The sequence below is a fragment of the Pseudomonas sp. LAIL14HWK12:I7 genome, assembly GCF_000483465.1.
Classification (GTDB): Bacteria; Pseudomonadota; Gammaproteobacteria; order Pseudomonadales; family Pseudomonadaceae; genus Aquipseudomonas; species Aquipseudomonas kermanshahensis.
The window spans coordinates 131,104-179,512 of record NZ_AXYZ01000014.1; the positions used below are offsets into that span (position 1 = coordinate 131,104).

41 protein-coding genes, 1 rRNA gene and 1 pseudogene (1 of these 43 cut by a window edge) are annotated in these 48,409 nt (G+C 62.1%); 21 read left to right on the forward strand and 22 right to left on the reverse strand.

The window, feature by feature from the left end; all coding sequences use genetic code 11:
• Together mprF and D886_RS0114885 are read left to right on the forward strand one after the other, a co-directional pair.
• Positions 1 to 630, forward strand: partial view of a bifunctional lysylphosphatidylglycerol flippase/synthetase MprF gene (gene mprF, locus D886_RS0114880; RefSeq protein ID WP_027594680.1) — the end only. 2,013 nt of this gene lie to the left of the window's left edge; only the last 630 of its 2,643 coding nucleotides appear in the window; its start codon lies beyond the left edge, outside the window; the stop codon is at positions 628 to 630.
• Positions 630 to 1,922, forward strand: coding sequence for a virulence factor family protein (locus D886_RS0114885; protein WP_027594681.1), 1,293 nt, complete (start codon positions 630 to 632; stop codon positions 1,920 to 1,922). The genes mprF and D886_RS0114885 overlap by 1 nt, the downstream gene beginning before the upstream one ends.
• 245 nt (positions 1,923 to 2,167) lie before the next feature.
• On the opposite strand, the gene D886_RS0114890 is transcribed toward D886_RS0114885, so the two are convergent.
• Both D886_RS0114890 and D886_RS0114895 read right to left on the reverse strand, forming a co-directional pair.
• Positions 2,168 to 4,078: a potassium transporter Kup gene (locus D886_RS0114890; protein ID WP_027594682.1), complete on the reverse strand. Its 1,911-nt coding sequence runs from the start codon at positions 4,076 to 4,078 to the stop codon at positions 2,168 to 2,170.
• A gap of 150 nt (positions 4,079 to 4,228) precedes the next feature.
• Positions 4,229 to 4,555 carry a helix-turn-helix domain-containing protein gene (locus D886_RS0114895; RefSeq protein ID WP_027594683.1) on the reverse strand — a complete coding sequence of 109 codons (327 nt, stop codon included), beginning with the start codon at positions 4,553 to 4,555 and terminating at the stop codon, positions 4,229 to 4,231.
• A gap of 287 nt (positions 4,556 to 4,842) precedes the next feature.
• On the opposite strand from D886_RS0114895, the gene rimO reads away from it, so the two are divergent.
• The 5 genes from rimO to tsaA all read left to right on the forward strand — a co-directional run bounded on the left by rimO (position 4,843) and on the right by tsaA (position 8,928).
• Positions 4,843 to 6,174: a 30S ribosomal protein S12 methylthiotransferase RimO gene (rimO, locus tag D886_RS0114900; RefSeq protein ID WP_027594684.1), complete on the forward strand. Its 1,332-nt coding sequence runs from the start codon at positions 4,843 to 4,845 to the stop codon at positions 6,172 to 6,174.
• 259 nt (positions 6,175 to 6,433) lie between these two features.
• A complete protein-coding gene (locus D886_RS0114905; protein ID WP_027594685.1) occupies positions 6,434 to 6,892 on the forward strand; it encodes a GNAT family N-acetyltransferase in 459 nt (152 codons plus the stop codon).
• A 112-nt stretch (positions 6,893 to 7,004) separates the two neighbouring features.
• A complete protein-coding gene (locus D886_RS0114910; protein WP_027594686.1) occupies positions 7,005 to 7,715 on the forward strand; it encodes an rRNA pseudouridine synthase in 711 nt (236 codons plus the stop codon).
• A 49-nt stretch (positions 7,716 to 7,764) separates the two neighbouring features.
• Positions 7,765 to 8,226: a DUF1456 family protein gene (locus D886_RS0114915; RefSeq protein WP_027594687.1), complete on the forward strand. Its 462-nt coding sequence runs from the start codon at positions 7,765 to 7,767 to the stop codon at positions 8,224 to 8,226.
• A gap of 6 nt (positions 8,227 to 8,232) precedes the next feature.
• Positions 8,233 to 8,928 (forward strand): tRNA (N6-threonylcarbamoyladenosine(37)-N6)-methyltransferase TrmO, encoded by a 696-nt coding sequence (tsaA, locus tag D886_RS0114920; protein WP_027594688.1) that lies wholly within the window; start codon positions 8,233 to 8,235, stop codon positions 8,926 to 8,928.
• A 58-nt stretch (positions 8,929 to 8,986) separates the two neighbouring features.
• Here the strand turns inward: tsaA and D886_RS0114925 are convergent, their stop codons facing one another.
• From D886_RS0114925 to D886_RS0114940, 4 genes are all read right to left on the reverse strand, one after another.
• Positions 8,987 to 10,309 carry a dicarboxylate/amino acid:cation symporter gene (locus D886_RS0114925; protein ID WP_027594689.1) on the reverse strand — a complete coding sequence of 441 codons (1,323 nt, stop codon included), beginning with the start codon at positions 10,307 to 10,309 and terminating at the stop codon, positions 8,987 to 8,989.
• A gap of 384 nt (positions 10,310 to 10,693) precedes the next feature.
• Positions 10,694 to 12,040 (reverse strand): ATP-binding protein, encoded by a 1,347-nt coding sequence (locus D886_RS0114930; protein ID WP_027594690.1) that lies wholly within the window; start codon positions 12,038 to 12,040, stop codon positions 10,694 to 10,696.
• A complete protein-coding gene (locus D886_RS0114935) occupies positions 12,037 to 12,714 on the reverse strand; it encodes a response regulator (RefSeq protein WP_027594691.1) in 678 nt (225 codons plus the stop codon). The genes D886_RS0114930 and D886_RS0114935 overlap by 4 nt, the downstream gene beginning before the upstream one ends.
• 130 nt (positions 12,715 to 12,844) lie before the next feature.
• The gene (locus D886_RS0114940; protein WP_027594692.1) at positions 12,845 to 13,450 is read right to left on the reverse strand and encodes an outer membrane beta-barrel protein; all 606 of its coding nucleotides are present in this window, start codon (positions 13,448 to 13,450) and stop codon (positions 12,845 to 12,847) included.
• A 129-nt stretch (positions 13,451 to 13,579) separates the two neighbouring features.
• On the opposite strand from D886_RS0114940, the gene D886_RS0114945 reads away from it, so the two are divergent.
• Both D886_RS0114945 and D886_RS0114950 read left to right on the forward strand, forming a co-directional pair.
• Positions 13,580 to 14,371 carry a dienelactone hydrolase family protein gene (locus D886_RS0114945; protein WP_027594693.1) on the forward strand — a complete coding sequence of 264 codons (792 nt, stop codon included), beginning with the start codon at positions 13,580 to 13,582 and terminating at the stop codon, positions 14,369 to 14,371.
• 80 nt (positions 14,372 to 14,451) lie between these two features.
• Positions 14,452 to 15,153: a 4'-phosphopantetheinyl transferase gene (locus D886_RS0114950; RefSeq protein WP_027594694.1), complete on the forward strand. Its 702-nt coding sequence runs from the start codon at positions 14,452 to 14,454 to the stop codon at positions 15,151 to 15,153.
• Between the two features lie 3 nt (positions 15,154 to 15,156).
• Here the strand turns inward: D886_RS0114950 and D886_RS0114955 are convergent, their stop codons facing one another.
• Entirely contained in the window at positions 15,157 to 16,764 is a 1,608-nt protein-coding gene (locus tag D886_RS0114955) for an ATP-binding protein (protein ID WP_027594695.1), read from the reverse strand.
• The gene (locus tag D886_RS0114960; protein ID WP_027594696.1) at positions 16,761 to 17,459 is read right to left on the reverse strand and encodes a response regulator transcription factor; all 699 of its coding nucleotides are present in this window, start codon (positions 17,457 to 17,459) and stop codon (positions 16,761 to 16,763) included. Before D886_RS0114960 ends, D886_RS0114955 begins: the two co-directional genes overlap by 4 nt.
• 623 nt (positions 17,460 to 18,082) lie before the next feature.
• Between D886_RS0114960 and D886_RS0114965 the strand changes: the two genes are divergently transcribed.
• From D886_RS0114965 to D886_RS0114975, 3 genes are all read left to right on the forward strand, one after another.
• Entirely contained in the window at positions 18,083 to 20,962 is a 2,880-nt protein-coding gene (locus D886_RS0114965) for a ribonucleoside-diphosphate reductase subunit alpha (protein ID WP_027594697.1), read from the forward strand.
• Between the two features lie 138 nt (positions 20,963 to 21,100).
• A complete protein-coding gene (locus D886_RS28590) occupies positions 21,101 to 21,232 on the forward strand; it encodes a hypothetical protein (RefSeq protein WP_256208043.1) in 132 nt (43 codons plus the stop codon).
• 491 nt (positions 21,233 to 21,723) lie between these two features.
• Positions 21,724 to 22,974, forward strand: a complete 1,251-nt coding sequence (locus D886_RS0114975; RefSeq protein ID WP_027594698.1) for a ribonucleotide-diphosphate reductase subunit beta — start codon at positions 21,724 to 21,726, stop codon at positions 22,972 to 22,974.
• A gap of 54 nt (positions 22,975 to 23,028) precedes the next feature.
• On the opposite strand, the gene D886_RS0114980 is transcribed toward D886_RS0114975, so the two are convergent.
• Positions 23,029 to 23,487, reverse strand: coding sequence for a GNAT family N-acetyltransferase (locus D886_RS0114980; protein WP_155951426.1), 459 nt, complete (start codon positions 23,485 to 23,487; stop codon positions 23,029 to 23,031).
• Positions 23,488 to 23,588: 101 nt separating this feature from the next.
• Here D886_RS0114980 and D886_RS0114985 point away from each other — a divergent pair, with 101 nt between their 5' ends.
• Positions 23,589 to 25,067, forward strand: a complete 1,479-nt coding sequence (locus D886_RS0114985; RefSeq protein WP_027594700.1) for a PLP-dependent aminotransferase family protein — start codon at positions 23,589 to 23,591, stop codon at positions 25,065 to 25,067.
• Positions 25,068 to 25,171: 104 nt separating this feature from the next.
• Here D886_RS0114985 and D886_RS27000 read toward each other — a convergent pair.
• Positions 25,172 to 25,891, reverse strand: a pseudogene (locus tag D886_RS27000) (type II toxin-antitoxin system HipA family toxin); the annotation flags it as partial.
• A gap of 36 nt (positions 25,892 to 25,927) precedes the next feature.
• Complete coding sequence (locus D886_RS0114995; protein ID WP_027594701.1) at positions 25,928 to 26,245, reverse strand: helix-turn-helix domain-containing protein; 318 nt, start codon at positions 26,243 to 26,245, stop codon at positions 25,928 to 25,930.
• Positions 26,246 to 26,845: 600 nt separating this feature from the next.
• Between D886_RS0114995 and D886_RS0115000 the strand changes: the two genes are divergently transcribed.
• The 8 genes from D886_RS0115000 (at position 26,846) to D886_RS0115035 (ending at position 34,765) form a co-directional block, all read left to right on the forward strand.
• Entirely contained in the window at positions 26,846 to 28,084 is a 1,239-nt protein-coding gene (locus tag D886_RS0115000) for an OprD family porin (protein ID WP_027594702.1), read from the forward strand.
• Between the two features lie 188 nt (positions 28,085 to 28,272).
• Entirely contained in the window at positions 28,273 to 29,079 is an 807-nt protein-coding gene (locus D886_RS0115005) for an NAD(P)-dependent oxidoreductase (protein ID WP_027594703.1), read from the forward strand.
• Between the two features lie 25 nt (positions 29,080 to 29,104).
• Positions 29,105 to 29,983, forward strand: coding sequence for an SMP-30/gluconolactonase/LRE family protein (locus D886_RS0115010; RefSeq protein WP_027594704.1), 879 nt, complete (start codon positions 29,105 to 29,107; stop codon positions 29,981 to 29,983).
• Between the two features lie 63 nt (positions 29,984 to 30,046).
• Positions 30,047 to 31,018 carry a TRAP transporter substrate-binding protein gene (locus tag D886_RS0115015; protein WP_027594705.1) on the forward strand — a complete coding sequence of 324 codons (972 nt, stop codon included), beginning with the start codon at positions 30,047 to 30,049 and terminating at the stop codon, positions 31,016 to 31,018.
• A 66-nt stretch (positions 31,019 to 31,084) separates the two neighbouring features.
• The gene (locus D886_RS0115020; RefSeq protein ID WP_027594706.1) at positions 31,085 to 31,612 is read left to right on the forward strand and encodes a TRAP transporter small permease; all 528 of its coding nucleotides are present in this window, start codon (positions 31,085 to 31,087) and stop codon (positions 31,610 to 31,612) included.
• Positions 31,613 to 32,893: a TRAP transporter large permease gene (locus D886_RS0115025; RefSeq protein ID WP_027594707.1), complete on the forward strand. Its 1,281-nt coding sequence runs from the start codon at positions 31,613 to 31,615 to the stop codon at positions 32,891 to 32,893.
• A 53-nt stretch (positions 32,894 to 32,946) separates the two neighbouring features.
• Positions 32,947 to 33,870 carry an EamA family transporter gene (locus tag D886_RS0115030; RefSeq protein WP_027594708.1) on the forward strand — a complete coding sequence of 308 codons (924 nt, stop codon included), beginning with the start codon at positions 32,947 to 32,949 and terminating at the stop codon, positions 33,868 to 33,870.
• 25 nt (positions 33,871 to 33,895) lie between these two features.
• The gene (locus D886_RS0115035; RefSeq protein WP_027594709.1) at positions 33,896 to 34,765 is read left to right on the forward strand and encodes an aldose 1-epimerase; all 870 of its coding nucleotides are present in this window, start codon (positions 33,896 to 33,898) and stop codon (positions 34,763 to 34,765) included.
• Between the two features lie 146 nt (positions 34,766 to 34,911).
• On the opposite strand, the gene D886_RS0115040 is transcribed toward D886_RS0115035, so the two are convergent.
• The 11 genes from D886_RS0115040 to rrf form a co-directional block, all read right to left on the reverse strand.
• Complete coding sequence (locus tag D886_RS0115040) at positions 34,912 to 36,207, reverse strand: MFS transporter (protein ID WP_033694215.1); 1,296 nt, start codon at positions 36,205 to 36,207, stop codon at positions 34,912 to 34,914.
• A gap of 171 nt (positions 36,208 to 36,378) precedes the next feature.
• Entirely contained in the window at positions 36,379 to 37,275 is an 897-nt protein-coding gene (locus tag D886_RS0115045) for a LysR family transcriptional regulator (protein WP_027594711.1), read from the reverse strand.
• Between the two features lie 86 nt (positions 37,276 to 37,361).
• On the reverse strand, positions 37,362 to 39,392 hold the full coding sequence (locus tag D886_RS0115050) for a pyridoxamine 5'-phosphate oxidase family protein (RefSeq protein ID WP_027594712.1): 2,031 nt from the start codon (positions 39,390 to 39,392) through the stop codon (positions 37,362 to 37,364).
• Between the two features lie 27 nt (positions 39,393 to 39,419).
• Positions 39,420 to 40,049 carry a glutathione S-transferase family protein gene (locus tag D886_RS0115055; protein ID WP_027594713.1) on the reverse strand — a complete coding sequence of 210 codons (630 nt, stop codon included), beginning with the start codon at positions 40,047 to 40,049 and terminating at the stop codon, positions 39,420 to 39,422.
• A 173-nt stretch (positions 40,050 to 40,222) separates the two neighbouring features.
• Complete coding sequence (locus tag D886_RS0115060) at positions 40,223 to 40,774, reverse strand: UPF0149 family protein (RefSeq protein WP_027594714.1); 552 nt, start codon at positions 40,772 to 40,774, stop codon at positions 40,223 to 40,225.
• Between the two features lie 90 nt (positions 40,775 to 40,864).
• Positions 40,865 to 41,854: an asparaginase gene (locus D886_RS0115065; RefSeq protein WP_027594715.1), complete on the reverse strand. Its 990-nt coding sequence runs from the start codon at positions 41,852 to 41,854 to the stop codon at positions 40,865 to 40,867.
• Positions 41,851 to 43,002: a hypothetical protein gene (locus D886_RS0115070; RefSeq protein WP_027594716.1), complete on the reverse strand. Its 1,152-nt coding sequence runs from the start codon at positions 43,000 to 43,002 to the stop codon at positions 41,851 to 41,853. Before D886_RS0115070 ends, D886_RS0115065 begins: the two co-directional genes overlap by 4 nt.
• 11 nt (positions 43,003 to 43,013) lie before the next feature.
• Positions 43,014 to 43,910 (reverse strand): nitrilase family protein, encoded by an 897-nt coding sequence (locus D886_RS0115075; protein WP_027594717.1) that lies wholly within the window; start codon positions 43,908 to 43,910, stop codon positions 43,014 to 43,016.
• Positions 43,911 to 44,058: 148 nt separating this feature from the next.
• Positions 44,059 to 45,993 carry an FAD-dependent oxidoreductase gene (locus tag D886_RS0115080; protein ID WP_027594718.1) on the reverse strand — a complete coding sequence of 645 codons (1,935 nt, stop codon included), beginning with the start codon at positions 45,991 to 45,993 and terminating at the stop codon, positions 44,059 to 44,061.
• Between the two features lie 197 nt (positions 45,994 to 46,190).
• Positions 46,191 to 47,834 (reverse strand): acetolactate synthase large subunit, encoded by a 1,644-nt coding sequence (locus tag D886_RS0115085; protein WP_027594719.1) that lies wholly within the window; start codon positions 47,832 to 47,834, stop codon positions 46,191 to 46,193.
• Between the two features lie 290 nt (positions 47,835 to 48,124).
• Positions 48,125 to 48,240: ribosomal RNA gene (gene rrf, locus D886_RS0115090) — 5S ribosomal RNA — on the reverse strand.
• Between the last annotated feature and the right edge of the window lie 169 nt (positions 48,241 to 48,409).

Here is a 48,409-nt window from a genome sequence, read left to right on the forward strand (position 1 = left end):
AAGGAGATGAAGGACCTGCGCTACACCTGGAACCGTGGCGGCCGTGACGGCCTTAGCCTGGAGATCCATGAGCCCGGTCACGCCCCACTGGCAGAGCTCAAGGAAATCTCCGATGCCTGGCTCAGCGGCAAGAACGTGCGCGAGAAAGGCTTCTCGCTCGGGCGCTTCAGCCCCGAGTACCTGCAGCATTTCCGGATTGCCCTGATTCGCTTCCAGGGCCGGCCCGTGGCGTTTGCCAACCTGCTGGAAACCCACAGCAACGAGCTGGCCAGCCTCGACCTGATGCGGGCCCACCCAGAAGCGCCGAAGCTGACCATGGAATTCATGATGATCGGCCTGATCCTGCACTACAAAAGCCATGACTACGGCCGTTTCAGCCTGGGTATGGTCCCGCTTTCCGGGTTGCAGCCAAGGCGTGGCGCGCCGTTGACCCAACGCCTGGGCTCAATGGTGTTCCGCCGCGGCGAACAGCTCTACAACTTCCAGGGGCTTCGACGCTTCAAGGACAAGTTCCAACCGGACTGGGAACCCCGTTACATGGCTGTGCCAGCAGGGCTCGACCCGCTGGTGGCACTGGCCGACACTGCCGCCCTGATTGCTGGCGGCCTGACTGGATTGGTGAAACGCTGATGATCCGACGCTATTGGCTGTACCTGGTGATTGCACTGCTGCTGGCCGCCCTTGGCGGGGCCGCGGCCTTCTGGCTATGGACGCGCCCGGCCCCCGAGGCGCGCCTTGAGCAATTGACCCTGAATGACACCCACATCACCCGTGTCACCCCTGGCGTGCACGCCAAAGCCCGGGTCGCCATCGGCGTCCCCCAGGACCAGGCCCTGACCGACAAGCAGTTGCTGGACCTGAGCCAGGCCGGGGAAGCCCAGCTGGTGCAGGTGATCCTGCCGCCTAGCGACTGCAGCAAGCAGCAGCAAGCGCTGGACCTGGCAGTGACCCAGCTCGCCGAGAAACCGACCCTGGTAGCCGGCATCGGCCCGGGTGCGGCACAAGCCTGGCGCTGGCTGGCCGCACAGACTGACGACAAGGCGCGGGCCATTTCCGTCGACTTCACCCTGGAGCAACCCGGCTGCCAGGCCACGCTGCCCAAGTCGGCGGCCCACGGCCACTGGAACGTCGCCTGGAACGACAACCCAGATGACGCCAGCGCGGCCTTCGTGCGCGACCAGGCCAACGCCGAAACCAGCATCAGCGACTACGACATCCACTTGCCCCAGGTACTCAAATCGCAGCTGACCCAAGCCTTGGTCGGGCATGACGGCAACGCCCTGGCCATCCCGGTGGTCGAGGTGCCGGCTGGGCAAACCACCGACACCGTCACCCTGTTCCTGTCCGGGGATGGTGGCTGGCGCGACCTGGACCGGGACGTGGCCGGGGAAATGGCCAAGCTGGGCTACCCGGTGGTCGGTATCGACACCCTGCGCTATTACTGGCAACACAAGACCCCGGAACAGAGCGCCGCTGACCTGTCGGAACTGATGCAGCACTATCGTCAGAAATGGGGTACCAAGCGCTTTGTATTGACCGGCTATTCGTTTGGCGCTGACGTGCTGCCCGCCATCTACAACCGCCTGCCGGCCGAAGACCAGCAACGCATCGACGCGGTGATGCTGCTGGCCTTCGCCCGCAGCGGCAGCTTCGAGATCGAGGTCGAGGGCTGGCTGGGCAAAGAAGGCCAGGAGGCGCCAACCGGCCCAGAAATGGCCAAGCTGCCAGCGTCCAAAGTGGTGTGCGTCTACGGCGTGGAAGAGACCGACGAAAGCGGCTGCACCGACAAGACGGCCGTCGGTGAGCGACTGAAGCTACCGGGGGGGCACCACTTCGATGAGAACTACCCCGCGCTGGCCAAGCGCCTGATCGGCGAGATCGAGACGCGCCAGGGCAAGTCGAGCGTGGCGGAGCAGAACTGATAGAAAGGGGCCGCCATGCGGCCCAATCGCCGGCAAGCCGGCTCCCACCCGAACTCTGTAGCCTCCAAGTCTAGCGCCGCACCTGTGGGAGCGGGCTTGCCTGCGAAGAGCCCGGAACAAGCACCACAAGACAGTTGCTCCCACAGGAAGTGTGCAGCGCTTGAGGGCGCTGTTGAACCTGTGGGAGTCGGCTTGCCGGCGATGAGGGCAGAACGGGCTGCGCAATTCCAGCAGCCCGACCTGGCTCAGATCTCGACCTGGGTCCCCAGCTCGATCACCCGGTTCAACGGTAGATTGAAGAAGCGCAGATTGCCGTTGGCGTTCTTCAGCAGAAACGCAAACAGGTTCCCGCGCCAGCGCGACATGCCCTCCAGCCGCGACGCAATGACGGTTTCGCGGCTAAGGAAGTACGTCGTGCGCATCGGGCTGAAATCCAGGTCTTCCAGGTGGCACAGCTTCAACGCCGCTGGCACGTCCGGCTCGTCCATGAAGCCAAAGTGCAACAGCACGCGGAAGAACCCGTCGCCATAGGCCTCCACCTCGAAACGCTCCTGCTCCGGTACCCGTGGCTGGTCCTCGCTGACCACCGTCAGCAGCACCACCTGGCTGTGCAGCACCTGGTTGTGCAACATGTTGTGCAGCAGCGCATGGGGCACGGCGTCGGGGCGCGCCGTCAGGAACACCGCCGTCCCTTCAACCCGGTGCGGCGGCTGGATGCGGATGCTGCTGATGAACACCGGCAGCGGCAGCGCGCCTTCATCGATGCGCTCGACAAGAATCTGCTTGCCGCGCTTCCAGGTGCTCATCAACAGGAACAACACGCCGCCCGCCAACACCGGGAAGGCCCCGCCCTGCACGATCTTCGGCACGTTGGCGGCGAAGAACAGCCCGTCCACGAACAAAAAGCCCAGCAGAATCGGCACTGCCAGCACCGGCGGCCATTTCCACAACAGCAGCATCACCGACGACACCAAGATGGTGGTCATCAGCATGGTGCCGGTGACCGCCACACCATAGGCCGCGGCCAGGGCGCCGGACGATTCAAAACCGATGACCAGCAACACCACACCGACCATCAACGTCCAGTTCACCGCACCGATGTAGATCTGCCCCTGTTCATCGCTGGACGTGTGCTGGATCTGCATGCGCGGTATGTAGCCCAGCTGGATGGCTTGGCGCGTCAGGGAGAAGGCCCCGGAAATCACGGCTTGCGAGGCGATCACCGTGGCCATGGTCGCCAACCCCACCAGCGGCAGCAACGCCCAGGACGGTGCCAGCAGGTAGAAGGGGTTGCGCGCCGCCTCCGGGTTTTGCAGCAGTATTGCACCCTGGCCAAAGTAGTTGAGCACCAGCGCCGGCAGCACCAGGGCGAACCAGGCGCGGGCAATCGGCTTGCGGCCGAAGTGGCCCATGTCGGCGTACAGCGCCTCGGCACCGGTCAGCGCCAGCACCACGGCACCAAGAATGGCCACGCCCATGCCGGGGTGAACAATGAAGAAGTTCACCGCCCAACCGGGGTTGAATGCCCTGAGCACTTCAGGGCTTTGCGAGATGCCATGCACCCCCAAGGCCCCCAGCACCACGAACCAGGCCACCATGATCGGGCCAAACAGCTTGCCGATCTTGTCGGTGCCATGCTTTTGCACCAGGAACAGCGCAACCAGCACCACCAGCGAGATGGGCACCACCCAGTGATCGATGCCGTCGAAAGCCAGGCCCATGCCCTCGACCGCCGACAGGACCGACACCGCCGGGGTGATCATGCTGTCGCCATAGAACAGCGAAGCGCCGATCAGCCCGCAGATGACCATCAGCGTACGCAGCCGCGGATGGGCCGCCGTGGCCCGCCGCGCCAGCGCGGTAAGCGCCATGGTGCCGCCCTCGCCCTGGTTGTCGGCACGCAGGATGAACATCACGTATTTGAACGACACCACCCACAGCAGCGACCAGAGGATCAGCGACAGGATCCCCAGCACACCGTCATGGTTGACCGGCACGCCATAGCCACCGGTAAAGACTTCTTTGAGCGTATACAGCGGGCTGGTGCCGATATCGCCATAGACCACCCCGACCGCCGCCACGAGCAGGCCCAGCGACCGCGTCGCACCCTGCTTCCCCTCGTGCCCGCCTTCGGCATGACTGCTTGCCTGAACCATCGACCACTCCCGCAGACGGCCCTCTCGGCCGATAGAATTCACCCCCACGCCAGGGCATGGCAGATACCCGGACGCAACGGCGCGAAGCATAGCGCAGCGTTCGTCGTATTTCTTCCTGTGGCGCTGATGGGCTCGCCTGGAGTGTTAGGGCTAAAGGTCCAGCGACTGCATAGGAATGCCCAGCGCTGCGGCAATCTTCTCGCGAGTAGCCTTGCGCGGACGCTCTGCGGCCTCTTGCTGGGCATAGGCAGACTGAGAAATGCCCAGCCGTTGCGCAACTTCTGCCTGTGTCAGGTCCAGATGCCTGCGCCACGCAGCTATGGCAGTCAGGCCCTCTTTCACCATGTACCCCACGACTTCATTCGGGACCAGGTCTTCTTGGGGACGACTGGCAATGTAGTCGGCGTATGGCAGGACGACGAACGCAGGGCGGCCATCCGCGCCGTTGATAATCTGCACGTTAGTAGGTGTGTTCATCGCGCTTTTTGACCTCCTCGATGGTGTTCATATCCGCCCCGTTCCCCATAAGCGGATTATAAGACTTCAATAAGCCTTAACAAGTGATTAATGGCGCGGCACAGAGCGACTGACGATATAGGCAGTGCCGGGCCGCCGCGCAACACAGCGTTCGTCGTATTTCTGCTAGTCAAGCGACCTTGCGCTCGCTAGAATTGCGCACTTTTTGATCAGAGGCGCCAAAAAGCGCCCGTCAAGATCGCCCCCGTTTCCGGTCGGGCGACCTGTATTCAATACCGAGGTTAGTCATGTCCACCACTCCCGCCACTCCTAAGGTAGGTTTCGTAAGCCTGGGTTGCCCAAAAGCCCTGGTCGATTCCGAGCGCATTCTGACCCAGCTGCGCATGGAAGGTTATGAAGTCGTGCCCACCTACGAGGACGCCGACGTGGTGGTGGTCAACACCTGCGGCTTCATCGACAGCGCCAAGGCCGAGTCGCTGGAAGTGATCGGCGAAGCGATCAAGGAAAACGGCAAGGTCATCGTCACCGGTTGCATGGGTGTCGAGGAAGGCAGCATCCGTGATGTGCACCCGAGTGTGTTGTCGGTTACCGGCCCGCAGCAGTACGAACAAGTGGTCAACGCCGTGCACGAAGTGGTGCCGCCACGCCAGGACCACAACCCGCTGATCGACCTGGTGCCGCCTCAAGGCGTCAAGCTGACCCCGCGTCACTACGCCTACCTGAAGATTTCCGAAGGCTGCAACCACAGCTGCAGCTTCTGCATCATCCCGTCGATGCGCGGCAAACTGGTCAGCCGCCCGGTGGGTGAAGTGTTGAGCGAGGCCGAGCGCCTGGTCAAGGCGGGCGTCAAGGAGATCCTGGTGATTTCCCAGGACACCAGCGCCTATGGCGTCGACGTGAAGTACAAGACCGACTTCTGGAACGGCCGCCCGGTCAAGACCCGCATGCTCGAGCTGTGCGAAGCGCTGAGCAGCCTGGGCGCCTGGGTCCGCCTGCATTATGTGTACCCGTACCCGAACGTAGACGACGTGATCCCACTGATGGCCGCCGGCAAGATCCTGCCGTATCTGGATATCCCGTTCCAGCACGCCAGCCCGAAAGTGCTCAAGTCGATGAAGCGCCCGGCCTTCGAAGACCGTACCCTGGCGCGCATCAAGAACTGGCGCGAGCAGTGCCCTGAGCTGGTGATCCGTTCGACCTTCATCGTCGGCTTCCCTGGCGAAACCGAAGAAGACTTCCAGTACCTGCTCGACTGGCTGACCGAAGCCCAGCTCGACCGCGTCGGCTGCTTCCAGTACTCGCCTGTCGAAGGCGCCCCGGCCAACGACCTGGGCCTGGACGAAGTGCCGGATGACGTCAAGCAGGACCGCTGGGACCGCTTCATGGCGCATCAGCAAGCCATCAGCAGCGCGCGCCTGCAGCTGCGCATCGGCAAAGAGATCGAAGTGCTGATCGACGAAGTCGAGGAGCAAGGTTCGGTAGGCCGCAGCTTCTTCGATGCGCCAGAGATCGACGGCAGCGTGTTCATCGATGGCGACCATGGCTTCAAACCCGGCGACAAAGTGCGTTGCCGGGTGGTGGATGCCGACGAGTACGACATGTGGGCAGAGCCTGTCTGATCAACGCAAAGCGCTGAAATACCGGGGGCGCATTGCGCCCCTTGTGTTGCCACGTCCGCCCATACCCTCCGGTCATGCGCACTCCCGGTAGGAGCAGCCTTGTGCTGCGAAGAGGCCGGTGCTAGCAGCGAAGATTTACGGCGTTGCCACTGGCCTCTTCGCAGCACAAGGCTGCTCCAGTGGAATGGTTAGGCTGATCTGACGCCGACCTTTGCATTTGCATCTATCGTTTTCCTCAGTGCCCAGGAGGAATACACGGATGCGCCAGGTTTCGACGCTGCATACCCCCCATCTGCGCGACTACCCCGAGCTGACCCAGGTTTGGGAAGACTCAGTGCGCGCGACCCACGATTTCCTGCCTGATGCCTATATCCTGCTGCTGCGCGAACATGTGCTGCACCGCTACCTCGATGCGGTGATGCTGATTTGCTGCAAGGACTCACAGCAACGCATCCAGGGCTTTGCCGGCGTGGCCAATGGGCGGGTGGACATGCTGTTCGTCGCGCCCTCATGCCGTGGCAAGGGCATTGGTAAACGGCTGCTGCATTACGCCATCGATGAACTGAATGCCGAACGTCTGGATGTCAATGAGCAGAACCCGCAGGCGCTGGGGTTCTACCTGCACGAAGGTTTTGAGGTAGTTGGCCGTTCGCAGACCGATGGGCTGGGGCAGCCCTACCCTTTGCTGCACCTGCGGCTGATCCGCGCAGGGGCCTGACGCTTCTGCCGTGTTGTCTCGCCAAAACGGCGTAAATGACACAGATTCCCAGCCCCTCGACCGCCCAGGCAGGTACAATGGCGGCCTTTCCCTGCCTTTGCGAATCGCCGTCATGTCTGAGCCCGTCCGCCTGTCCAAACGCCTTATCGAGCAATTCGGCTGTTCCCGCCGCGAAGCCGAGCTGTACATCGAAGGCGGCTGGGTCACGGTCGATGGCGTGGTGGTCGAGCAGCCGCAGTTCAAGGTCGACGGCCAACACGTCGAGCTGCTGCCCGGTGCGCGTGCCGAAAATCTCGAACCCGTGACCCTCCTGCTCAACCAGCCTGCCGGCCTGGACACCGAGTCGGCCCGTATCAGCATGACTATGGACACCCTCAGCGAGGCGCACCGTGAAGGTGTTCGGCCGCTGCATGGGCACTTCACCAAGCTGTCCTGCATTGCCCCCCTCGAGCGTGGCGCCAGCGGCCTGCAGATTTTCACCCAGGATTGGCGCGTAGCGCGCAAGATCGACGCCGACCTGCGTCGCCTGGAGCAGGAATACATCATCGAAGTCAGCGGCGAAGCCACCCCGCAGGCGCTGGAGCGCCTGGCCCGTGGTGTGATGCGCAATGACCGGGAGTTACCCAAGGCCAAAGCCAGCTGGCAGAACGAAACCCACCTGCGCCTGGCCTTGAAAAACCCGCAGCCGGGGCAGATTTCCGAACTGTGCGCCAGCCTGCGCCTGCAGATAATCAGCATGCGCCGCATTCGCCTGGGCGGTGTGTCCATGGGCAAGCTGCCACTGGGACAGTGGCGCTACATGGCTACCAGCGAACGTTTCTAAGCAATACCGCCGCGCCGGATGGCACGGCTCAGAACAGGATTTCAGCCAAATGAACCACAACGATGTACTGCGCAGCCTGCGCTACATGCTCAAGATCAACGACGCCAAAATGGTCGGCATCATCAAGCTGTCGGGCCTGGAGGTCAGCGCCGAGACCCTGGCCAGCTACCTCAAGAAAGAGGAAGAGCCCGGCTTCGTGCGCTGCCCCGACCCGGTGATGGCGCACTTTCTGGATGGCCTGGTGATTCATCGCCGCGGCAAGGACGACAGCCGCCCGCAACAGCCGGTCGAGCTGCCGGTGACCAACAACACCATTCTGAAAAAGCTGCGCGTGGCGTTCGAGCTCAAGGAAGAAGACCTGCACGCGATACTCAAGTCGGTCAACTTCCCGGTCTCCAAACCCGAACTCAGCGCGCTGTTCCGCAAGGTCGGCCATGACAACTACCGGCCCTGCGGCGACCAGTTGCTGCGCAACTTCCTCAAGGGCCTGACCCTGCGCGTGCGCGGCTAAGTGGCCATGCAGCATACGGTTTCACCGATCGGCATCGTCCGCTCCTGCTTCAAGGAAAAGTTCGCCATCCCGCGCCAGCCCCACCTGGCACCCGCGGCGCGTGGCGTGCTGGAGCTGCTGCCGCCGTTCGACCAGGGTGATGCCGTGGCGGGCCTGGAGCAGGTCAGCCATGTCTGGCTGTTGTTTCTGTTCCACCAGGCCCTGGAAGACAAGCCACGCCTGAAAGTGCGCCCACCGCGCCTGGGCGGCAACAAGAGCATGGGCGTGTTCGCCACCCGTGCCACCCACAGGCCCAATGGTATTGGCCAGTCGGTGGTACGCCTGGAAGGCGTGGAGCCTGGGCGCCTGCTGCTGTCCGGGATCGACCTGCTCGATGGCACCCCGGTGCTGGATATCAAGCCTTACGTACCCTATGCCGACAGCATTGCCGGTGCCAGTAACCAGATGGCCAGCGAAGCGCCCGCCGCCATTGCCGTGCAATGGCACGACGATGCCCTGCCTCAGGCCCACGCGCATGCGCTGCGCCTGGGCGAGCCACTGGTGGAGCTGATCGAGCAGTGCCTCGGGCAAGACCCGCGGCCGGCGTATCAGGTGCCACCACCGGAGCGGGTGTATGGGGTCAAGTTCTGGGATGTGCAGGTGCGCTGGCATTATCCGCAGCCGGCGCTGATCCGCGTGCTGGAAGTCGTGTTGGATCATTGATCCGAGCGTGCACAAAAAAGGCGACCCGAAGGTCGCCTTTTTCATTGCCTAACCGCGATCAGCGCGCCGGGCCTTCAGCCACGCCCAGGTCGTCGGTCGGACGGGTGTCTTCCAGCGGTGCGCCGCCAGATGCCAGCTCCGAAGCCAGCTTGTCGTTGTCCATTTCATTGACCCACTTGGCCACGACCACGGTGGCAACGGCGTTACCGACCAGGTTGGTCAAGGCACGGGCTTCGGACATGAAGCGGTCGATGCCCAGGATCAGCGCCAGGCCAGCAACCGGCAGGTGGCCAACCGCCGACAGGGTGGCTGCCAGCACGATGAAGCCCGAACCGGTCACGCCAGCAGCGCCTTTGGACGCCACCAACAGTACCAGCAGCAGGGTGATCTGGTGGGTGATGTCCATGGTGGTGTCAGTCGCCTGGGCGATGAACACGGCGGCCATGGTCAGGTAGATCGAGGTGCCGTCCAGGTTGAACGAGTAGCCCGTCGGGATGACCAGGCCAACTACCGATTTCTTCGCACCCAGGCGCTCCATCTTCGCCAGCATACGTGGCAGCGCGGACTCAGAAGAAGACGTGCCCAGCACGATCATCAGCTCTTCGCGGATGTAGCGGATCAGCTTGAGGACGCTGAAGCCGTGAGCGCGGCAGATACCGCCGAGGACCACCAGGACGAACAGCAGGCAGGTCACGTAGAAGCAGGCCATCAGGTAGCCCAACTGCACCAGCGAACCCACGCCGTACTGGCCGATGGTGAAGGCCATGGCACCGAAGGCACCGACCGGGGCCAGCTTCATGATCATGTTGATGATGTTGAACATGACATGGGCGAAGCGGTCGATCAGGTCGAGCACCGGCTTGCCGTAGCTGCCCAGGCGGTGCAGGGCGAAGCCGAAGATCACCGAGAACATCAGCACTTGCAGGATATCGCCGTTGGCGAAGGCACCGACCACAGTGTTGGGGATGATGTTGAGCAGGAAGCCAACGGTGGTCTGCTGCGCGCCGGCGGCGGCATAAGCGGCCACGCTGCTGGCGTTCAGGGTGGTGACGTCGATGTGCATGCCAGCGCCTGGCTTGACCACGTTGACGACGACGAGGCCGATGATCAGGGCGATGGTGGAGACGATTTCAAAGTACAGGAGCGCGTAGCCGCCGGTCTTGCCTACCGACTTCATGCTCTGCATGCCAGCGATGCCGCTGACCACGGTGCAGAAGATGATCGGGGCGATGACCATTTTGATCAGTTTGACGAACCCGTCACCCAGGGGTTTGAGGGCAACGCCGGTTTCGGGATAGAAGTGGCCGAGCAGGATGCCGATGGTGATGGCGACCAACACCTGGACATACAGGGATTTGTACAGCGGCTGACGTGTCGTCATGGCTAATTTCCTCAAGTGTGCCGGTTCACCCTTCCCAGGGTGATGGGGCACCTGAATCGCTAACCCTCCTGCACATGGAGGGATTTGTCGTTGTGTTCGAGCTGCCTGGGCAGGCCTCTGCCAGGATCAATAGCAAGGGCAATGCCAAAATGCCCACGAAGGGTGCAAAGGCCGAGATTGCTAGGGACAAGTGCCCAACGACAGGGCGAAAAAGCTGAGGAAGGCTGGCGGATTTCCGCCCGTTGGCGGGATTTGTACAAGGGGTGATGGCGGGAATCCGCCCATAGTGTATGGCGGTATGGCCCTTTCGCGGGTGAACCCGCTCCCACAGGGGAGCACTGCTTTCAAGCATGTGCATGCCTGTGAAAGGGCGGGTACTGCCGATCAATCCAGCGTGAAGGTGATCCGGAACGCCGCGCCACCCAGCGGCGAATCACCCAGGCTCAAGCCGGCGTCATAGCTGTCGACGATGTCTTTGACCACCGCCAGCCCGATGCCCTGCCCCGGGTGCTGGCTGTCCAGCCGCTCGCCGCGCTCCAGAATGCGCTCGCGCTGATCGGCCGGCACCCCTGGCCCATCGTCTTCGATGCACAGCGTCAGTTGGCCTGGGGTTTCTTCCAGGCTCACCCGTACGTGCCCCAGGCTCAACCGGTAGGCGTTTTCCAGCAGGTTGCCGAGCAGTTCCAGCAGCGCGCCCTGCTCCATCGGCAGCTGCGCGGCCTCGGGTATGTCCAGCGCGACGCTGACCTGCTTGTCGCGGTAGACCTTGGCCAAGGTGCTGCACAAGCTGTCGAGCAAGGGCTTGAGTTGCACGCTGTGACGCACCAGGCCGCTCTTGCGCAGGCTGGCGCGCTGCAGTTGGTAGTCGATCTGCTGGCTCATGCGCTCGATCTGGCTTTGCAGCACGCGCGCCTGCTCGCGCTCACCGCTGCGCTGGCGCAAGCTCTCGCCCACCCCTTGCAACACCGCCAGCGGTGTCTTCAGGCTGTGCGCCAAGTCATCCAGGGAGTCACGGTAGCGCTGACGTTGTTCGCGCTCGCTGTGCAGCAGGCGGTTCAACGAACCGGTCAGGCGCAGCAGCTCACGGGGGTGCTCGCGGCTCAACCCGTCACGCGCGCCGGCCTCGACCTCGTCCAGCTCGCGGCTCAGCCGCCGCAGCGAACGCAGGCCCCAGGTCAGGCCAGCCCACAACAGCACCAGCAGCGCCAGCAAGGCTGCGCCAAACCCCAGGTAGAGCTTTTCGCGCAGGCCATCGAGGGTGTGCTGGTACTCGCGCACCGGTTGCAGCGCAACGATGCTGTAGGCCGCGCTCTGGCCGCCGAGCAGCTTGATCTCGACGTCATAGACGAAGAACTCTTCGCCATCGCCTTGATGGATGCGGGCGAATTCGTTGCCACGGCCGTCATAGCGGGGGCGGTAGTTGATGTTCTGGTCTGCAGTGGCCCGCGACTGCCACACCAGGTTGCCGTCGCGGTCGAAGATATAGCCGAGCAGGCCGGTGTAGGGCAGGTTATAGCGTTCGTCCGGCAGCAGTGTCGGCATCTGCAATTGGCCGTGCTCGATGCGGGCGGCGGAGATCAGCGTGGTCACGTCCGAGGCCAGGCGTTGCTCGATGGATTCCTGCAGGGCAAGGCTGAACGCCTTCTGCAAGGCAGGCAGCAGCGCCAGCATGAACAGCAGCGCCAGCACTGCGGCCGCCAACATCAGGCGCACCCGCAGGGAACGGATCATCGGCAGCGCTCGGTAAACAGGTAACCCAGGCCGCGCACTGTGTCGATCGGTTTGAAGCCGTTATCACCTTCCAGCTTGCGGCGCAGGCGCCCTACCAGCACCTCGATCACATTGGGGTCACGTTCTTCATCGCCTGGGTAGAGTTGCTCCATCAGGCGGTCCTTGGCCACCACCTGCTGGTGGTGGCGCATGAGGTATTCGAGGATGCGGTATTCGTAGGCGGTCAGGGCCAGGGGCTGATCGTCCAGGGTCGCCTGCTTGCGGTTGAGGTCGAGCAGCAGCGGGCCTGCGGCGATGGTCGACTGGGTGAACCCGCTGGAGCGGCGCAGCAGCGCGTTGAGGCGCGCTTCGAGTTCTTCGAACTGGAAGGGTTTGACCAGGTAATCGTCGGCACCGGCGGCCAGGCCTTCGACCTTGTCCTGCCAGTTGCCACGGGCGGTGAGGATGAGAATGGGGAAGGTCTTGTTCTGGCTGCGCAGGCGGCCGATCAGTTCCAGGCCGCTCATGCCCGGCAGCCCCAGGTCGATCACGGCCAGGTCGAAGTGGTACTGCTCGGCCTGGTAAAGGGCCTCTTCAGCATCGGCGACAGCCTGGACCACGTGGCCGCTTTCGCCCAGGCGGGTGTAGAGGTGATGGCGAAGCAGCGCTTCGTCCTCGACCACCAGCAGTTTCATGTGCTGCTCCTTGTTTATATGGCCTGTGCCGGCCTCTTCGCAGCGCAAGGCTGCTCCTACAGGCACAGTGGTTGCCCGATGTAGGAGCAGCCTTGCGCTGCGAAGAGGCCAGTGCAGGATAACAACTACCTCAGAACTTGTAGTTCGCCGACAGATAAGTTTGTGCACTGCTGGTCAGGCGCAGGGTGCCGTCTTTCGGCCCGCCGCTGGCGCCCACCTCGGTTGCAGCATTGGTGCGCAGGTAACGGTAGCCCATCTCCACCGATGCCTTGTCGGTGATCTCCTGGATCACACCTGCCTGCAGGCCCACCGCGTAGCCATAGTCGGTATCACGGCTGGCACCTGGGGAATCCTGGGTCAGCTTGGTCATGCCCAGGCTGCCGCCGCCGAACAGTTTGGTGGTATCGCCCACCGGCAGGAACAGGTCATAGCTGCCCAGCAGGTTTTCCTGGCGCAACTTGAGGCCGCTGTGGTCGCCCGAGACGTTATCGTAGGTCATGTAGTAGCGACCCTGGTCGTTGATCTTACCCACGCGCACGCCCCAGGTGTCGTCCTTGCCGATGATGCCGTCGGCGTTCAGGTTGTCGGTGTTGCGTTGCAACAGGCCCGACTTGCGGACTTTATCGCTGGTCTGGCCGTAGGTCAGGCTGGCGAAGTTTTCATCGGCGGCCTGGGCGGTGGTAATGCCTGCGGCGCAGACGGCCATGGCGGCGAGCAAGGTGTTGAAGGTTTTCATGGCTTCGTACTCCAGTTGGATGCGCTGTTTCTGTCTGGAAGCTAGAGTAAGGAGGGCACCCTGAACCGTGACTGAACCCTGGCTGAACCAGGGCTGAACGAACTGTCTGCAAGACAAGGAGTAGTAAACATGCGCGCCCTGCTGGCCCTGACCTTGATGTGCAGCACCGCCCTCGCCCAGGCGGCGGTAGTGACCCGCGAGATCCCCTACCAGGACGACGATGGCAAGCGCTATGTCGGCTACTACGCCTATGACGATGCACTGGACGACAAACGCCCGGGCATCGTGGTGGTGCATGAGTGGTGGGGCCTGAACGACTACGCCAAGCGCCGCGCCCGCGACCTGGCAGCCTTGGGCTACAAAGCGCTGGCGATAGACATGTACGGCGATGGCAAGCACACCGAGCATCCGCAGGATGCTCAGGCGTTCATGGCCGAAGCGATGAAAGACCCGGCTGCCGCGGCCGCGCGCTTCGACGCTGGCCTGGAGTTGCTGAAAAAGCAGCCGAACGTCAACAAGCACCAACTGGGCGCAGTGGGTTACTGCTTCGGTGGCAAGGTGGTGCTCGATGCGGCGCGCCGGGGAGAAAAGCTCGATGGCGTGGTGAGTTTCCATGGCGCGCTGGCCACCCAGACGCCAGCCAAGCCGGGCGTGGTCAGGGCCGACATACTGGTCGAGCACGGCGCGGCGGACAGCATGGTCACCGAACAACAGGTCGATGCGTTCAAGGCGGAAATGGACGCGGCCAAGGTCAACTACAAATTCGTCAGCATCCCCGGGGCCAAGCATGGCTTCACCAACCCGGACGCCGACCGTTTGAGCCATGGCGAGCATGGTGGGCCGGACATTGGTTACAACAAGGCAGCCGATGAAAGCTCATGGGCGGATATGCAGGCCTTCTTCAAGAACGTGTTCAAGTAACGATCGCCGGGGCCGCTTTGCGGCCCATCGCGACGCAAGGCCGCTCCCACACAGCCGTCGCGGCTGGCACAATAGCCCCCATGAACACACTTCCCACCTGCTGCTCCCCACTTCAGCACCACTGGCCCCTGCCCCGCCCGTTGCCGGGTGCAGTGTTGGTCAGCTGTGCCTTCGACCCGGCCCACCTGGCTGCCGACGACTTCCAGCGTGCCGGCATTGCACAAAGCGCCAGCCTGCAACGCTCGGTGGCCAAGCGCCAGGCCGAGTACCTGGCCGGCCGTGTCTGCGCCCGCGCCGCCTTGCAACGCCTGGATGGCCGCGACTTTGTGCCGGGCACCCATGAAGACCGCTCGCCCATCTGGCCGGCCGGTATCCACGGCTCGATCACCCATGGCAAGGGATGGGCCGCCGCCGTTGTCGCGGGCCAAGGCAGCTGCCGCGGGCTGGGCCTGGATCAGGAGTCGCTGCTCGATGACGAACGTGCCGAGCGCCTGATGGCGGAAATCCTCACCCCCGCCGAACGTGAGCGCCTGGACCGCCGCCAGCTCGGCCTGACAGTGACGCTGACCTTTTCGCTCAAAGAAAGCCTGTTCAAGACCCTCTACCCGCTGACTCGCCAGCGTTTCTATTTCGAGCACGCCGAAGTGCTGGAGTGGTCCACCGAGGGTTTGGCCCGCCTGCGCTTGCTCACCGACCTGTCACCCGAATGGCAACGCGGCAGTGAACTGCAGGGCCAGTTCTGCCTTCAGGACGGCCACCTGCTGAGCCTGATCAGCGTCTGACCTTTACTGGGGCGCCTGTGCACGCGGCCAGTTGAGGCTGAAGCAGGCGCCGCCCAGCGCCTCGCTGCGCCCTACCGTGGCCCTGCCAGCGTGCCAGTAGATGATCCGCCGAACGATCGACAGGCCCAACCCATGCCCACCAGAAGCCCGGGTGCGGCTGTCGTCGAGCCGGGTGAAAGGCGTGAAGATGCGGTCCCAGACGCCCTCCGGGATGCCTGGCCCGTCATCTTCCACATCGACCCTGCAGCGTTGCTGCCCCAGTTGGTAACTCAGCCGAACTTCGCCCTCGGCATGGCGCATGGCGTTGCTCACCAGGTTCTGCAGCGCCCGGTGCAGGTAGCGCGGCTCGGCCTCGACCCAGGCCCCATCGGTTTCAGCCCCTTGGCAAGCACCGCGTACCACCTTGATGCCGGCCCGCAGCGGCGCCAGTTCCTCGATCACCCGGTCAAACAAGGCATCGAGGTCGACCCGCTGGAATTTCAGCGCCGGCGCACCTTGCTCAAGGCGGGCGTAAGTCAGCATCTCGTCGACCAGTTTGTCCAGGTCCTGGATGTCGCCATCCATGCCGGCCAGGTGCTTGGCGCGGGCTTGGTCGGTACTCGCGGTCTCGATCATCTCCAGGCCAAAGCGCAGGCGCGCCACCGGTGTGCGCAGCTCGTGGGACACCGCCCGCACCAGCTCGCGCTGCATGGTCAACGAGCGCTGCAGGTGCTCGGCCATGCCATTGAATGCTGCAGCCAGGCGCCCGACCGAATCGGCGTCACCGGCCGGCACACGGGTGTCCAGGCTGCCCTGGGCAATACGCGTGGCCGCAATCTCCAGGCCCGACACACGCCGCTCCAGCTGGCGCACCAGCAAATACACCACCAGCCCGATCAGGCACAGCCCGAGAAAGGCAATAAGGATCAGCAACTGCGGCGGGTACGGGTTGAGCTGATGCAACGGGCCGATTTCCAGCACCCAGGGAGACCCCGAGAGCCCGGAGAACACACGGATCGAATCGCCATCCTTGCCCAGGGCCATGACGGTATCGCCCTCCTCTACCCGCCGCCGCTGGTCGTCATCCAGGCCGACCCGCTCCAGGCGTTGCAGGGCGATGTCGAAACCAAACCCCTTGCTCTGCTTGAGTTGCGCAAGGCGCTGCTGCTGCTCGGTCACCGGGTAACGCACCAGCTCGTCCGCCAACAGGTAAAGGGTGGCCCGGGCCAACTGCTCGCTGACCTGCTTGATCTGGGCCACCAGCAGTACATCCTCGCGGCCAACCTTGCGCAGCACCTGGGCGGCGTGCGGGCCGGTCTTCTCGACCACCACCAGGCCGCGATACAACCGGGCCCGCTGGCCACCGTCAAGGGTGCGCGCCGACATCGGCTGCAGCGCCAACGGCACCCCAAGCAGGCGCTCCCACATCAGCAATGAGCGCTTGCGTTCGGTTTCGTTCTGCACGGCCAGGTTGTCGGCCATCAGGCTGAAAGTGCCTTGGGCCAGGCCCTCGCGGTGCTGGGCGGCGCGCACTTCGTTGACCAGGTGCAGGCTGAGTACCCCGAGCAGCGCCACCAGCACCAGCACGGCGAGCATGCCGCCATAGATGCGCAGAAAGATCGAGTTGTTCATGGCGCCTCGCCGACGAACAGGTAACCCTTGCTGCGCAGGGTCTTGATCAGGCGTGGGTGGATCGGGTCGTCACCGATCTTGGGGCGGATCTTGGAAATGCGCACATCGATGGAGCGGTCCTGGCCGTCGTAGCCGACACCGCGCAGGGCGGTGAAAATCTGCTCGCGCGACAAAACCCGGCCGGCGTTGCTGGCCAGCAGCCAGAGCAGGTCGAATTCGGCGCCGGTCAGGTCTATCAGTTGCTCGCCCAGCCGCGCTTCGCGCAGGCGGTTGTCGATGCGCAGCGGGCCGAAGGCCAGGTCCAGGCGCTTGCTTTCGGGCGCTTCGCTGCGCCGCAGCAGGGCCTGGACACGCGCCAGCAACACGCGCGGGCGCACCGGCTTGCACACATAGTCGTCGGCGCCCAGGTCCAAGCCCTGCACTTGGTCGAGTTCGTCGCTGCGGGCGGTGAGCATGAGGATCGGGCCCGCATATTGGCCGCGCACCCGGCGGCAGATGCTCAGGCCGTCTTCACCGGGGAGCATGAGGTCGAGAATCACCAGGTCAGGCTGGCTGTCGACAATGCGTCGCACCGCGCGGCCGCCATCGCCCTCGACGGCCACCTCGAAGCCGTTGGCCTGGAGGTATTCGGCCGTGAGCTCGGCCAGGCGCTGGTCGTCTTCGACGATGAGGATGCGGGGGGTGGGTTGGTCCATGGCCTTTGCCTTTCAATTGTTGTTTTTCTATCGCCGATACTACGTTCCGCCCCGAGCACTGCCAACCGACCTGCAGTGCCACACTCGCCACTGGACTGAACCGTTTTTTGTGGTAGGGTTCGCGCCCTCAAAATTCTGCCTTGGGGCAGCGCGCTGAAGAAAAATACTGCAAACCACTTGGCACAAGGCCTACAGGCCATACCCACAAAGTACGCACAACTTATCCACAGGCGCTCGCCTTGCAAAGACCCTGATACCGCATTATCTTGTATCCCGATCGCAGCGAACCACTACATGTTGGGGTTCGTGCAAAATCACACACAAAAGTCAACCCGGCAAATTATTCGATTTTCCGGTTGAACTTCAGGTGATTTGACCAGCCATACCGCTCCAGCGGACTACTGAACTGCAACAGCTTTTGGGTACTGCCCAAAACCTTTGACTTCGGCCAGGGAGCGGCAAGCTATTGCCCCTTATTCCTGAGTCTGTCCCGAAGTCGGTACGCCCGAGCGGGCGGATGCGCGCGCATGACGCATCCCCGCACGGGTGATCGAGCAAGTGGACGGAACGGTGGGCGCCCAAAAGGCGCCTGTACAATATAGAAACTGTGGAGACACCCACCCATGCAAACCGACACAACTCGCGAGAACCCGCAGGCCCAGGTGCCGCAGGCCGCCGATTCCAACCAGGATCTGGCTGCCACCGCCCCCGGCCAACTGCGCGTGATCAAGCGCAACGGCACTGTCGTCCCCTACACCGACGACAAGATCACCGTGGCCATCACCAAGGCGTTCCTCGCAGTTGAAGGCGGCACCGCCGCCGCCTCGTCGCGTATCCACGACACCGTCGCGCGCCTGACCGAGCAGGTCACTGCCACGTTCAAGCGTCGCATGCCATCGGGTGGCACCATCCACATCGAAGAAATCCAGGACCAGGTCGAACTGGCCCTGATGCGTGCCGGTGAGCAGAAAGTCGCCCGCGACTACGTGATCTACCGCGACCAGCGTGCAAAAGAGCGCGCCACCCGCGCCAACACCGACGCCGTGGTCGAGCCGCACCCAAGCATCCGCATCACCTTGGCCGACGGCAGCCTGGCGCCGCTGGACATGGCGCGCCTGAACACCATCATCAGCGAAGCCTGCGAAGGCCTGGCCGAAGTCGATGGCGACCTGATCCAGCGCGAAACCCTGAAGAACCTGTACGACGGCGTGGCCATCAAGGACGTCAACACTGCCCTGGTGATGACCGCCCGTACCTTGGTCGAGCGCGAGCCGAACTACTCGTTCGTCACCGCCCGCCTGCTGATGGACACCCTGCGTGCCGAAGGCCTGGGCTTCCTCAGCGTTGCCGACAGCGCTACCCACCACGAGATGGCCGAGCTATACGCCAAGGCGCTGCCAGCCTACGTCGCCAAAGGTATCGAGTTCGAGCTGCTGAACCCGGCCCTGGCCGACTTCGACCTGGAAAAACTGGGCAAGGCGATCAACCACGAGCGCGACCAGCAGTTCACCTACCTGGGCCTGCAGACCCTGTACGACCGCTACTTCATCCACAAGGATGGCGTGCGCTTCGAGCTGCCACAGGTATTCTTCATGCGTGTGGCCATGGGCCTGGCGCTGGAAGAGAAAGAAAAAGAAGCCCGTGCAATCGAGTTCTACAACCTGTTGTCGTCCTTCGACTACATGGCCTCGACCCCGACCCTGTTCAACGCCGGTACCCTGCGCCCGCAGCTGTCCAGCTGCTACCTGACCACCGTGCCGGACGACCTGTCGGGCATCTACCACGCGATCCACGACAACGCCATGCTGTCGAAATTCGCCGGTGGCCTGGGCAACGACTGGACCCCTGTGCGTGCACTGGGCTCCTACATCAAGGGCACCAACGGTAAATCCCAGGGCGTCGTACCCTTCCTGAAAGTGGTCAACGACACCGCCGTTGCGGTCAACCAGGGCGGCAAGCGCAAGGGCGCTGTCTGTGCCTACCTGGAAACCTGGCACCTGGACATCGAAGAATTCATCGAGCTGCGCAAGAACACCGGTGATGATCGTCGTCGTACCCACGACATGAACACCGCCAACTGGATCCCTGACCTGTTCATGAAGCGCGTCTTCGATGACGGCAAGTGGACCCTGTTCTCGCCCTCGGAAGTGCCTGATCTGCACGACCTGACCGGCAAGGCCTTCGAAGAGCGCTACGAGTACTACGAAGCCCTGACCGAGTACAACAAGATCAAGGTGTTCAAGACCATCCAGGCCAAAGACCTGTGGCGCAAGATGCTGTCGATGCTGTTCGAGACCGGCCACCCATGGCTGACCTTCAAGGACCCGTGCAACCTGCGTTCGCCGCAGCAGCACGTGGGCGTGGTCCACAGCTCGAACCTGTGCACCGAGATCACCCTGAACACCAACAAGGACGAGATCGCGGTCTGCAACCTGGGCTCGATCAACCTGCCGAACCACATCGTCGATGGCAAGCTGGACACCGCCAAACTGCAACGCACCGTGAACACTGCCGTGCGCATGCTCGACAACGTGATCGACATCAACTACTACTCGGTGCCGCAAGCGCGTAACTCGAACCTCAAGCACCGCCCTGTTGGCCTGGGCATCATGGGCTTCCAGGACGCACTGTACCTGCAGCACATCGCCTACGGTTCCGACGCTGCGGTCGAGTTCGCCGACAAGTCGATGGAAGCGGTCAGCTACTTCGCGATCCAGGCGTCCTGCGACCTGGCCGACGAGCGTGGCGCCTACGAGACCTTCCAGGGTTCGCTGTGGTCCAAAGGCATCCTGCCGCTGGATTCGCAACAGATCCTGATCGAGGCCCGTGGCCAGAAGTACATCGACGTCGACCTGAACGAGACCCTGGACTGGGCGCCGGTGCGTGCTCGCGTACAAAAAGGTATTCGTAACTCGAACATCATGGCCATCGCGCCGACCGCGACCATCGCCAACATCACTGGCGTGTCGCAGTCCATCGAGCCGACCTACCAGAACCTGTACGTGAAATCGAACCTGTCGGGCGAATTCACCGTGATCAACCCGTACCTGGTTCGCGACCTGAAAGCCCGCGGCCTGTGGGACTCGGTAATGATCAACGACCTGAAGTACTACGACGGTTCGGTGCAGCAGATCGAGCGTATCCCGCAAGAGCTGAAAGACCTGTACGCCACCGCGTTCGAAGTCGAGACCAAGTGGATCGTCGATGCTGCCTCGCGTCGCCAGAAGTGGATCGACCAGGCTCAGTCGCTGAACCTGTACATCGCTGGCGCTTCGGGCAAGAAGCTGGACGTGACCTACCGCATGGCCTGGTACCGTGGTCTGAAAACCACCTACTACCTCCGTGCCCTGGCTGCGACCAGCACCGAGAAGTCGACCATCAACACCGGCAAGCTCAACGCCGTTTCCAGCGGCGGCGACAGCGCCCCGGTTCAGGCCGCCGGCCCGGCACCTGTGCCAAAGGCGTGTGCGATCGACGAGCCTGACTGCGAAGCCTGCCAGTAAGGCCTGATGCCGCAAGGGGTGCCCACGGGCGCCCCTTGCGGCATTTTTGTATCCGCGCTCCAGAGAAGCCTTGCCCTTTGCCCACCGCTCGCGCGGCTCGGTAAAAGAGCAGGACCTCTCAAAAAAAGGATGTACCCCATGGCGCGGAAAAAAGTGGCAACTCGCAAAATTGGTCGCAATGCTGAAACCGGCCGCTTCACCTCGGTCGAAGAAGCACGCAAGCACCCCAAGACACATGTGGTCGAGACCCTGCGCAAGCAGTGCAGCTAACACGTACTGTGTAGGAGCAGCCTCGTGCTGCGAAGAGGCCGGTGATGGCAGCGAAATGTGCTGTGCTTGCGCTGGCCTCTTCGCAGCACAAGGCTGCTCCTACATGACGCGCAAACCCCATATACAGTGTTTAACAAACAAAAAACCACAACATATAGTGCCAAACCTTCGTTTAGCGGCTACACTCTTGCCCGAACGAACGGCACACCCTTGGTGAACGGATGCGCGCCAAACCGGTCGAAAAAGTTACCCTCGCCGGCCAGACTCGCACCCCGATCGAAGGCGAATTCCGGTATACTGCGCCCCCTCTGAAAAGGGCACATTTCAAGTCCCTGGCCCCTCTGTGAGGCCTGGCCAGGCACAAGCACATCCAGATGTAACGAGAGTCAGCCTCTCGAGCTGTCCATTCGCCGTAACGGCCTTGCGTCAGGCATCACATTCTTAAAATCCAACCGGTTGCCTGAGGGCGACCCTCAAGCAGGAGCCAAACCATGCTGAGCTGGGACGAATTCGACAAGGAAGACGGCGAAGTAGCCGCCAAAGGCAACACCCCTGCGCAGGCCAACGCCGCTGCCACGCTCGACAAGCTCGACAGCGCCGGCGGTGCCGCCGCCCTGGAAGCCCGTGCCGCTACCGCTTCTGACTCCGAAGCCGTAAAACGCGCCAAGGCTGCCCTTGACGCCCTCGACGTTGCCGAAGGCCTGGCCGAGCTGGAAGGCTCTGCTGCCCGCGTTGCGGTCGATGAAAAGCGCATGATCAACTGCCGCGCCGACCTCAACCAGCTGGTGCCATTCAAGTACGACTGGGCCTGGCAGAAGTACCTCGACGGCTGCGCCAACCACTGGATGCCGCAAGAGGTCAACATGACCGCCGACATCGCCCTGTGGAAGAGCCAGGACGGCCTGACCGAAGACGAGCGCCGCATCGTCATGCGTAACCTCGGCTTCTTCTCCACCGCAGACTCCCTGGTTGCCAACAACCTGGCCCTGGCCGTGTACCGCCTGATCACCAACCCGGAGTGCCGCCAGTACATCCTGCGCCAGGCCTTCGAAGAGGCGATCCACACCCACGCCTACCAGTACTGCATCGAGTCGCTGGGCATGGATGAAGGCGAGATCTTCAACATGTACCACGAGATCCCGTCGGTCGCGAAGAAAGCCGCCTGGGGCCTGAAGTACACCCGCGCCATCTCCGACCCGGAATTCAACACCGGCACCCCGGAAACCGACAAAGAGCTGCTGCGCAACCTGATCGCCTACTACTGCGTGCTGGAAGGCATCTTCTTCTACTGCGGCTTCACCCAGATCCTGTCGATGGGCCGCCGCAACAAGATGACCGGCGTTGCCGAGCAGTTCCAGTACATCCTGCGTGACGAGTCGATGCACCTGAACTTCGGTATCGACGTGATCAACCAGATCAAGATCGAGAACCCGCACCTGTGGGATGCCTCGATGAAAGAAGAAGCGACACAGATGATCCTGCAAGGGACCCAGCTGGAGATCGAATACGCCCGCGATACCATGCCGCGCGGTGTACTGGGCATGAACGCAGCGATGATGGAGGACTACCTCAAGTTCATCGCCAACCGTCGCCTGACCCAGATTGGCCTGAAGGAAGAGTACCCAGGCACCACCAACCCGTTCCCGTGGATGAGCGAGATCATGGACTTGAAGAAGGAGAAGAACTTCTTTGAGACGCGTGTGATTGAGTATCAGACTGGTGGGGCGTTGAGCTGGGACTGATTGTCCGGGCTGAGCATCGAGAAGGCTGCCAATGGGCAGCCTTTTTTTTGCGTGCTAACAAGCCATCCGGTACTCGATTACCCCCGGCTTTTCAGCAATCCAGTCGTACAGCCGCTGTGCAGTCTGGTTGGTTTCCTGGGTATGCCAGTACAGCCGGTCGCACTGTTTCTCCCGTGCCTGGCCCTGAACGTACTCGATCAACTGCTTGCCAACCTGCCTCCCTCGCGCGTTTGGGCAAACGTACAGGTCTTCCAGATAGCAGAAGTCGTTACGCCCCCAAGTCGAGCGATGGAACACAAAATGGACGAAACCGAGGATGCGCTCACCGTCCGTGGCGACGGCGCAGTGCACGGGCTCTGCCGGGTCGAAAAACCGGGCCCAGGTCAGCTCGGTGGTGGCCTGGCTCAGCGCTACTTTGTAGAACGCCTGGTACTGGTCCCAATAGGCGGACCATTGAGGGAAATCGGTCTGCTTCAACTCGCGGACTGACATCAATACTGGTGCAACTGTCATCGTGGACCCCTTTCAATGTGGGAATGGTCTGAAAACAGGTGCATTTATAGCGATAGAATGGCCTGTATAGCCCCACCACTTTTCGCAAGCGAACCAGACCAATGTTCAAACACGCACAACTGCAATCGGTCAAAGCCTGGATGAGCGACCCGGCCCATGGCGCGTTGCCGTTGCATGTGCGGATCCAGCGGGCGATTCGCCAATTGATACTTGATGGCGCGCTGCCGGTCGGTAAATCGCTGCCGGCTTCACGCCCATTGGCCCAGTCGCTGGGCGTTTCGCGGGATACTGTGGAGGCGGCTTACAGCCAGTTGCATGCAGAGGGTTTCATCGAGCGTCGGGTGGGCAGCGGAAGCTTCGTCTCGCAACGCGCACGGCATCTGCCACGGCGACAGCAAAAACGCGAAACGCGCTGCGATGAGCCACCTCAACTGAGCCGCAGGGCGATGGCCGTGCTGCAGAGCGGGGGCGTGAATAATTTCCAAGGGCCGCGCCCGTTTGCACCGGGGGTAGCCGAGACCCGGCACTTCCCCCTGGCGATCTGGGAAAGGCTGGAGCGCCAGGTGTACAAGGAATTTGGCACCCAGGCATTGGAGCACAGTGCGCCACAGGGCATGGCCTGCCTGCGCAGCGCGATTGCTGACTACCTTAACCTCGAACGGGGCGCGCAGGCGTCTGCCGACCGGGTGCTGATCCTCACCAGCTCGCAGCAGGCGCTTAGCCTATGCGCGCAGGTGCTCATGGATGCAGGCGATCAGGTACTGGTCGAAGACCCGCTCTACCAAGGCACGCGCAAAGCCGTCGCGGCAGCAGGCCTCGAAGGCGTGCCGGTGCCAGTGGATGAAAACGGCCTGCAGGTGGAACGCATGGCGCGGTTGGCCGCCAATGCCAGGGCGGTGTTTCTGACGCCGTCCCATCAATATCCCACCGGCGCGACGTTGTCGCTGGACAGGCGCCTGCAGGCCATCGAGTGGGCAAGGCAGCAGCGCGCCTGGATCATCGAAGATGACTACGACAGCGAGTTCCACTACGAGGGCCGGCCGACCGCCTGCGTGCAGGGCCTGGACCCGCATGAACGCACGCTGTACATCGGCACGTTCACCAAGTCGCTGTTCGCCGGGCTGCGCATCGGCTACTTGCTGTTGCCGCCTGCTCTCGTCGCGCCGATGACCAGTGCACGCACGCTGCAGGATGGGCATACGGCCTCCATTGCCCAGCTGACCCTGGCGCGGTTCATGGAGGGCGGGCACTACACGGCGCATGTGCGGAGCATGCGAGCGCTGTATGCCGCGCGCCGGGACATGCTGGCAGAGCTTGTGCACAAGCACTTGGGGGCGTTTCTGGCGCCAAGCATTCCGGCCGGGGGGCTGCAGATGCCCTGCCACTTCGTGCAGGACTTGCCGGAAGATGCAGTAGTGAGGGCGGCGCATGCGGCGGGGATCGACCTGTTGGGGCTCGGCAGTTTGTATGCATCGCCGAGGAATGATGTGGGCCTGTTGATGGGGTTCGCGGCGCTGACGCCTGGCGAGATGCGTGTAGCGGTGGGGAAGCTGGCGAAGGTGTTTGCGGGGCTCAAGTAGAGGCCTCGCGCCCGCCACAAAGGCATCGATGTGCCGTACTGGGGCGCCCAGAGACGTGGTCGAGGGTGAGACCGTTGCTAAGTCTAGAAGCAATTGCGGCTGCTTCAACTCACCGACTGGAGCAGCGCACTGTTTTCGTCGATACGGCCTTGCACGGTTTGCAGCGTTTCCTGGGTGATCATCTGCGGATACATACGCTCGGCCATGCGCCTAAACTGGCTCGCTGCTGCGCATATGCGGTCGATGATGGCGGCGGCGGACGCCGGCGTAATGTCTGCTTCGCTTGCCAGGCGCAGTATCGCTTTCCGGTCGATCGCCAAGGCCTCCCCCATCACATCCATCTGATGATAGCCGCCAGGGCCTTCGCAAAAGGTCACGTCATACGCGGGTGCCAGTTTCCACTCGCCTGCTCGCGACATCACGTAGGAAAAATTCTTGGGATGGTCATCGCGGTTATTGAACACCACGTTAAAAACAACTCGCTCAAAGGCGCGCGCTTTCTCTCGCAGGTCGTTGGTGCACAGATGAGTCGCCCGCAAGAAGTTGACGTAATCCAGGGCACCGGGTGACCTGAAGTCGGCGCCGGTATAGGCCGCCAAGCTCTGCATCGGCACACGCAGATCCCCCTGGCGATCAAAACGTCGGCTGGCGAAAGCGGCCAGCCCATTTGGCAAACTGAAATGCTGGGTATCAGGCGTCGCAATGCCGCACTGACGTAGGCACGCGGCATAGACCATTTCGATAGCGCAGACTTCAGGGTGCTCTTCTCTCGCCGGGAACTTGATCAGCCAAGCTTCCAGGCCTGCCCTGGCAACGGTAGTAAATGCTCACCCCAACCTTCGTAATAGATGCGCACTTGCTCAAGCATTGTCGTGTTTACTCCTGATGCGCTGCCGCTTGGCACTCTGCTCGTAGCGATGCAGGTCAGCGAGGCTGTCCAGCTTGGGCAAGAAAAGGCCTTCTAGCTCCTTGCCGCGCCCCAGCACCATGGCCACCTTGACCAGGTTCTCAAAGCCGACATTTCGCCCAGCCTCTAGATTGGACACGGTATTGGTAGCGATACCCGCCCTGCCAGCCACATCGGCCTGCGTCATCTGCTGCGCTAGCCGCTCGGTGCGCAAACGTTCGCAAAGGCGCTTCACGACTTCGCTCGGCTTACTGAGGCTTAAATCCAGCATAGCGAGTAATAACTCCATGAAATCCACTTAACACACAAGATAGTAGTGGTAGGCCCTGTCAGCGATCAATCTCAATAATCACAATATTCTGTGTCTTATTGATGAAATAATCAGTTTAGCAACAAAATAATGGAATTAAATTAAGATACGCATACACGATCTTGATCGTCATGGAGGTTAGAGAAAATCAAGACACCCCTACCCTACACAAGACTCAGTCATCGTATCTCCACACGAACCCCTGGCCCCCGGTATAGAGCCCACCACCCCTCATACCACCCAGAATGCCGCGACAACATCTCACCCTCATCACACCACAAAGCGTTGACATCCCCACCACCACTTGATAAAAATCGCCACAGTTGTACGACAACGCATAACAAAAACAACAATCCGTGGACGATCCCCATGTCGACTTCAATCGCGCTATACCCCCGCGTTGCACCTTTCCCGATTTCGTCACCTGCGGCCACCTAGGGCCGTAAGCCCGTTTCACCCTCCCTGGCCGTGACCGGCCCGTTACCTACCCGCCCCTACCGCTGGCCGCTTGCGCGTGCACGGTGGACGGGCCGCCACACCCTTTTGTGGAGCACAACAATAATGAGAATCTGCCAAACCCTTCCCTTTGCCCTGCTCGGCGTCGGCATGCTCGGCAGCCTGCCGGGTACCACGCTGGCGGCGGGCTTTGTCGAGGATGCCAAGGCCACGCTCGGCCTGCGCAACTTCTACATCAACCGCAACTTCACCAACCCCAGCAACCCGCAAAGCAAGGCCGAGGAATGGACGCAGAGCTTCATCCTCGATGCCCGCTCGGGCTTTACCGAGGGGCCGGTGGGGTTCGGTGTGGATGTGCTGGGCATGTGGTCGGTGAAGCTTGATGGCGGTGGCGGCACCTACGGCACCGGGCTGCTGCCGCGCCACGACGATGGGCGCCCAGCCGATGACTTTGGGCGCCTGGCGGTGGCGGGCAAGGCGCGGATCTCGAAGACCGAGCTTAAGATCGGCGAATGGATGCCGGTGCTGCCGATCCTGCGCTCCGACGACGGCCGTTCGCTGCCGCAGACGTTCCGCGGGGGGCAGGTCACCTCCAACGAGATCGCCGGGCTGACGCTGTATGGCGGGCAGTTCCGTGGCAACAGCCCGCGCAATGACGCGAGCATGGAAGACATGAGCTATGGCGGGGCGCTTTCGGATCGCTTCAACTTCGTCGGCGGCGAATACAAGTTCAACCAGGACCGCACACTGGTCGGGCTGTGGAATGCGGTGCTCAAGGACGTGTACCAGCAGCAATACCTGCAACTGAGCCACAGCCAGCCAGTGGGTGACTGGACCCTGGGCGCCAACCTGGGCTACTTCCATGGCGATGAAGACGGCTCCGAGCGTGCCGGGCAGTTGGACAACAAGACCTACTCGGGGATGTTCTCGGCCAAGTATGGCGGCAACACCTTCTGGGTTGGGCTGCAAAAAGTCGATGGCGATACCTGGATGCGGGTCAATGGCACCAGCGGCGGGACGCTGGCCAACGATAGCTACAACTCCAGTTTCGACAATGCCAACGAACGCTCGTGGCAGGTGCGGCATGACTTCAACTTCGTCACCGTCGGGGTGCCGGGTTTGACGCTGATGAACCGTTATATCAGCGGGCAGGATGTGCACACCGGTGCGGTTACCGATGGCAAGGAGTGGGTGCGGGAAACCGAGCTTGCGTATGTGATCCAGAGCGGGGCGTTCAAGGATTTGAGTGTGAAGTGGCGGAACTCGAGCATTCGCCGGGATTACAGCAACAACGAGTTTGATGAGAACCGGTTGATCTTCAACTATCCGTTGTCGCTGCTGTAATAGGGGGCCGCTTTGCGGCCCATCGCGGGCAAGCCCGCGCCTACACGGACCGCGTGAAGCCTGTAGGTGCGAGTTTGCCGTAATGAGGCATACAGGGTCACAGAATTAACATTGACAACTCTGGAACCCGCTGCCGATAATTCAGCTCAGTCATACGACAACCTACAACAATTAACAACGAGCCGGCCATGACCCCAACTCCCCTCAATCGCCTGCTGCTCACCGGAGCCGCAGGCGGCCTGGGCAAGGTCCTTCGCGAACGCCTGCAAGGCTACGCCGAGGTCCTGCGCCTTTCCGATATCAGCCCGATGGCACCTGCCGCGGGCCCGCATGAAGAGGTGGTGGCTTGCGACCTCGCCGACAAGGCAGCGGTCCACGCCCTGGTCGAAGGCGTAGACGCCATCATCCACTTCGGTGGCGTGTCCACCGAGCATTCCTTCGAAGACATCCTCGGCCCCAACATCTGCGGCGTGTTCCACGTCTACGAGGCGGCGCGCAAGCATGGCGTCAAGCGCATCATCTTCGCCAGCTCCAACCACACCATCGGTTTCTACCGCCAGGACGAGCGCATCGACGCCCACTCCCCGCGCCGCCCCGACAGCTACTACGGGCTGTCCAAATGCTACGGCGAAGATGTCGCCAGCTTCTACTTCGATCGCTATGGCATCGAGACCGTGAGCATTCGTATTGGCTCGTCGTTCCCGCAACCGCAGAACCCGCGGATGCTCTGCACCTGGCTGAGCTACGACGACCTGGTCCAGCTGATCGAGCGCGGGCTGTTCACGCCCGATGTCGGCCACACCATCGTCTATGGCGCCTCCGACAACCGCACCGTGTGGTGGGACAACCGCCATGCCGCGCACCTGGGCTATGCGCCTAAAGACACCTCCGAGGTGTTCCGCGAGGCCGTCGAAGCCCAACCGGCGCCCGCCGCCGATGACCCGAGCATGGTCTATCAGGGCGGCGCTTTCGCCGTGGCCGGACCGTTCAACTGACCCCCGCGCGCCAGGAGGCACGGCCATGAACTGCGAACTGATCGTCGACGCCCGCAACGGTACCGGCGAAAGCCCTGTGTGGCACCCTACCGAACAGGCCCTGTACTGGGTCGACATCCCTGCCCGCACACTGCACCGCTGGCAGCCCAATGGGGCCCAGCAGGCGTGGCAAGGTGACGAAATGCTCGCCTGCATCGCCCGCACCGAACACGGGTGGGTCGCGGGGATGGAAAGCGGCATCTTCCACCTCGAACCCAAGGCCGACGGCAGCCTCGACAGCCGCCTGCTCAGCACCGTCGAACATGCCCAGGGCGGCATGCGCTTCAACGATGGGCGCTGCGACCGCCAGGGCCGCTTCTGGGCCGGCACCATGTTGATGGACATGCCGCAGGGCGCCCATGTCGGGGCGCTGTACCGGCATGACGGCGAAGGGCACCTGCACCTGCAGCAGGACGGCATGATCGTGCCCAATGGCCTGGCCTTCAGCCCCGACGGCACGCGCATGTACCTGTCGGACTCGCACCCCAACGTGCAGAAAATCTGGGTGTTCGACTACGACATCGACAGCGGTACGCCCCACAACAAGCGGTTGTTCGTCGACATGCATGCCTACCCTGGCCGCCCCGACGGCGCCGCCATCGACCAGGACGGCTGCTACTGGATCTGCGGCAACGACGCCGGCCAGATCCACCGCTTCACCCCCGATGGCCGTCTGGACCGCTCGCTCAATGTGCCGGTGAAAAAACCGGCCATGTGCGCCTTTGGTGGCGCCAACCTGGACACCCTGTTCGTCACGTCGATCCGCCCTGCGGGCATTGACCTCTCCGACCAGCCGCTGGCCGGTGGGGTATTTGCCTTCGAGCTCGGCGTCAAAGGCCTGGAGGAGCCTGCCTACCGGGGCTGAACACCCGCTCTGCCACACACTTGCACACACGAAACCGGATAATAAAAACCACGGAGTTTCACCATGACCTTCAAACGCAAGCTGCTCCTTGCCGTACTCCCCTTCGCCTTCAGCCTGTCGATGCCGGCCTCCGCGCTGGACATCAAGTTCGCCGAGATTCACCCGGCCGGCTACCCGACCGTGGTCGCCGAACAGAACATGGGCAAAAAGCTCGAAGCCGCCAGCAATGGCGAGATCACCTTCAAGATGTTCGCCGGTGGGGTGCTCGGCTCCGAGAAGGAAGTGATCGAGCAGGCACAGATTGGTGCCGTGCAGATGACCCGCGTCAGCCTGGGGATCGTCGGCCCGGTGGTGCCGGACGTGAACGTGTTCAACATGCCGTTCGTGTTCCGTGACCATGAACACATGCGCAAGATCATCGACGGCGACATCGGCCAGGAGATCCTCGACAAAATCACCAACTCCGAATTCAACCTGGTGGCCCTGGCCTGGATGGATGGCGGCTCGCGCAGCATCTACACGAAAAAACCGGTGCGCAGCCTTGAAGACCTCAAGGGCATGAAGATCCGCGTGCAGGGCAACCCACTGTTCATTGACATGATGAACGCCATGGGCGGCAACGGCATTGCCATGGACACTGGCGAAATCTTCAGCGCCCTGCAGACCGGCGTGATCGACGGCGCCGAGAACAACCCGCCGACGCTGCTCGAGCACAACCACTTCCAGAGCGCCAAGTACTACACCCTCACTGGCCACCTGATCCTGCCGGAGCCGGTGGTGATGTCCAAGACCACCTGGAACAAGCTCACCGCAGACCAACAGGCACTGGTGAAGAAGGTCGCGCGTGAAGCGCAGATGGAAGAGCGTGCACTGTGGGACGCCAAGTCCGCAGCCAGCGAAGAGAAGCTGAAGGCGGCCGGTGTCGAGTTCATCACCGTCGACAAGAAGCCGTTCTTTGACGCCACCGCATCGGTCCGCGAGAAGTACGGCGCACCGTACGCCGACCTGATGAAGCGTATCGACGCCGTCCAGTAATACCGGCCCCTTCCAAGACGACCTCGACAGTGCGGCGGCCGCCGCCCTGTCGCTTTGGTGATGCCTATGAAATCGCTTTTCCTGAGCGTGAACGACACGCTGTACCGCGGCTGCATCTGGATTGCGGGCCTGTCGATCCTGACCATGACGCTGATCATTCCGTGGGGCATCTTCGCCCGCTACGTGCTGGGCACCGGTTCCAGCTGGCCTGAGCCGGTCGCGATCTTGCTGATGGTTGTGTTCACTTTCGTCGGCGCCGCCGCCAGCTACCGGGCGGGCGCGCACATGGCGGTGGCGATGATCACCGACCGCCTGCCCGCCCTGCAGCGCCAGCTGGTTTCACTGCTGGTGCAACTGCTGATGATCGTGGTGTGCGTGTTCATGACCTATTACGGCACCAAGCTGTGCATCACCACCTGGAACCAGTCGCTGGCCTCTCTGCCAGGCATACGCGTGGGCATGACTTACGCACCGATCCCGGTGGGGGGCGTGCTGACGCTGATCTTTGTCGTGGAAAAACTCCTGCTGGGCGACCAAAGCAACCGCAAGGTGGTGCGTTTCGACCTGGCTGAAGAAAGCGAAGGAGCTGCGTAAATGGATGCGTTCATTCTGTTGGGCAGTTTCATCGCGCTGATCCTGATCGGCATGCCGGTGGCTTACGCCCTGGGCCTGTCTGCACTGATCGGCGCCTGGTGGATCGACATCCCGCTGCAGGCGATGATGATTCAGGTGGCCAGTGGGGTTAACAAGTTTTCGTTGCTGGCGATTCCGTTTTTCGTACTGGCTGGCGCGATCATGGCCGAGGGCGGCATGTCCAGGCGGCTGGTGGCGTTCGCCGGGGTACTGGTGGGCTTCGTGCGGGGCGGGTTGTCGCTGGTCAACATCATGGCCTCGACGTTCTTTGGCGCGATTTCCGGCTCGTCGGTGGCCGACACCGCGTCGGTGGGCTCGGTGCTGATCCCAGAGATGGAGCGCAAAGGCTACCCGCGTGAATTCTCCACCGCCGTGACCGTCAGTGGCTCGGTGCAGGCGCTGCTGACCCCGCCCAGCCACAACTCGGTGCTGTACTCGCTGGCTGCGGGGGGCACGGTGTCGATCGCTTCGCTGTTCATGGCTGGGGTGATGCCTGGGCTGTTGCTGAGCGCGGTGATGATGGGCCTGTGCCTGATCTTCGCGAAAAAGCGCAACTACCCCAAAGGCGAAGTGATCCCGCTGCGCCAGGCGCTGAAAATCGCTGGCGAGGCACTGTGGGGGCTGATGGCGATGGTCATCATCCTCGGCGGTATCCTGTCGGGCGTATTCACCGCGACCGAGTCGGCCGCCGTGGCCGTGGTCTGGTCGTTCTTCGTGACCATGTTCATCTACCGCGACTACAAGTGGCGTGACCTGCCCAAGTTGATGCACCGCACGGTACGCACCATCTCGATCGTGATGATCCTGATCGGCTTTGCCGCAAGCTTCGGCTACGTGATGACGCTGATGCAGATCCCGTCGAAGATCACCACGGCGTTCCTGACCCTGTCGGATAACCGCTACGTGATCCTCATGTGTATCAACTTCATGCTGCTGCTGTTGGGCACGGTGATGGACATGGCGCCGCTGATCCTGATCCTGACCCCGATCCTGCTGCCGGTGATCACGGGCATCGGTGTAGACCCGGTGCACTTCGGCATGATCATGTTGGTGAACCTGGGTATCGGCCTGATCACACCGCCGGTGGGCGCGGTGCTGTTCGTCGGTTCGGCCGTCGGCAAGGTGAGCATCGAGTCGACGGTGAAGGCGCTGCTGCCCTTCTACCTGGCGTTGTTCCTGGTATTGATGGCCGTGACCTACATCCCTGCCATCTCGCTCTGGCTGCCCAGCGTGGTGCTGTAAAGCCAAATGGGGCCGCTTGCGGCCCCATCCTCTTTTGCAAATGGATCCTGCACATGGCTGTTCCCTCCTCTGCCACTCCCCTCTTTCCTCGCAAGCTGGCGCTGGCGCTACTGGCGCTGCTGGCCTGCTCGTTCGCTGCCAACCACGTTGCCGCACGCATCGCCTTCGATGACGGCACCGGCGTGCTGCTGGCGATTCTCTGCCGCTCCGGCATCACCTTTCTGGTCCTGGCCTGCCTGCTGCTGTGGCAACGCCAGGCAGTGGGCCTGCCGACCGGCACACGGCGCTGGCAATTGCTGCTTGGCCTGCTGATCGCCACGCAGAGCCTGTGCCTGTATTCGGCGGTGGCGCGCATCCCGGTGGCACTCGCGCTGCTGGTGGGCAATACCTTCCCGATGCTGCTGGCGCTGCTCACGTGGGCGTTGGGCGGTGCACGCCCGACTGGCCGCACCGTGCTGTTCATGGGCCTGATTCTGTGCGGCCTGGTGCTGGCGCTGGATGTACCGGCACGGCTGGCCGACAGCGCCGACGCCAACCCGCACTGGGCCCTGGGCGTCAGCCTGGCCTTCTGCGCCGCGTGCGCCTTCGCCTGCGCGCTGTGGATCACCGATCACAAGCTGGCCGCCGTGCGCGGCCCGGTACGCAGCCTGCTGACCTTGCTGATCGTGTTCTCCAGCATGCTGGTGGCAGGCGCAAGCGGCGTGATGCCTTCCGGGCTGTCGCTGCCTGCCAGCAGCAGCGGCTGGGCGGCCTTGGCCAGTCTGGTGGTGCTGTATGGCGTGGCCTTCACCCTGCTGTTTGTCTGTGTGCCCCGGCTGAACATGGCGCAGAACGCGCCGGTGATGAACATCGAACCGATCGCCACTTTGCTGCTGGGCTGGGCGTTGCTGGATCAGCGCCTGAGTACCTGGCAACTGATCGGCGGTGCCGTGGTGGTGTGCGGCATCGTGCTGCTGACCTATCGCCGGGCGAGCTGAGCAAACATTCTGAAAGGAGCCGCTGATGGCTGTCACCGAACTGCACCTGCAAGACCACCTGACCCGCCTGAGCCTGGCGCCGGACCTGGGCGCCAGCCTGATCAACTGGGAAGTGAAAGCGACCGGGCAGGCGCTGCTGCGCCACTCTGACCAAGACGCGCTGGCCAGCGGCACGCCGCGGCAACTGGCGTGCTACCCACTGGCACCTTGGTCCAACCGGATTGCCCAAGGGGGTTTCGAGCGCCCCGAGGGTTGGCTGGCGCTGGCGCCCAACACCGCACACGACCCCTACCCGATTCATGGCACCGCCTGGCAGCAGGCCTGGCAGGTGGACCACCACAGTGAACGCCGTGCCCGGCTAACGCTCGACAGCCAGTTGCCCTTTGCCTACCGGGCGACGCTGGATGTGCACCTGCTCGACGGGTGCCTGAACCTCGACTTGCATGTGACCCACCTGGATGAAACGGCCACCTGGTATGGGCTGGGGCTGCATCCTTATTTCCCGCGCTATCCGGACACCCAGCTAAGCGCTATGGCGCAGCATGTGTGGCTGGCAGAAGAGGGGCGGCTGCCGTCGTACCCGGCTGAGCTGCCTGATGACTGGTGCTTCGACACCCCGGGCGGGTTGCCGACCAGGGTGGTCGATCATGCGTTCGGTGGTTGGCCTGGCAGCTGCGTGATCGCACAGCCCAGCGCAGGCTATGCCCTGGAATGCACGGCCAGTGGGTGTGAGCACTTTCTGTTGTTCTGCCCACCGGGCAAGGCGTTTTTCTGCTTCGAGCCGGTCAGCCACCCGATCAACGCGCATCACCTGCCTGGGCGGCCAGGGTTGCGGTTGTTGCAGCAGGGTGAGGCGATGAGCTTGGGGTTCAAGATGCAGTATCGGGCGCTGTAGGGGGTTGCCTGTATAGGGGTCGCTTTGCGCCCCATCGCTGGCAAGCCAGCTCCCACAGGTGCGGCGCTTAACTTGGAGGCTACACAGTTCGGGTGGGAGCTGGCTTGCCGGCGATGGGCTGCAGAGCAGCCCCGCGATCTCAAGCTTTAAACCAGCACTTCGCCGGTGGCCACGCCCTGCCGCGCGACCGGCTCACCCCGTACCTCACGCGCAACCTTCCACACCAGCACCGCCGCAACGATATCGAACGCTGCCAGCACCACGAACAGCGGGCTGTAGCCGATCTGCGTCACCAGGATGCCGAACACCAGGGTAAAAACCGCCGCGCCCAAGTACCCGCACATCCCGCCCATACCTGTCGCGGTGGCCACCTGGTCCTTGCTGAACGAGTCCGACGTAATCGAATACAGCGCCCCCGACAGCGTCTGGTGCGCAAAGCCACCCATGCACAGCAGCAAAATCGCGGTATATGGGCTTTCAACCAAGCCAATGCACGCTGGGCCGATCATGCAGCTGGCACCGAACACCAGCACCATCTTGCGCGAGGTGAACAACGACACCTTCAAGTGACGGTGGAACAGCGGGCTCAGGTAACCACCGAGCACACAGCCGATGTCGGCCGCCAGAAACGGCAGCCAGGCGAACATCGCCACTTCCTTGATGTTCATGTGCCGCTCGGTCATCAGGTACAGCGGGATCCAGGCATTGAAGGTTTGCCAGGCCGGCTCCGAGAGGATGCGCGCGGAGGCGATGGCGTAGAAGTTTCGAGTCTTGAAGATGCGTTTCCAGGCGCCCTTCTCGCGCTTCTCTTCCTTGAAGTGCGCTTCCTGGCCAGACAGGATGTAGTCACGCTCTTCGCTGCTCAAACGCTTCTGATCGCGAGGGTGTTTGTAGAACAGCATCCACAAAACCGTCCAGACGATGCCGGACACCCCGACCATCACAAAGGCCAGTTGCCAGCCGCTGTGCAGGATGGCCCACACCACCAGAGGCGGCGCCAGCAACGCACCCAGCGAAGAGCCGATGTTGAACCAGCCGATCGCCACCGACCGCTCTTTGGCCGGGAACCATTCGGTGGTGGCCTTGACCCCGGCAGGCAAGCCGGCCGCTTCGGTCATGCCCAGCAGCCCGCGCATGAAGGCCATGCTTTGCCAGCCCGTGGCCAAAGCTGCGCCAGCACACGCCACCGACCAGGCCATGGCGAACACGGCAAAACCGAGCTTGGTCCCGATGAAGTCGATAAACCAGCCGGCGATCGGCTGCATAAGGGCGTAGCACACCTGCCAGGCGGCGACGATCTTGGCGTATTGCTCGGTCGTGATGGAGAGGTCGGTCATCAAGGTGGGGGCAGCCACCGAGAGGGTATTGCGGGCGAGGTAGTTGACGACGAGCCCAGCCGTGACGAGGCTGACCATCCACCAACGGATGCCTTTGATCTTCATGGGTCACCTGAATCTTATTTTTAGAGGTGCGGGTGAGTGCCTCAACGCTGGCAGCGTTAATTGAGACAATTTGTTTCAGGCGCAAGATTGCCATGTCGTAGGTCGTCGTACAACGTAAATTGTTAACGGATGTGTATCTTCAGGGGTGCTATTGCAGGGGGTTGTACGACCTCAATCCAGCCCTTGGGCTCGAAGCGCATGGGCTAGCATGTCGATGAAGGTCCTGACTTTGGCGGACCCGTACTTGCTCTCCCGGTGCAGCACATGGATCGGCCAGGGGGCTTCTTCGTACTCGGCCAGAATGACCTGCAACTGCCCGTTCGCTATCTCGTCTGCCACTTGGTATGACAGCAACCGTGCGATCCCCAGCCCGCCACTGGCTGCAGCAATCGCCCCATCATTGCTGGTCACCGTCAGTCGCGGCTTCATGCGGACCAGGGTCGGCTCATCCGTCACGCCGAAGCGCCAACCGGCCCGGGGCGACAAGTTGGTGGTGCCGATCACCGCATGGCCTGGCAAGTCCGATGGGTGTTGCGGCACGCCGTGGCGCGCCAGGTAGTCCGGCGAGGCGCAGAGCATGCGCCGCACCCTGCCCACCCGCAGCGCCTTCAGGCCGGAGTCTGGCAGCGGGCCGATGCGCACAGCCACGTCCATGCCCTCCTCGACCATGTTCACCACCCGGTCGAGGAAGTACGCAGACACGTCGACCTCGGGGTATTGCTGCAGGTAACGAACGATGCACGGCATGACGAACTTCTTGCCGAACAGGATCGGCGCGGTAACGGCCAAGTCCCCCTTGGGCGTGGCGTTGATACCGGCCGCGGCTTCATTGGCCTCGTGGATGCTGGCGAGAATATGCCGGGTGTCTTCCAGGTAGCGGCCACCCGCTTCGGTCAGGCGCACGCTGCGGGTGGTGCGCAGCAGCAGTTTGACCCCCAACTGGTCTTCCAGGGCACTGACGGCACGGGTCACTGCGGCGGGCGAGATGTCCAGCCGGCGGGCGGCAGCGGCGAAGCTTTCCAGCTCGCCGACTGCTACGAACACCTTCATCAGGTGAATCTGATCCATGCCGGCTCCTGGAATGTCGGGGGGTGTGGATTATCGATTATCTGCGGTTTTTTCGCTGCCCTGTGCGCAGGCCACAACGGTCAGCACTACAGTTCCAGCACCAAGGCCTGCGCGCCCTCCTCCACTTTAGCCGGCACGGCACAGCAGATCAGCGCCGTACCGCTTTCCGGCATCTCGGCAGGCAGGTTCGGGTAATGCACCTGCCCACTCACCACCTTGGTCTTGCAGGTGCCGCATGAACCACCCCGACAGCTGAAATCCGGCGACAACCCACGCGCCTCGGCAAGCTCCAGCAAAGTGCCGCTACCCGGTGCCCAGCGCGCCTCCTTGGCCGAGCTGGCGAAGTACACCGGCACCGCTTCGCTGGCAGCCGGGGGCTGCTGCAGCACCGGCTGGTCGTCGTCGGTGTGCCGCCTGAGCGTCGATGGCCCAAAGGCTTCGGCATGGATGCGTGCGTCGGGTACATGCACGGCACGCAGCCCTTCGTACAGGTCCTGGGTAAAACTCGCTGGGCCACACACATAGAAATCGTAGTCATCCAGCGCCAGCTGGGCTTTCACCTGCTCAATGCCCAGCCGGCCAGCATGCTCGTAGTCGCGCCCCCTGACCGCCTCGGCCTCAGGCTGGCTCAGGCAACGGTGCACACGCAACCATTCGCTCGCTTGCTGGCGCAGCGCCGCCAGTTCTTGCTGGAAGGGCAAGTCCGCCAGGCTTCGCGCACCGTGAAACAGGTGAATAGGCCGCGCCTGACGCCGGGCCAATTGTGCTCGTAGCATGGCGATCAATGGCGTGATACCCACGCCCGCGCCAATCAGTACAATCGGCCGTGCGCTTTGCTCATCCAGGGTAAAACTGCCCATGGGCAGGCGCACATCGAGCAGGTCCCCCACGGCAATGCGCTCATGCAGATAGCGCGATACCGGGCCCTGGGCCTTGACGCTGATGCGCAGGTAACCGTCCGACGGGGCGCTGGAAACGCTGTAGGTACGAATCAGCGGGGCATCGCTGCCCAGCGCGATACGCACAGGAATATGCTGCCCTGGCGCAAACTGCACGGGTGCATCTGCCGCCAGGTAGAACGAGCGAATATCACGGCTCTCCTGCTCTAGGCGCACCACCCGCCACGCCTGCCATTGACGCTGACGTTCACGCTGTTGCAGGCGTTCGCCGGCCTCGGCCCAGGTGCCGGTCATCAAGCTGGTCGGTGCGTATTCTTTAAAGGCCCAGCGCAGCGACACGGCTGCCGGGCGCCATACCACGTGCTCGACGTCCAGCGTCCACAGCCGCTCGGCGCCCTCGAACGCATTGATGGCAGGGCTCTCCAGTACCACTTCGGCATGCCCGCAAAGCTGCAGTACATTGCCGGTGGCGAAGTCGATGAACAGCAGCCCTGCCACCGGGTTCACCAACAGGTTGCCCAGCGTGTTGAAATGCAAATTGCCGGCGTAATCGGGAATGGTCAGGCGGTTGCCCTCGACCTTGACGAACCCAGGCCGACCGCCGCGGTGGGACACATCGACCGAACGCGGGCCATCGTCTTGCGCGACGTAGCTTGCAACAAAAAAGGTATCGGCCGCTTCGATCATGGCAACCGCGCGGGCATCCAGTGCAGTGGCATCGACGCGCCCTTTTGCCAGCTCATCGCTACGCGTGTACTCGCGCAGCTGGATGTACTGAGGGCAGTTGCCGAACGACTGCTCTACCGTCACTTCCAGTTGCCCGTTACGTGCCTGGCCGATCAGGCCGTTGATTCGGTTGCGCCTGCGCGTATGCAACTCGATGCCCAGCAGCCCGATTGCCTGCCCGCTCGCCAGCCCTGGTGTGGCGGGGTCATCCGCTTTCAGGTCCACGTTGATCAGCAACTGGCGTGGGTCGGGCGAGCTGACGAAGCCTTGCGGGCCTTCGAGGAAGGTCGCCCACGGCCTGCCGTGGGCATCCACACTGCCCGCCACCATGAACGGCAACTGCTGATAGAACGCGCGATGCTGGTCTGGCATGAAGTCGCGAATAACCTTCTGCCCGAACACCTCCATGCGCTCCGACACACCGACCTTTTCCTGCAGGATCTTCTCACCGCTGTGCCAAGGTGACGCGCGATGGCCTGGGAGCTGATGCATGGTGGCATTCCTCGAAGGGGGTTGAGCTCAATCGCCGGCTTGCAGGCCCGTGGCAGTACGCGGCATCGGCACGAAACCTGGCAGCGCCTCGACCCGTGCCAGCCAACTGCGCACGTTGGCGTACGGCTCCAGCGAGACATTGCCCTCTGGTGCATGGGCGATGTAGGAGTAGTTGGCAACGTCAGCGATGGTGGGCTCACTGCCTGTCAAGAAGGGGGCCTTGGCCAGTTCGGCGTCGATCACCTTGAGTAGGGTATGGGCACGGCCGATGACTTCATCGGTGTTGAACGCGGCGCCGAACACGGTCACCAGGCGAGCGGCAGCCGGGCCAAAAGCCAAAGGGCCTGCGGCGACCGACAGCCAGCGCTGCACGCGCGCTGCGGCTTCGGGCTCCTCGGGCAACCAGGTGCCGTTGTCGTATTTCTTGGCCAGGTACACCAGGATGGCGTTGGAATCGGCGATGACCGTGCCGTTGTCGTCGATGACCGGCACCTGCCCGAACGGGTTGAGGGCAAGGAACGCAGGCTGCTTGTGCTCACCTTTGGCCAGGTCGACGAAAACCAGCTCGGTCGGCAGGTTCAGCAACGAGAGCATCAGCTCGATACGGTGTGCGTGGCCAGACTTGGGGAAGTTGTAGAGTTTGATCTTGGTCGACATGGGCTTGGCTCCTGGTCAGCGCCGGAATGGGCTGGTGGAGGCCATGTTGGACCGATTCGACTGGCAGCAGAATCAGTGCTGGGGGGAAACCATAATTTCGCGTGGCGGAATAATGCTTGTAGAAGCGGCGCTAGGCCGCTTTTACAGTGCAGTGCACAGGCTGCATCTTCGGCTCAATGCCGCTGATTATGGAACTTGAACAACTGGCGTGCCGCCTCGATCACCTGAGGCACACAGGCTTGAATGTCCTCTTCACGCATTTGATCGAGCAACTCGAAGTTGTCCTCCAGCCCATGCAGGGAAATGGCCTTGAGCAGTTGATCCTGCTCAGGCGGCAACGCGTCCCAGCTGGCGACCTGGGTACCGCGCATATAGCCGAAGCACCACTCTTCCATGATGATCACAGCGCCATCGTCGGTTTCATTTTCCTCGAACAGCGGTTCGAACTGATCGATGTTGTCACCCAGTTCGTCCGCCACTTGGCTGGCGTAACGCAACATCAACGCCGTGTACGCCTCTTCATGCGCGGGCTTCTTGAATTTCGGCACTTTGCCACCCGCAACGGCTGGCAACCATTGTTCGGGGTGGACGGTGATGGGGGAACTGGCCAGGGCGGTAAAAAAACCATTGAGCTCGGCCAGGTTGAGTACCGAATAATCGTTGCCGTAGGTGATCAGCAGGTCTTCGAGGCGGTCGAGTTCTTTTTCGCTGAGCGCGGGGAGCATGGGGGTTGTCCTGAAAAGCAAAAGTGCAAGCACCCTAGCACAGCACGCACCAGAAGGCTGCCCGCAGCGACGAGGCTGCGGGCAGTTTCGCTAGCGTGGCAACCACGTGGGCAGCAGGGCCTGCCTGCCTGACCCGATCAGCAGCCAGAGCAGGACTCGGCACTTGCGCGGGCAAAGTTGCCCAGCCATGTGCAGCCCTTTTTTCTGCAGGTCGATCTCGCCGCCGACAAACCCATAGGTCGCTAGTGCCGTAGGCCCCCTGCCTGTGCGGGTAGCCACGATCACTGGCAAGCCAGGCGTGAGCTGGCCCAGCATCTCGGACCAGGCGCCCGAGACGTGCCCGGCACCAAACCCCGCAATCACCAGCCCCTCGTAACCCAGCGCTGGCAAGGCCTGTAACAAGGCAGTGTCCGCATCCAGGCAGGCCTCCAACAGGGCAACGCGATGATCGAGACGATGCGGCAGTGGCAGTACCTCCCGTGGTGAAGGCTGGAGGTGATAGCGCGCAACACCTTCGACCACTTCGCCCACGGGGCCACTGCCTGGTGACTCAAAAGCGGACATCGCCAGGCTGGCGACCTTGCGAACCTTCGCGGCGCTGTGGATCTGGTCGTTGATCACAACCAGCACGCCACGCCCCTGACTGGCCTGGGCTAACGCCACTTGCGCGGCCGCCAGTAGATTGGCCGGCCCGTCACAGCCCGGTTGGCTGGCCGAACGCATGGCACCGGTCAGCACCAAGGGGGCATCGAATGGCCAGAGCAGGTCGAAGAAGTAAGCCGTCTCCTCTAGCGTATCGGTCCCTTGGGTGAGCATCACGGCCTGCGCACCGCGCGCTATCTGACCACGCGCCCACGCCAGTACTTCAAGCAGCGTCACAAACCCGAGCGAGGCGCTGGGCAGCATGCCCAGCGTCGCCACTTCGAGGTGCGCCATTTGCCTGAGCGCTGGCAGCAAGGACAGTTGCTTCTCACAATCGAGCGTTGGCGTTACCCCCCCTTCAACCGTATCGACCTGCATGCTGACGGTGCCGCCCAGGCTGGCGATCGACAGCCGAGGCAACTGTGAAGACTCAGTCATGCCGCACCTCCTATCAGCCCCACCAGCGGCACGATCGCCAATGTACTGAAGGCCATGGACAAGACATTGCCGATGTAGCCATGCATATAGCTTGGCAACCGGCCACTGATGGCCACCGCCAATGGCGGCGCTACCAGCGCACCCAGCACCGCGCTGGCTACCACAACCTGCCAGTCACCACCGTGAATCAGCACGGCAGCCGGAACGATCGATACAATGGGAATGTAAGTGGGATACCAGCCACGCGCCTGCCATTGACGACGCCACACCAGCACCCCCACCATTGACGCCAGCGCCTGGCCTGCCACCATCTGCACGACCAGTTGCGAACCGTAGGCCGGTGCAGCAGGCGCAATCACATAGGCCAACAGCAGGCCCAGCAACAACCCGAGGCTGGCAAGCTCATTGCCGAAAAATGGCGCTTCACTGAAGTCAGCCAACACACGTCGAAAGGTCCAGACCACACCGTAATCAGGTTGACGAGTGACGGGCTGCAACCCCGCGGGCCTTTTGCCTTGGTGCACCCATGACGGGAAACGCTTGCACAGCAGGAAAGCCACTACGCTCGCCACGGCCATGCCGCCAACGTTGCCGATGACCACCGGCAGCTGCAAAGGAATGCACAGGTAATTGACCAGGAGCAGGCTGGCAGGCGTTACCAGCAGCGCACCGAGTAGCGCCCCGGTAATCGTCACCTGCCAGCCTCCGCCAAACAGCAATACCATGGCAGCCGGCAGCGACACGAAAGCGACGAAGGTCGGTTGCCACCCTCCCCCAGCCAGCGTCCACCCCCACAAGACGTGGCTGAGCAACAGGCCGAGCAGCGAGCTGGTGAACACCCACGGCCACAGCCCAGTGCCATAACAAATGGCAAAGCCTTGCCAGCGGTAGCCACGAAGACCGGCCCAATGCGCCAGACAGGCCCCCAGCAGCAGGCCCAAAGCCGGCAACTCGTGCTTGTAGAAAGCGACTTCGCTGATGTCGCCGACTATCCAGCGCAAACGGCTCAAGGGTTGATCAAGTGTGGCGGTGAGCTGTGCGTAGTCCGGCCATTGGCCGAAAACCAGGCTAACCATCAGCAATACGGTCAGGCAGGCCAATATCACCAGCGGTGGCCTTTGCCTGTTCGGGATGCTTATCTCGTTCATGTTCTGCCTCCTCAGCGCGGCATCGGGGCATGCAGGCGATAACCGAGGGTGTGGTCATAAAGATCGGTACGCCGATCTCGCGGCAGATCATTGAGGCTGTTCCAGATCGGCGCAGACCGAGCCGCACTGAGGTCCACATCGGCATAGAGGATGCTTTCCTCTTCCGCGCTTGCCACTTCTCCGATCGGCCAGCCGTTGGTGCCGGCAATCAGCGAACAGCCCAGAAAACGACCGCCACGCTCGCTGCCAATTCGGTTAGCAGCGGCGATATAGACGTTGTTGACGTGCGCTGCGGTCATGGTCAGGTAAGAAGCCATGCAGCGCCCGGCCTCATCGAACAGCGGCGGCGGCGTCCACACCCAGTTGTTGAGGCTGCAGAGGATGTCGGCGCCTTGTGCAGCCATCAGCCGGGGGACTTCGGGGAACCAGATATCCCAGCAGATCAGCAGGCCGATACGCCCAATGGGGGTTTCGAACACCGGGAACCCGAGGTTACCGGGCGTGAACCACAGCTTCTCCTGGTTCCATAAGTGCGCTTTGCGGTAGTGCCCAAGCATTCCTTCCGGGCCGAAAAGTACGGCGCTGTCATACAGCTTCATCCCATCCCGTTCGGCGAACCCCGCCGCCAGATAGATGTGATGATCCCGCGCAAAGTCCGCCCAGGCTTGGACGCTGCGCCCGTCGTGCAGGGCCTGCGCATGGGCATAGGCTTCTGCCCGCGAGTGGAACGTATAACCGGAGTTGGCAAGCTCTGGCAGGACAATCAGGTTGGCACCTTCGCGCACGGCGCGCCGGGCCAATGCCAGGCCCCTGCTCACATTGCTATCACCGTGCTCGACCCCCACTTGAGGGTCATACTGGATGACTGCAATGCGCACGGGGCTGACAGGGGTGCAGTGTTCAGACATGGCGGCTTCCTTTTATGTTTGTTGTGGAAGGGCGCCAGTAAAGCGGGGTTGGGCCTGGGAGCGACAGTCAGGACGCTCCCACAAGATCGTAAGGAAAAGGAAGAATTTTTGAGGGAAGGGTCCTACATATTGATTGCCGACGCCCTGATTACCGCACTTGATAATGCGGGTAATGATCCAAGGTGAAGCCACCATTGAACGTGGCTTTCGTGCGATTGCAGAGGTTGATCACGGTATCGATTGCAGTGCGCAGGCACGGCTCGGTCCAACCCGCGTCAACAGAGAAGGACTCTCCCGCCAGATAGAGTCCGGAGGCAGCGCTGAGGTCGCGGTTGTATTTCATCAGGCTGACTGCGTCGTAATAGGTACCTGCCCTGTACAGCTTTGCGCAGCCGAGAGCATTTCTATCTGTCATCCAGCGCTGTATGCGGATGTTTCGAGTATCGATGTAAGGCGATATGGCTTCCCCCATATTGGTACAGCGCATCAGAATCCGGTCGAGTTCCTGGATGCATTTGTTGCCCAACGCCTGATCTGATATCGCCCCCAATTTAGTGGCGTCATCTTCCCAGGTATAACTGAGCAGAATGCAGTCATCGGAGTAGCTGTCGTTGTAGCGGTAGGCATAAACATCGTGCACGAAGCTGTCAGTGACGAGGATTTGAGGGATGGCCACTTTGCGGTCGAGAAAGCTTTTTTTGAGTGGTGCATAGACCTTGCAACTGGTTTCCCAGTGGGCATGCTTCCAGGCATCGATGATCCGTTGCGGCAGAATCTCTCGATTGAAGCCATTGATCTGTATCTGGGTTTCAATCAGCCATGAAGGCGTGGTGAGGATTACGCTGTCGAAATCCTCGTGCAAAACCTGGCTATGTGCCGGGTCACTGTGCTGCCAGCGATACTCCACCCGGACACGCCCATCAGACCGCTTGTGCAATGCACAGACTGAACTGTCGGTCAGCAGACCGTCGTCTCGTTGAATGAAGTGATCATAGAGCGATGTGCCTTGCATCCCAACGTCCATGAACAGCAGACAATCATCCATCGCCGCAAGGCCCAAATAGGCAGGCGCCTGAAACATGAGCCCTTTGCTATCGGGTAACTGGCCCGCTCCCAAATACGGTGCGACGTAGGGTATGCCGCCCTCATCAACACGCCCATGCACCAACTGCAAATGGCTGCTGAAGCCAAAGATCGCAGTCCGCAGCGGGTACAAGCAGCAGACGTCATAGAATGCGCCCCAGCTGCCATCTCCAATGCCGATTGCATAGAAAATTGCCGACTCATCGCTGTTCATCCCCAACCCGCCGAAGTCTCCGGGGTTTTCAGCGCTCCAGGCGTCAAGGGCAGGCAACTGCACCAGGTCCCGGAAAGACAAGCGGTGATAACGTTCGACGATTGCCGACCACATCGCCTCCCAACCCCCCGTCCCATAATGAGCAGCGACCCGCTCGGCGAAATGCTCCGCAAAGCGCCGCCATTTGTTGTAGACATTCTGCAGCGTGAGGGTGGGAGGTGGTGTGTCTCCCTCCGGGTTAAGCCAAATCAGCAGCGTTGGATCCCCCTTCCCATCCAGCTGACCCTCTCGCAGATAAATACCGGTGGCATTCACCCAGGGCGTACCGGGATTGGGAAAGTCAGTCAGGCGCAGCTCGAACAAACTGGCGTAATAGGCCATAAGCGAGCGACCGTCCTTGGGTGGCTCTCCTGTCCTATTGAACAACGGCATACGCATAGCCCCCATTTCGAATGGGGTGGTGGGGTGCTTGTGATCCCCAAGCGTGTTCACCACAGTCAAATGACGCCCGCCCACACGCTTCGATTGCTCAATCAGGGTGATATGGGTAAAACCGCAACGCAACAGCTCCCGTGCGGCGGTCAACCCCGTTACACCAGCACCGATAATGCATATTCGGTGATGCGGCTGAGTAGCACGGGCTATACCTCCCGCTTGCTCGAGCAACCGGCGGTAATCAAAACAGAGATCGGGTGGATTGGGGTAGCGTGCAGCCCATGGCTGGGCTGGGGATGACGGCTCAACGGCCAAGTGTGCGGGGTGGTTGTGAGTCGATCCGATCGTCATGTTCTCGTGTTCGCCAAGGGTTGGGGAACCTGAGAATGGAGAATCGTAGAGTTACAGGCGCGGTGTTTATTTAATACCACTTGGTGTCTGGCGCAAAGCATTCGCGGGGGCGTGCCTACTCCCAAGGTAAGCACAGTCCTCAGGAACTGTGCAGTACTTGTGGGAGCGGGCTTGCCCCGCGAATAGGCCGTTAAGCCTTATACCGCCAGCGCGCGCTCACGCAGCTCGCTGTTGAGGATGCGGTCGTTCTCGCTGTAGTCGACCGGGCAGTCGATCACGTGTACGCCAGGGGTGTTGATGCAATGCTCGAGCAGCGGCAGCAAGCCTTCGGCGCTTTCCACGCGGTGGCCATTGGCACCGTAGGCTTCGGCGTATTTGACGAAGTCCGGGTTGCCGTAGTCCAGGCCAAAATCGGTGAAGCCCATGTTGGCCTGCTTCCAGCGGATCATACCGTAGCCGTCATCACGCAAGATCACCACGGTGACGTGCATGCCCAGACGAACTGCGGTTTCCAGCTCTTGGCTGTTCATCATGAAGCCGCCGTCGCCACATACCGAGATTACCGGGCGGTCCGGGTACACCAGGTGCGCTGCCATCGCCGACGGCAGGCCGGCGCCCATGGTCGCCAGGGCGTTGTCGAGCAGCACGGTGTTCGGCTTGTGGGCCTTGTAGTTACGGGCGAACCAGATCTTGTAGATGCCGTTGTCGAGGGCAACGATACCTTCAGACGGCAGCACGCGACGGATGTCAGCGACCAGGCGCTGCGGGTAGACCGGGAAGCGGTCGTCGTCGGCGCCTTCGGCGATTTGCGCTTCGTTGGCTTCACGGATGGCCATGAGGCGGGTGAAGTCCCAGTGCGAAGTGTCGCCCAGGCCTTCAGCGATTTGCCAGACGGCGTTGGCGATGTCGCCGATCACTTCGACCTGCGGGAAGTACACGGCATCGACTTCGGCGGAGCGGAAGCTGATGTGGATGACTTCGGTGCCGCCACGGACCATGAAGAACGGCGGCTTCTCGATCACATCGTGGCCGATGTTGATGATCAGGTCGGCCGCTTCGATTGCGCGGTGGACGAAGTCACCGGACGACAGCGCGGCGTTGCCCAGGAAGCGCGGGCTGCGCTCGTCGACCACACCCTTGCCCAACTGGGTGGTAACAAACGGAATGCCGGTCTTGTCGATCAGCTGCTTGAGGACCTTGGCGGTCATCTTGCGGTTGGCGCCGGCACCGATCACCAGGATCGGGCTGCGAGCGGTGCGCAGTTTTTCGATGGCGGCTTCGATGGCCACGTGCTCGGCCAGCGGGCGGCGGTGCAGGCTGCGCGGGATCGGCATGGCATCGGTCTGCTCGGCAGCGATGTCTTCCGGCAGTTCCAGGTGCACGGCGCCTGGTTTTTCTTCTTCAGCCAGACGGAACGCTTCACGCATGCGCGAAGGAATGTTGTCGGCCGAGGCGAACTGATGGGTGTACTTGGTGATGGGGGCCATCATGCCGCACACATCGATGATCTGGAAGCGGCCCTGTTTGGACTTCTTGATCGGCTTTTGGCCGGTGATCATCATCATCGGCATACCGCCGAGGTAGGCGTATGCACTGGCGGTGACCAGGTTGGTCGCGCCAGGGCCGAGGGTCGACAGGCTGACGCCGGTCTTGCCGGTCAGGCGGCCATAGGTGGCGGCCATGAAGCCCGCAGATTGTTCGTGGCGGGTCAGGACCAGTTTGATCTTCGACTTGCGCAGGGATTCCAGCAGGTCGAGGTTTTCCTCACCAGGGATGCCGAACACATACTCGACACCTTCATTTTCCAGGCATTGCACAACGACATCGGCGGCCTTAGCCATCTTGCTCTCTACCTCAAGTGATAGGACGGTGAAAGTCCATAAATGCGCAGCACGGCACGCTGGCATCGCTCTATTCGGGCGCGAGGGTGCCCCGAACCTAAGTCTTGACGCAGGTTAGGCAGGGCAAAGTCACGTGCGCGAACAGGATTAATTGTCGCACCCTTGAGCGCGTTTGAAGAGGTACAGGACGGACAAAACATCTTTGCCTGGAGACAGCGGATCTGCGGTTATAAACAGCAGAAAGACAAAACCCCTACCTGCTCGCGCAGATAGGGGTTTTGCGAAATGAATCTTGACGATGACCTACTCTCACATGGGGAAACCCCACACTACCATCGGCGATGCATCGTTTCACTACTGAGTTCGGGATGGGATCAGGTGGTTCCAATGCTCTATGGTCGTCAAGAAATTCTGTAGCCAGAATGTCCAGATGGACAGCCCAGCGAATTCGGATATGCGATTTTGTGGTTACGAACTTTCGGTTGTTTCGTCTTCACCACCGCAATTCGCGCTAGCAAATTGCTTGGGTGTTATATGGTCAAGCCTCACGGGCAATTAGTATTGGTTAGCTCAAC

Bases quoted from the DNA above. Each gene is read 5' to 3' on its own strand.
- D886_RS0115015 (WP_027594705.1), top strand. From the start codon at position 30,047: ATGACCTTCAAACGCAAGCTGCTCCTTGCCGTACTCCCCTTCGCCTTC.
- D886_RS0115085 (WP_027594719.1), bottom strand. From the start codon at position 47,834: ATGGCTAAGGCCGCCGATGTCGTTGTGCAATGCCTGGAAAATGAAGGT.
- D886_RS0115045 (WP_027594711.1), bottom strand. From the start codon at position 37,275: ATGGATCAGATTCACCTGATGAAGGTGTTCGTAGCAGTCGGCGAGCTG.
- D886_RS0115020 (WP_027594706.1), top strand. From the start codon at position 31,085: ATGAAATCGCTTTTCCTGAGCGTGAACGACACGCTGTACCGCGGCTGC.
- D886_RS0114950 (WP_027594694.1), top strand. From the start codon at position 14,452: ATGAACACACTTCCCACCTGCTGCTCCCCACTTCAGCACCACTGGCCC.
- D886_RS0114955 (WP_027594695.1), bottom strand. From the start codon at position 16,764: ATGAACAACTCGATCTTTCTGCGCATCTATGGCGGCATGCTCGCCGTG.
- D886_RS0114890 (WP_027594682.1), bottom strand. From the start codon at position 4,078: ATGGTTCAGGCAAGCAGTCATGCCGAAGGCGGGCACGAGGGGAAGCAG.
- D886_RS0114940 (WP_027594692.1), bottom strand. From the start codon at position 13,450: ATGAAAACCTTCAACACCTTGCTCGCCGCCATGGCCGTCTGCGCCGCA.
- D886_RS0115055 (WP_027594713.1), bottom strand. From the start codon at position 40,049: ATGTCGACCAAGATCAAACTCTACAACTTCCCCAAGTCTGGCCACGCA.
- D886_RS0115005 (WP_027594703.1), top strand. From the start codon at position 28,273: ATGACCCCAACTCCCCTCAATCGCCTGCTGCTCACCGGAGCCGCAGGC.
- D886_RS0115060 (WP_027594714.1), bottom strand. From the start codon at position 40,774: ATGCTCCCCGCGCTCAGCGAAAAAGAACTCGACCGCCTCGAAGACCTG.
- D886_RS0114980 (WP_155951426.1), bottom strand. From the start codon at position 23,487: ATGACAGTTGCACCAGTATTGATGTCAGTCCGCGAGTTGAAGCAGACC.
- D886_RS0115050 (WP_027594712.1), bottom strand. From the start codon at position 39,392: ATGCATCAGCTCCCAGGCCATCGCGCGTCACCTTGGCACAGCGGTGAG.
- D886_RS0114910 (WP_027594686.1), top strand. From the start codon at position 7,005: ATGTCTGAGCCCGTCCGCCTGTCCAAACGCCTTATCGAGCAATTCGGC.
- D886_RS0115075 (WP_027594717.1), bottom strand. From the start codon at position 43,910: ATGTCTGAACACTGCACCCCTGTCAGCCCCGTGCGCATTGCAGTCATC.
- D886_RS0114975 (WP_027594698.1), top strand. From the start codon at position 21,724: ATGCTGAGCTGGGACGAATTCGACAAGGAAGACGGCGAAGTAGCCGCC.
- D886_RS0115030 (WP_027594708.1), top strand. From the start codon at position 32,947: ATGGCTGTTCCCTCCTCTGCCACTCCCCTCTTTCCTCGCAAGCTGGCG.
- D886_RS0115080 (WP_027594718.1), bottom strand. From the start codon at position 45,993: ATGACGATCGGATCGACTCACAACCACCCCGCACACTTGGCCGTTGAG.
- D886_RS0114965 (WP_027594697.1), top strand. From the start codon at position 18,083: ATGCAAACCGACACAACTCGCGAGAACCCGCAGGCCCAGGTGCCGCAG.
- D886_RS0115010 (WP_027594704.1), top strand. From the start codon at position 29,105: ATGAACTGCGAACTGATCGTCGACGCCCGCAACGGTACCGGCGAAAGC.
- rimO (WP_027594684.1), top strand. From the start codon at position 4,843: ATGTCCACCACTCCCGCCACTCCTAAGGTAGGTTTCGTAAGCCTGGGT.
- D886_RS0115065 (WP_027594715.1), bottom strand. From the start codon at position 41,854: ATGACTGAGTCTTCACAGTTGCCTCGGCTGTCGATCGCCAGCCTGGGC.
- D886_RS28590 (WP_256208043.1), top strand. From the start codon at position 21,101: ATGGCGCGGAAAAAAGTGGCAACTCGCAAAATTGGTCGCAATGCTGAA.
- D886_RS0114945 (WP_027594693.1), top strand. From the start codon at position 13,580: ATGCGCGCCCTGCTGGCCCTGACCTTGATGTGCAGCACCGCCCTCGCC.
- D886_RS0114905 (WP_027594685.1), top strand. From the start codon at position 6,434: ATGCGCCAGGTTTCGACGCTGCATACCCCCCATCTGCGCGACTACCCC.
- D886_RS0114895 (WP_027594683.1), bottom strand. From the start codon at position 4,555: ATGAACACACCTACTAACGTGCAGATTATCAACGGCGCGGATGGCCGC.
- D886_RS0115025 (WP_027594707.1), top strand. From the start codon at position 31,613: ATGGATGCGTTCATTCTGTTGGGCAGTTTCATCGCGCTGATCCTGATC.
- D886_RS0115070 (WP_027594716.1), bottom strand. From the start codon at position 43,002: ATGAACGAGATAAGCATCCCGAACAGGCAAAGGCCACCGCTGGTGATA.
- D886_RS0115035 (WP_027594709.1), top strand. From the start codon at position 33,896: ATGGCTGTCACCGAACTGCACCTGCAAGACCACCTGACCCGCCTGAGC.
- D886_RS0114995 (WP_027594701.1), bottom strand. From the start codon at position 26,245: ATGCTGGATTTAAGCCTCAGTAAGCCGAGCGAAGTCGTGAAGCGCCTT.
- D886_RS0114985 (WP_027594700.1), top strand. From the start codon at position 23,589: ATGTTCAAACACGCACAACTGCAATCGGTCAAAGCCTGGATGAGCGAC.
- D886_RS0114925 (WP_027594689.1), bottom strand. From the start codon at position 10,309: ATGACGACACGTCAGCCGCTGTACAAATCCCTGTATGTCCAGGTGTTG.
- D886_RS0114930 (WP_027594690.1), bottom strand. From the start codon at position 12,040: ATGATCCGTTCCCTGCGGGTGCGCCTGATGTTGGCGGCCGCAGTGCTG.
- D886_RS0115000 (WP_027594702.1), top strand. From the start codon at position 26,846: ATGAGAATCTGCCAAACCCTTCCCTTTGCCCTGCTCGGCGTCGGCATG.
- D886_RS0115040 (WP_033694215.1), bottom strand. From the start codon at position 36,207: ATGAAGATCAAAGGCATCCGTTGGTGGATGGTCAGCCTCGTCACGGCT.
- D886_RS0114960 (WP_027594696.1), bottom strand. From the start codon at position 17,459: ATGGACCAACCCACCCCCCGCATCCTCATCGTCGAAGACGACCAGCGC.
- D886_RS0114935 (WP_027594691.1), bottom strand. From the start codon at position 12,714: ATGAAACTGCTGGTGGTCGAGGACGAAGCGCTGCTTCGCCATCACCTC.
- D886_RS0114915 (WP_027594687.1), top strand. From the start codon at position 7,765: ATGAACCACAACGATGTACTGCGCAGCCTGCGCTACATGCTCAAGATC.
- D886_RS0114885 (WP_027594681.1), top strand. From the start codon at position 630: ATGATCCGACGCTATTGGCTGTACCTGGTGATTGCACTGCTGCTGGCC.
- tsaA (WP_027594688.1), top strand. From the start codon at position 8,233: ATGCAGCATACGGTTTCACCGATCGGCATCGTCCGCTCCTGCTTCAAG.